A 57,671-nucleotide genomic window follows, 5' to 3' on the forward strand; every position below is an offset into this window, starting at 1 on the left:
GTTCCGGTTCTTCGACCGCATCGTCTGGGAACCGGTCACGCCGGCGGAACTGCTGGAATACCGCGCGGCCGCCGCCGCGGGACGCTTCGACGCCGAGATCGGCACCGGCGCCTTCGCCCTGGCCGACCACCGGCGCATGCTCGCCGAGAACGCCGAATCCATCGCGGCCTTCGAGGCCGGACAGGCCGCGGCGTTCGAGGCGGAGAAGCGAGCCTGGCGGGCGGCGGGCGAGTTCGAGCGCGCCGCCGTCGTGGAACCCCGCGTCGAATCGGCCGCGGATCCGCTGGCCGGACTGCCTCCGAACGCGACCGTGGTCACCGCGCCGATGATCGGCAATGTGTGGCGGGTCGAGATAGCGGAGGGGCAACGGCTCCGCGCGGGCGACCCGATCGCCATTCTCGAGGCCATGAAACTGGAACTGCCGGTGCACAGCCCGGGTACCGGCACGGTTCTGCGGGTGTTCGCCGCACCCGGCGCGAAGGTGGAACCGGGAACTCCTCTAGCAGTGATCGGAGTCGACTGACATGTCCAGCGGCGTCCTTGACAACACCGCGGTGAACGAATCACCGACCGAACGGGTCGCGGCCGCGTTTCGGCGCATCGCCGAGGTGGACCGTCCCGAGGTGTGGATAACCCTGCGGAACCGGGACGACGTCGTCGCGGATGCCGCCGCGGTCGAGCGCGGAGTGGCCGCGGGCGAGGAATTGCCGATGGCCGGGGTACTGGTCGCGGTGAAGGACAATATCGACGTGGCGGGCCTGCCGACCACCGCGGCCTGTCCCGAGTTCGCCTATACCGCCGAGGTCACCGCGGCCGCGGTGCAGCGACTGGTCGCGGCGGGCGCGGTGGTGCTCGGCAAGACCAATCTGGACCAGTTCGCCACCGGTCTGGTCGGCACCCGAAGCCCGTATGGCGCGGTGCGCAACGGGCTGAATCCCGAATTGGTCTCCGGCGGTTCGAGTTCAGGATCCGCCGTGGCGGTGGCGCTCGGGATCGCCGACATCGGCGTCGGCACCGATACCGCGGGTTCGGGTCGGGTGCCCGCGGCGCTGCACGGAATCGTCGGCATCAAGGCCACACTCGGGATCATCCCCACCCACGGCGTCGTGCCCGCCTGCGCGGACTATGACGCGGTGACCGTCTTCGCCGCCGATCTGCGCGCGGCGGTGGCCGCGGCCGCGGTCATGGCGGGTCCCGAGTCGCGTGATCCGCGCAGCCGGACCTGGCCCGCCGATGTGCGCCTGGCCGCCCCCGCCCGCCCCGCGCTGGCGGTCCCGCGCGCCGCCGACCTGGGCGCGCTCACTCCCGAATACCGCACCGCCTTCGCCGAAACCGTTGCCGCCGTGGCTGCTTCGGGTGTCGAGGTGCGGGAGATCGATATCTCCGCGCTACTGGACGCGGCGCTGCTGCTCTACGACGGTTCGGTGGTCGCCGAGCGGTACGCGGCCGTCGGCGCCTTCCTCGCCACCGGACCCGAGAGCGCCGACCCGACGGTCGCGGCCATCATCGCCGCGGCGGGACGGACGACCGGCCCCGGCTTCGCCGAAGACCTCGACACCCTCGCGCGCGCCAGATCCACGGCCGCGCAGGTGCTTCGGGGTTTCGACGGTCTACTGCTGCCGACCACCACCGAACATCCGACCATCGCGGCGGTGCGGGCCGATCCGATCGCGATCAATCGCCGCATGGGCACCTACACGAATTTCTGCAACCTGCTGGATATGGCGGCCGTCGCGGTGCCGGGCGTGCCGACCGCCACGGGCGATCCCTTCGGCGTGATGGTGGTGACTCCAGCCTTCGGCGATCAGGTGGCGATCGATCTGGCGTCCCGGATCATCGCCGCCGAATCGCCCGCACTGGTGTCCGACGGCGTGGAACTGGCGGTCTTCGGCGCGCACCTGCGCGGAGAGCCGCTGCACTGGCAATTGGAGGAGATCGGCGCCCGATTCCTCGGCGAGATCGCGACGACCGACGCCTATCGGCTCACGGCATTGGACACCACGCCCCCGAAACCGGGACTGGTGCGCCACGGCGCGGGACTCGGCGCGCCGATCCGGGGTGAGCTGTTCCTGGTCTCGCGGGCCGGGTTGGGCGGCTTCCTGGCCGGTCTGCCCGCCCCGATGGCCCTGACGAGTATCGAATTGGCCGACGGCCGCGCGGTCGTCGGCTTCGCCTGCGCCTTCGACGCGGCGCGGGCGGCGACCGATATCACCGCGTTCGGCGGATGGAAGGCGTATCTGCGACACCGGAACTGAGTCCGAATCGGCGACGCGATGGACCGAGGCCCGACGGCCCCGGTCCATCGGCGTTTCCGGCTCGACCAGCCGGTACGAATGTCTTACACAAATGTACTAGACAGACGTTCAAGGGCTCTGTTAGACATACGTCTAAGACATTCGAACAAGAAAGGGGCGACCATGAGCGCCACCACCCGTCCCCGTGTCCTCGTCTCCGGCGGCGGCATCGGCGGCAACGCCGTCGCGCTGCAATTGCTCCGCGCGGGCGTCGCGGTCACGGTCGTGGAGCGCGCCGCCGCGCCCCGACCCGGCGGCCAAGCGGTCGACCTGCGCGGACCCAGTCGCGAAATCGCCGAACGCATGGGTCTCATGCCCGGCATCCAACGGCATCGCCTCGATGAGCGCGGCATGGTCCACGTCGACGGCAATGGCCGCGAAATCCTGCGCATGCCCGCCGAACTTTTCGACGGCAAGGGCGGCGTGGCCGATATCGAGATCACCCGGGGCGACCTGAATCAGGTGCTGCTCGACGCGGTGGCCGAGACGGGCGGCGCAGACTACCGCTACGGCGACCGCATCACCGGCATCGACCAGGACGACACCGGCGCGCGAGTCCGCTTCGCCTCCGGCGGCGACGAACGCTACGACATCGTCATCGGCGCCGACGGCCTGCACTCGGCCACCCGCGCCCTCGCCTTCGGGCCGGAGGAGCAGTTCAGCACCTACCTCGGCGGCTACATGAGCTTCTTCACCATGCCGACGCCCGCGGATATCGAATCGCACTGGTTCTCGATGCACGCGCTGGTCGGCGCGACCTGCATCGGAATCCGTCCCGACGCCGATCCGGCGACCTGCAAAGCCATCGTCATCCTGCGCTGTCCCGCCGATCCGGTCCTGCGCCGCGACCCCGCCGCCCAGCGGGCGCTGATCCGCACCCGGCTCGCGGGCGGCGGTTGGCACACCGACGCCATACTCACCGCCATGTCCGAGGCCGAGGACTTCTACTTCGACGAACTGGCCCGCATCGAGATGCCGCGGTGGACGCGCGGGCGGGTCGCACTGCTCGGTGACGCGGGCTACTGCGGTTCGCCGCTGACCGGGCAGGGCACGGCGATGGCGCTCGTCGGCGCGTATCTGCTCGCCGGGGAGATCGTCGGGCACGCCGCCGATCCGGTGCGGGCGCTGACGGGTTACGAACAGCGGCTGCGCCCGTTCGTGAGCGCCGCGCAGGAACTGCCGCCCGGCGGTCTGCGGGCCATGACGCCCAAGACCCGCCTCGGCATCCGCGCGGGCCACGCGGTATCCCGGCTCATGACGACGCGAGTGATGAAACCGCTGGTCATGCGGATGCTCACCGACACCGAGGGCTACGCACTGCCGGAGTATCCGACGCCGCACACCGCCTGGTCACGCGAATGAGCCACGGCGTCGGCATGATCGCCGCGGGCGGGCTTCGCCGCGCGGGCACATTTTTGCCCGACTGCCCGGGTGAGCGGACGGTCGACGCTCGATATGAGAGGGTTCGACCGTGGGTTTCTGGGATCGTTACGCCGCCGCCGTCACCGCCCGCCGCTCCTGGGTGTTCCTGCTCCTGCTGATCGCCGCGTCCGCCGCCCTCACCGCGGGCATCGGCGGAAACGACACCGCGGGTCAGGCGCCGAAATCGCTGCCCGACACCGCCGAATCCGCCCGCGCGGCACAAACCGCCCAACAGTTCCCCGACGCGGGCTCGGCCGCGGCCATCGTCGTGGTGACCCGCACCGACGGCGCGGCGATCACCGAGTCCGACCGCGGCGCGGCCACCGCCGCACTCGACCGCGCGGAGCCCGGACTCGGCGCGGGCGGATATCTGAGCTCCGAGGACGGCAAGGCGCTGATCGGCCGCATCCCGATCCCCGCCGATCTCAACGGCACCGCGCTCACCGATCGCGTCGACGCGCTGCGCACGGCCGTGCGCGACGGCGCACCCGACACGCTGCGCATCCTGATCACCGGCGGCCCGGCCTTCGGCGCCGATATCGCCGACTCGTTCTCCGGCGCCAACACCACACTGCTCGCGGTCACCGCACTGGTGGTGGCGGTGCTGCTCATCCTGACCTACCGCTCGCCGGTGCTGTGGCTGATTCCGCTGCTCGTCATCGGCACCGCGGACCGGCTCGCCACCACCGTCGGCACCGGCGTCGCCCGCCTGACCGGACTCAGCTTCGACGGTTCGACCGCGGGCATCACCAGCGTGCTGGTCTTCGGCGCGGGCACCAACTACGCGCTGCTGCTGGTCTCGCGCTACCGCGACGAATTGCACCGCGAATCCGATCACCGCGACGCCCTGCGCCACGCGGTGCGCCGCGCCGGACCCGCGATCCTGGCGAGCAATCTCACCGTCGTCGCCGCACTGCTGGTCCTGGTGCTCGCCTCGGTGCCGAGCACCCGCAGTCTCGGCGTGCTTGCGGCCTCGGGTCTGCTGGTCGCGCTGGTCTTCGTCCTGTTGGGCCTGCCCGCCGCGCTGGCACTGTGCGGGCGAAAGGTCTTCTGGCCGTTCGTCCCCCACCCCGACGACATCGACCGCGCCGAACAGGGGGTCTGGCATACGATCGCCACGAAGGTCGTCGCCCGACCCTGGACCGTCACCGCCGCCGCGACCGCTCTGCTCGCCCTCTGCACCGCCGGACTGTGGACCGTCGACATCGGCCTCACCCAGACCGAACAGTTCCGGGTGCGGGCCGAATCCGTGGACGGCTTCGACACCCTCGCCGAGCACTTCCCGTCCGGTTCCTCCGATCCGGCGCTCGTCGTCGCGCAGGCAGGCGCGGCGCCCAAGGTGCAGCGGGCACTCACCGGCGTTCCCGGCGTCGTGCGCGTGACCCCCACCGGGACCTCCCAGACCGGACTCGCGCGCTGGTCGGTCGTCATAGACGCCGCACCCGCTTCCGACCGCGCCTTCACGATCGTCGAGGACATGCGCGCCGCCGTGACGGACATACCCGAAGCCGAGGCGGCCGTCGGCGGCGCCGACGCGGAGGAACTGGATGTCCGCACGGCCGCCGAGCGCGACCGCACGCTGATCATCCCGCTCATCCTCGCCGTGGTCTGCGTGATCCTGTTGGCCCTGCTGCGTGCGATTCCGGCCGCCGTGCTGCTGGTCGCGATCACCGTGTTCAGCGCGGTCGCCGCGCTGGGGCTCGGCAGCTGGCTGAGCGTGCATCTGTTCGGCTTCCCCGGCATCGACACCAGCGTGCCGCTGTTCGCCTTCCTGTTCCTGGTCGCTCTCGGCGTCGACTACACGATCTTCCTGGTGACCAGGGCCAGGGAGGAGACGCCCGCGCACGGCACCACCGGCGGCATCGTGCGCGCGGTGTCGGCGACCGGCGCCGTCATCACCAGCGCGGGCATCGTGCTCGCCGCGGTGTTCTGCGTGCTCGGCGTGCTGCCGCTGATCACGCTGACCCAGTTGGGCATCGTGGTCGGCCTCGGCATCCTGCTCGACACCTTCGTGGTGCGCACGCTCATCATCCCCGCGCTGTTCCGGCTGATCGGCCCGAAGCTCTGGTGGCCCGGTGAGCTGAGCCGGTGATCAGCGCGGCGGCACACCCAATTCGGTCAGCAGGTTCTCGACGCGCCTGCCGATGTCGTCGCGAATCGGCCGGACCTCGTCGATCTCGAGTCCGGCCGGGTCGTCGATGATCCATTCGAGGTAGCGCGGCCCCGGCACCAGCGGGCAGATATCGCCGCACCCCATCGTGACCACGACGTCGGCGGCCCTCATGACCTCGTAGGTCCACGGCTTGGGATAACCGTCGGAGATATCGATGCCGATCTCGGCCATCGCCTCGACGGCCGTGGGATTGATCGTCGCGCTCGGCTCACAGCCACCGGACCAGGCCATCGCCCGGCCGCGGGCGTAGTGGTCGAAGAAGCCGAGGGCGATCTGCGAACGCCCGGCGTTGTGGGTGCACAGGAACAGCACCGTGGGATCGGTCCGCCGTCGCTTGCCCTCGACGCGGGCGCGGTCTTCGAGCTTGCGGCGGCAGAAGCGTTCGGCCAGCGTCGGGACGTAGGCGTCCACGGTCGAGCGGGCGACGACTTCGTCGTAGGACGATTCCAGATAGTCGTGGACGGTGTCCCAGTCGAACAGCGTCACGAAATCGAGGCGCAAGCGTTCTTCCGCGCGTTCGAGCGCCACATCGTGGTCCAGCGCCAAAAGCCGATAGTGCGGCGTGGCTGAGAGCTCAGACACTCGTCAAGTTTCCCGGGTGTCACTTGAAGCGGCAAACGAACTTCCCGTGAACCCTGTCACCACGCGGCGCGGCCGGGCCGGTCACCCCTCGTGCACCGGCCCGGCCCGTTACCGCGGATGGCGTCGACGACATGCATCGAATGGTTACCGGTCGCAGCGGTTGCGCCCCGATCGCTCATCAGCTTCCGGAAGTGCCACCATGCCTGCCCGATGACGGTTCGCCGGATCGGTCACCCCTCGTGGACCGATCCGGCCGCCGTCATCCCCCGGATCCGACTTGTCACCCCTCGTGGACAAGTCGAATCGGGTTCCCCACCCCGGCCGTGGCTGCTCCCCCCTTTCCTCGGTTACCGGCGGTAGTCGACTGTCTGGTTGGCGATCATCTGTGTCCGTCCTTCCGTTCGGTGTTACCGGTGAACCCCGGTGTCGAGATACACAATGCGATGGACGGCTTGCTGCGCTCTTAAAAAGACCTTGGAGCAAAGAAAATGCTGGTGAAAGCCAATTCGCCCCACGCGGTCGGTATTGGAGCCATCATGGAAGTAGTGCGCCGGCGAGATTGGAGCGACATGGAAACCGTGGTGGTCTTCGTATTGGCTTGCCTTCTGTATTGGTGGGGCCTGCTCTGACACCGACCCGACCAACCACAACCACGACAATCGCCCCCGGCCAGCGGCCGGGGGCGAAATTCTGTGTGGTCGGTTCCTGATTGAGTCCGCCGATAGGCGGGTACATGGTGTGCCGGGGAGGTGCGCCCTGGCTGGATACGCACCTCCCCCTTGTACGCCTGCGATGGGCTACATGGCGGACGGCGCCGAACGGCAGGCCGGGCACAGCCCCCAGAAGACGACCTCCGCCTCGTCCACGGCGAATCCGTGCGCGTCGCCGGGTTCCAGGCACGGCATCGCGCCGACCACGCAATCCACGTCGACGACGGTGTCGCAGCCGCGGCACACCAGGTGGTGGTGGTTGTCACCGGTGCGGGTCTCGTAGAGCGCCGCCGAGCCCGCCGGTTCGATACGGCGCAGGATGCCCGCGTTCACGCAGGCGTGCAGTACGTCGTAGACGGCCTGGGTGGACACCGAGCCGATCGAGGCCCGGACGGCCGCGGCGACCCGGTCGGCATCGGAATGGGGTTGCGCGGCAACCGCGCTCAGCACCGCGACCCGCGGGGCGGTGACGCGCAGTCCCGCCCGCCGTAACCACTCGCGTGGGTCGCCCGTGTCGTGCATAGAGTCGATGGTCGCCAGTTTTCCGGAGGCGGTCAAGAAAACCGGGGACAGGTGTGAGGCGACCGACAACCGGACCGTAGCCCCGCGCGACCCGGTCACCGATCAGCCCCGCGGCGGCCCGTCGGGTGGTCGGCGCGACCAGCGATACCGCGTGCCCCCTGGGAAGTTCGGCCGCGGCGGGAAGTTCGGCGCGAATCACCCCGGACGGAGCGGAATAGATCCGGGGGCGCACCGGTTGTAAGCCACTGTCGACGTCCGTACAGCCCCGGGCCGCAACCTCCGTCGCTTCGAGCGACCACTCGCCGAGAGGCGCATGTGGGACGTCGGCCCTCGCGGCGCCGTCGAATCCTCACGGGTCCGGCGGCGCCGCGAGGTTCGATGCGGCAGCAGGCGGACCTCGGCCGGCTTCACATCCGGGACATCCCGCCTGTTGCCCGGCTGGAAGGCGAACGGCGCGATAGCCTTTTCGCATGGGGCGTATGCGGGGACTGACGATCGGTATCGCGGCGGCAACGCTGGTGGCGGGAAGTGTGTTCGCCGGGTCCGCGCAGGCGGCGCCCACCGCCGAGCAGACGCACTGCCGGGTGTCCTCCGGGCGGGAACCGGAAAGGGCCGCCCCCGAACAGGTCGGGCTCGACCCCGCGCGCCTTGACACCGCGCTGCGATTCGCGGCCACCCGGAATCGGTTGAACGTCCAGGTTTTCCGGCACAACTGTCTGGTCGGCGAAGGTCCGACGAACGAGCTCACCGGCAAGGTGGCCTGGAATATCTGGAGCGCCACCAAGAGCGTGGTGTCGGTGCTCACCGGAATGGCATGGGACCGTGGCCTTCTCGACCTCGACGCAGCCATCGACCGCTATCTGCCGCCGGGTCTCGGCGACGAGGCGCACCGCTCGATAACCGTGGAGAATCTGCTCACCGAGACCTCGGGCATGAAGGTCGGCGTGCTCACCGAGGGCGTCACCGGCGTGATCCCGCTCGACCCCAACAGCGCGGTCCAGGCACTCGGCGTGCCGCTGGACAATCCGCCAGGCACCACGTTCAGCTACAGCCAGCGCAATGTGGATCTGCTGGCCTACGTGCTGGAATCGGCACTGGGCGAACCGCTTCAGAACTTCGCGCAGCGCGAACTGTTCGACCCACTCGGCATCGAGCGCACCGACTACTACTGGGCGCGCGACCGCGCGGGCCACACCTACGGTTACGCGCACCTCATGATCCCGCCCGACGACTTCGCCAAACTCGGTCTGCTGGTCGGCAATGACGGACTCTGGGACGCCCGAAGGATCGTCTCGGCGGACTATCTCGCGAAGGCACGCACCCCCTCGGCGGCCAACAGCTGCTACGGATATCTGTTCTGGCTCGGCCCGGGATGCGCCGAGGCCGCGAGCTTCCTGCCCGATGACACCTACATGATGGCCGGACTGGGCCTCCAGAACGTCTTCGTCATGCCGAGCCTCGATCTCACCGTGATGTGGACCGGCGCGTACGGCAATGTCAGCGCTTACGGGGTCTCCGGAATCGTGCAGAACACCGCGGAACTGCCCTACGAATTCTTCCGGCGGCTGTTCGCCGCATTCGAGGACAACCCGATGCCCGATCCCGGACCGTACCTCGAACCGCCGCTGCGCCTCGACCCGAGCCGCTACGTGGACGCCAACATCCTGCTCGCCGTCTTCGGCATCGGACCGAGCGCCTATCCGGGCTGCAATGTGCTCAGCTGCCTGAACTATCCGCTGGCGCCGCCGTTCGCCGATACCGCGCCCGGCTGCGCCATCCTCGCCTGCCTCGGACCGAACGCACCCGGCATCCGGTCCCAGCGGCCGAACTCGCCGACCGTCGAACTCAGCGGTCGCTGAGCAGCACCTCGGCGATCTGGATCGTATTGAGCGCCGCGCCCTTGCGCAGATTGTCCCCGGAGACGAACAGCGCGAGACCGCGGCCGTCGGGCACTCCCGGATCCTGACGGATACGTCCGACCAGCGATTCGTCCACACCGGCGGCCTGCAACGGCGTCGGCACCTCGACCAGTTTCACACCCGGCGCGCCCGCGAGGATCTGTTCGGCCCGCTCGACCGAGATCGGTTCGGCGAATTCGGCATTGATCGACAGCGAGTGTCCCGTGAACACCGGCACCCGCACGCAGGTGCCGCTGACCAGCAGCTCGGGCAGCCCGAGGATCTTGCGACTCTCGTTGCGCAGCTTCTGATCCTCGTCGGTCTCGAAGCTGCCGTCGTCGACGATCGACCCGGCCAGCGGGATCACGTCGAAGGCAATGGGCGCGACGTACTTGTTCGGTTGCGGGAAGGCGACCGCGCCGCCGTCGTGCACGAGCTTCTCGGCATCGTCGACCACCGCGCGGACCTGGGTGGCGAGTTCCTCGACACCGGCCAGACCGCTACCGGATACGGCCTGATAACTCGACACGATCAGCCTGCGCAGCCCGGCCGCGTCGTGCAGCGGCTTGAGCACCGGCATGGCGGCCATGGTGGTGCAGTTCGGATTGGCGATGATGCCCTTGACCAGATTGCGGGTCTGCTCAGGATTGACCTCGCTGACGACCAGCGGGACCTCGGGATCCTTGCGCCAAGCCGAGGAATTGTCGATAACGGTGACGCCCGCGGCCGCGAAGCGCGGCGCCTGCACCCGGGACATGGTCGCCCCCGCGGAGAACAGCGCGATGTCGAGACCGGACGGGTCCGCGGTCTCGGTGTCCTCGACCACGATCTCGCCGCCGCGCCAGGGCAGCGTCTTGCCCGCGGACCGCGCGGAGGCGAAGAACCGCACCTCGTCGGCCGGGAAGTCGCGCTCCTCGAGCAGCTTGCGCATGACGGCGCCGACCTGACCGGTCGCACCGACGACGCCGACGCGAATACCCACGCTTATCGCCCCGTTCCCGCGTGCACCACGGCGACCTCGTCGCCGCCGAGATCGAATGCCTTGTGCAGCACCTTGACCGCCTCATCGAGTTCGCTGTCCTTGACCAGCACCGAGATGCGGATCTCCGAGGTGGAGATGAGGTCGATGTTGACACCCGCCTCGGCCAGCGCCTCGCAGAACGTGGCGGTGACGCCGGGATGGCTCTTCATGCCCGCGCCGACCAGCGACACCTTGCCGATGTGGTCGTCGTAGAGCACCTGGGCGAACCCGATCTCGTCCTGGCGGCGGGTGAGCATCTCGACGGCGCGCGAGCCGTCGGTCTTGGGCAGGGTGAAGGTGATGTCGGTCTTGCCGGTGTCGATCTTGGAGATGTTCTGCAGGACCATGTCGATATTGATCTCGGCGTCGGCGACCGCGCGGAACACCTTGGCGGCGTAGCCCGGTTCGTCCGGCAGGCCGACGACGGTCACCTTGGCCTCGCTGCGGTCGTGCGCGACGCCGGTGAGGATTGCTTGCTCCAAGGGGATGTCCTCCATCGATCCGTAAACGTAGGTGCCCTGCTTGTCGGTGTAGGACGAGCGGACGTGGACGGGCACGTTGTAGCGGCGCGCGTATTCGACGCAGCGCAGCATCAGCACCTTCGCCCCGCAGGCCGCCAGTTCCAGCATCTCCTCGTAGGAGACCTGATCGAGCCGCTGGGCGTCCGGCACGATCCGGGGATCGGCGGTGAAGACGCCGTCCACGTCGGTGTAGATCTCGCACACGTCGGCGTCCAGTGCCGCGGCCAGCGCGACCGCTGTGGTGTCGGACCCGCCGCGGCCGAGGGTGGTGACGTCCTTGCTGTCCTGACTCACCCCCTGGAATCCGGCGACCAGCACCACGAGTCCCTCGTCCAGGGCCGAGCGCAGCCGGCTCGGGGTGACGTCGATGATCTTCGCCTTGCCGTGCGCGCCGGTGGTGATCACCCCCGCCTGCGAGCCGGTGAACGAGCGGGCTTCGGCACCGAGGGAATGGATGGCCATCGCGACCAGCGCGTTGGAGATGCGTTCACCGGAGGTGAGCAGCATGTCCATCTCGCGGGCGGGCGGCGCGGGCGCCACCTGCTGGGCCAGATCCAGCAGTTCGTCGGTGGTGTCACCCATCGCCGAGCAGACGACCACCACGTCGTGGCCTTGTTTCTTCGTTTCGACGATCCGTTCAGCGACGCGCCGGATGCGCTCGGCGGTGGCCACCGAGGATCCTCCGTACTTCTGAACAACGAGAGCCACGACAGGGTCCTCCACGATCGGCAACAGCAGCTGACAGCAGACCAGAGTACCGGCCCACGTCCAGGGAATATGCCGCTACCGTGCGCCCGCCGCCCGCCTGGAGCACATCGTCGGCTCGGTACCCGAACCGGAATCCGACGGAGCGCGCGCGGTGGTTCGCCTTCGGAACACCCTCACCGCGCCGACCGCCCGCCCCATTCGATTGCGCAGGTCACCCCGCCGTGACCGACGCACCGACAACCCGGGCGCACCCGATCCGGGCAGTCCCCGACCGAACTTCGCCGAGACATGCCACCGCCGCCTCGCCCCGCTCCCCGAAGCACAGGTAAGTGAGGTACTCCACACCTGTCCACAACCCCGCAGGCCGAGAGCGTCGACGCCCCGCCCTGCTCGAACCGCGCCGCGCGGGCCACTCCGCATGACAGCTGGGTCACATCGGCGGGAAATCTTGTGACCCCCATCACGAAGCCGGAATAATGGGGCCATGATCGCGAATGTCGGAGACCGGCTGCACGTACACGGACACGTGGTGGGCGAGGCTGACCGTCGAGGCGAGATCATCGAGGTCCGCGGCCACGACGGATCGCCGCCCTATGTGGTGCGATTCGCCGACGGACACGAATCGCTGATGTATCCGGGTCCCGATACGGTCGTCGAACCCGCCGAGGGCGACTGAAACCGGTACCGCCGGGTACCGCGCGGCGGCGGCTGTACCGGCCCCGCATTACCCGCCAGTAGTGTCATACCCGAACCGCATCACCTGGTTGACGGACGGAATACGGCTGTGCAGAATCGGCCGAGTTGGTCCGCCGGGGGGTGGAGGTATGGCATGCGCACGAAGATCGATATCCACTTCGCAGTCGACATTCCTCGGGCGCAGGTCTTCGAGGCTCTGGCGGCTATCGACATGCTCCCCGAATGGTCGATGTACCGGGACGCGCGCATAGCGACCCGCGACGAGAACGGCAGACCGCGCCGGGTCTACGTCACCGCCGATGTGCTCGGCAGCTCCGATATCCAGGTGCTCGAATACGAGTGGACCGCCGATCGCGTCACCTGGAACGTGGTCGACAGTTCGCGCGGCATCGGCGGCGGCATCTGGTTCGACGTCGCCGACGGACCCGCCGAGACCAAGGTCCGCTACCACGCCGAGATCCACTCGCGCATTCCGCTGCCCGGCCTGGTCATGAAACGCACCATGCAGCGCTACCACGAGGCCATGGTGCAGAACTTCATCGAATTCGCCGAATCCTACGCCGAACCGCGGGACTATCGGGCGCTCTGACTTCGGCGCGAACGCGCCGACCGCACGAGCGCGCGGGATGCGACGATATGCCCATGATCGGTAGCAAGCGGCCCCGGTTCACACAGCAGGCCGAGGGCGGCTCGGTGACCCAGCTCGAACTGTTCTTCGACCTCGTGCTGGTCTTCGCGTTCACGATGGTGACCGATCTGGCCGCCGAGGAGACCACAGCCGAGAACATGCTGCGCGCCGTGCTGGTGCTGGCGGTCATGTGGTGGGTCTGGATCGCGTACTCGTGGCTGGGCAATGTGGTCAAGGCCGACGAGGGCATCACCCGGGTGGCGATGTTCGCGGCCATGGGCGGCGGTCTCATCGCCGCGCTCACCATTCCCGAGGCGTTCCACGATCTGCCCGGCGGCTGGTTCGGCCCGCTCGTGTTCGCGATCGCCTATATGGTGACCCGCCTGATCCACCTGTGGATGTTCTACCTCGCCAGCGCCGAGGACCGGCAGTTGCGCGGTCAGGTCACCAGATGGGCGCTCGGCTCGATCACCATCGGCACCACACTGCTGGTAATCGCCGCCACGACCTCCGGTCTCACCCAGATCGCGCTGTGGGTGGCCGCCATCGCGGGCGACATGCTGTGGACCCTGCTCGCCGGCGAGGACTGGCGGGTGAACTCCGCGACCCATTTCGCCGAGCGCTACGGGCTCATCATCATCGTGGCGCTCGGCGAATCCATCGTCTCCATCGGCATCGGCGTCGCGGGCCTGCCCATTTCCTGGCCGATCGCGGTCGGTTCGCTACTGGGTCTCACGGTCGCGGGACTGCTGTGGTGGGCCTATTTCGACGTGGCCGCGCTCGCGGTGGAACACGAACTGAGGACGGCCACCGGGCAACGCCAGATAAAGATCGCCCGCACCAGCTACACCTACTGGCACTTCCCGATGATCGTCGGCATCATCGGCCTGTCGCTGGGACTGAAGAAGGTGCTCTACTACGTCGGCGACGCCTCGCACCACACGCTGTCCGACCCGCTCTACGGCATTCCGCTGTTCGCACTCTACGGCGGCGTCGTGCTCTACCTGATCGCCCTGGTCGGCTTCAAACACTATGCGACGCGCGAGATCTCGTGGCAGCGGGTGATCACCGCCGCCGCGCTGATCGCACTGGCCCCGCCGGCCTGCGCGTTGCCCGCGCTCGCCGCGCTCACCCTGCTGTGCGCGGTGCTGGCGGCGCTGATCCTGTGGGAGGTCACCAGGTACGCGCGCCCGCGCGACGAGATCCGCCACCCGGTAGCCGAGCACTGATCAGGGCGCCGCGGGCGGCCGTCGAGTCAGGTGAGCGACGCGGCGTTCACGCGGAGTGTGCCCGTACTCCGACGGCTCCACCTCGACTCCGTCCCGCACCGCCGCCCGGATCTGGTCCACGTTCTCGCGGATCATGTCCGAGACCAGTTCGTCGGTGCGCGGATCGGCGAGCACCTGGAAGACGATGCGGAAGGTGGTGTCGGCGACCAGGCGCATGATCTCGTCGTGGAACGGGAGATAGCGGACCTTGCCCGCCTGCGGGTCCTTCTTGATCAACTCGACGATCATCTCGTCCATCTCCGCGCGGTTCTCCTCCAGCGCGGCGGCGATATTGCGAGTGTAGTGACCGGTGCGCAGCACCCGGCCGACCTCGTCGAGCACCGCGATCGTCATCGGACGTTTGATGACGTCGACGATCGTCTTGACGAACCGGTTCACCACCGCCGCGGTGACCCGTTCGCCGAGGGCGCGGTCGGCGACGCGGCCGAGTCGCACGGCGATCACCACGATGCGCAGCAGCCGTAATCCTCGGAAGAACGGGCTGGTCACCGGGACCATACCGAGCACTTCGTACCAGTAGACGAACGGGAAGGTCCACGGCCAGCCTGCCCGGCGCCAACGCCACAGGAATTCGACGGCGAAGATCGCGCAGATCGACCAGTCGACGATGACCACGGCCCGGTAGAGGTGGTGCGACACCGGGAAGAAACTGACCCAGACGACCAGCACGACCGAGATCACGGCCAGGACGAGCATGACCAGATCGGTCCACAACGCGGGCGGCTTCGGCGGCAGCCCCGGATGCGCCGCCTCGCCGCGCGCGGGCGCGGTAGCTGTTGCCACAGGTGAATCCCTTCGACGCCGACCGGTCTCGCCGAGAGTAGCCCGCCGATCCGGCGCCGAGGGCAGACCTTCAGCGGCCGGTGCGGATGATGTTCTCGATATTGCGTTCGGCCAGTGCGGTGATGGTGAGCGTGGGATTGACCGTGCCCGTGCTGCCCGGCACCGCCGCGCCGTCCATGACGTACAGGCCCGGATGCCCGTGCACCCGTCCGTAACCGTCGGTGGCCTTACCCAGAACCGCCCCGCCCAGGGGATGGGCGGTGAACAGCGCGTTGGCGTCATAGCCGAGCGCGCCGTACTCGAACAGCGCGCCCGCTTGCTCGGCGATGCGATGATCGACCGCACGGGCCGCGGCGGTCGTCTCGTCGCGGTTGCGCGTGGACCAGGTCAGTCCGACCCCGCCGGTGGCGCGGTCGTAGCCGAAACGGGTGCGGGTGGGATCGAGCACCATGCCGAGCGAGGCCAGGGCGCCGGTCTCGAACGGTATGCCGGGGATGTACCAGTTCTCCAGCGTGACCGGCACCGTGCGCTCGTCGAAGACGCGGCTCGCGCTCGGCACGCCCTGCCCGAATCCGGCGACCGCGCTGGCGCCGCGCGCGAGCACCACGTCACCGTTGGTGCCCCAGCCGTCGCCGATGTGCTCGTTGAGATTCGGCAGCGTTCCGGTGGCCTGGGCGCGCACCAGCAATTCGGAGGTGCCGATTGATCCGGCCCCGAGGAAAAGCCGGTCACAGGTCAGGGTGCGGGTGCCGAGCTGGTCGCCGGTCGGCGCGAGTTTGGTCACCGTGACGACGAAACGGCCGCCGGATTCCTGAGCGATGCTGTCGACGCGGTGGCCCGGGAAGATCGCCGACTTCCCGGTATCGCGAGCGTATTTCAGATAGTTCTGGTTCAGGTCGAACTTCGCGCCGTTGGAATTGCCGAGGTTGCTGCGCGCCACGGTGGCCGAGGGACGGCTCGCGCCCGCGAGTTCGGCGCGCAGGATATTCCAGTCGAAGATCGAATCATTGGGCAGCGGTTGGTATCCCGCCTTGCGTACCTGATCGTCCCAGGCCCGGGAATGAGTGAACGGCGCGGATCGGTACAGATCGTCCGGGATGGAATCCAGCCGCAGCATCTGCCGGACGCGGGGATAGTAGACGCTGTTCAATTCGCCGTAATCGACCACGCCGCCGAAGATCTGGTCGAAGAAGCGCCGCTCGGGCGCGACCATCGCGCCGGTGAAGATCACCGAACCGCCGCCCACCGCCGCGGCCCGCCACACGTCGATACCAGGGTAGGATGTGCAGTCCAGCACGCCGCCGAAACTGGCGAACTGCATGGGCACCTTGGTGACGCCGGTGAAATCCGTACGATGCCAGAAACCGCGGCCGTCGGGCAGGTCGTCGCCGGTGAATATCTCCCGCCACGGATCGTTGGGCCACAGCGAACCACGCTCGAGCACGGTGCTGACCACGCCCGCCTCGGCCAAGCGCAGCGCCGTGACCGCCGCGCCGAATCCTGAGCCGACGATGATCGCGGGCGTGTGCTCGGGCGGATCGGGCAGCGGCGCAAAGATTTCCGGCACCCAAGCGCGGAAGAGGCTGTACCAGATCGGATCCGCCGCGGCGGGCCGCGCGCCGATCGACATGCCGGCCGCACCCGCGGCTCCTACCAACGCCGTCGCCGCGGCCGCCCGAAAAAAGGCGCGTCTGTCCACCGGCCACCTCCCTCATCACGCATGGCCGAGCGCAGACTACCCGACCGAGGCTCAGGAGGTGAAGGGCTGTACGTCGGCGGCGCAGGTGGCGCCCGGGGCGGGTAACCGGAGGTCGACCAGATAGCGTTCGCGCAGGTTGACGGTGCATTCGTTCGCCGTATCGTGGCCGTAGCCGTCGGAGACGACGACCAGTCGGGCGTTCACCAGTTCCTGCTGGGCGCGCTGGGCGGAGGTCAGCGGGGTCACCGGGTCGAAGCGGTTTGCGAACAGCAGCGCGGGCTTGTCCGCACCGAGGGTCCACGGACCGGTATAGCGCTGCTGATAGCCACCGGCCGGTATCGGCCACGAAGCGCACGGCAGCCGAAGATAGAGCAAGTACGATCCGAAAGTTGGTGCGGCAGAATCTATTTCGCTAGCCATACCCGGCCAGGCGCCCGGCTGATCGGGCAGTGTGTGATCGGCGCAGGAGATCGCGGTGAAGGAATCGCGGGCGGCGAGGTCCGGGGCGAGGCGTGCCAGGATCGGACGCACCGCCGCGGCATCACCGTCGGCGCCGCGGTCGAGTTCGGCGAGTATCCGGGCCAGATCGGACCAGCCGTCCGCGGCGTCGGACAACAACCCGACGTGCGCCCGCACGAGTTCGGCATAGCTCACCGCGACCGCTCGCTCCCCCGTGCCGACCGTGATCGGCCCACCGCGCAGGCGCTCGAGCAGAGCGGTGTGGCGGGCACGCGGGTCACTCGGTGCGTGGGCGACGGTCGCGCGGGCGAAATCGGCGCCGCGCGGCGGGTCCGCGAACGCGCATCCCGATCCGCCCGCGGCGGCGCACAGCCGGAAGAATTCGCCGAGCACCTCCTCGCTGCCGAGCGCGGTATCGGCGAGGGCGACCCGCGTATCGCGGGTATAGGGCTCGGGATCGACCGGCGACCCGAGTTGCAGCGCGCGCACTCGGTCGCTGAACAGCGCGCCGTAGACGACGCCGACGTAGCTCGCGTAGTCGTCGCCCTGGAAGGTCAGCCGCGATTCGCCGACCGCCCGGCGCAGCAGATCCAGGTCGCGAGCCGCGTCCACGGTGGTCAGATGGGGCAGCAGCACACCGCTGTCGGCCGCGCAGCCGCGAGCCGTCATTTGCCCAGCGCGCTCGGCCTCCTCCTGCTGGTCGACCGTCACCGGCACGAGCGCGGCCGTCGAACCCGAACGCTGCCGTTCGTCGGCGTCGACGAAACAGCGCACCGGCGCGCTGCGGCCGACACCGCGCTGGTCGAAGGTCACCACATCGAAGCGGCGACTCAGCTCCCCCGCGAACAGCGGACCCTCGGCGGCCATCGCGAATCCGGAGCGACCGGGTCCGCCCGCGGCCGTGAACAGGGTGCCGAGACGACGATCAGGATCGCCGGCGGGCTGGCGCAGCACCGCGAGGTCGATGGTCTCGCCGTCGGGTCGGGAGTAATCCAGCGGCACACGGGCCGTCGCGCATTCGTAGCGGGCGAGTCCCGGTCCGGCGCACGCCGTCCACTCCAGATTCGGCGTGGCCACCGCGTCCGCCTGCTCGACCAGTGCGGCGACCGCCGATTCGTGCGCGGTCGTCCGACCGCATCCGCTCGCCGCGGGCAGGACGACCAGCACGGCCGCCGCGACGGCACAACTCCATCTACGCACGGACATCATCGTCCGGTGTGACCCCCGTCGCGGTCGTCATCCTCGATGCGGACATCCACCCCGATTTTCGCGGGCTCACGAGGTGAGCAATCGGATCACCGCGATGACGCCGACCACGACGATGACCGCGCGCAACGCCGTTGGCGGCAGTCTGCGGCCCACCGTCGCCCCGAGCTGCCCGCCGATGATCGCACCGACCGCGATCAGCGCGACCACCGGCCAGTCCACCTCGGCCACCGCGATGAATATCGCCGCCGACACCCCGTTGACCAGCAGCGCGAGCACATTCTTCACCGCGTTGAGGCGCTGGAGATCCTCGTGCACGAAGACGCCGAGCAGCCCGAGCAGCAGCACGCCCTGCGCCGCGCCGAAGTAGCCGCCGTAGACACCCGCCGCGAAGACCGTCACCAGCAGGATCGGGCCGCCGTGCGCCGGTGCGGGAGCGCCGTCGCCCTCGCGGCGCCGCTTGACCCAGCGGGCCAGCCGCGGCTGCACCACCACCAGGACAAGGGCGAGGATGATCAGGACCGGCACGATGGTCTTGAACGCCTCCGCGGGCAGCACCAGCAGCAGCACCGCGCCCGTGGTGCCACCGAGCAGCGATGCCGAGCCGAGCCGCACCAGCCGCGCGCGCTGACCGGCCAGTTCACGGCGATAGCCGATCGCGCCGCTGATCGAACCGGGAACCAGGCCGATCGTATTGGACACATTCGCGGTCACCGGCGACAGTCCGAAGGCGAGCAGCACCGGAAAGGTGATGAGCGTGCCCGAGCCCACCACGGTGTTGATGCCGCCCGCCGCGATACCCGCGCCGAAGACGGCCAGCATTTCCAGCCAGGTCATAGCGATCGTCCCTCCGCCGTCAGACGCTAACGCCCGTCATCGGACGACCCACCGACGGGACCACCATTGGAGCCCGCATCGCGGCGCGGTAAACTGGCCGACATCATGCAGCGGGTGCTCCTCCTCAGCCGCCGCGGCGGGGTCTGATACGGACCGGCTCCCGTCGCGGGGTATTGCCGCGCCGGTCGACCCACTATCGGGATCCCACCCAAACCCTGGAGAATCGCATGTCCCCCGCTGACGTTTTCGTATCCGGCTCGCGCAACATATCCGCACCCGCGAAACCCGCTCCGGCGGACCAGCCGGCCTGGAACACCCAGAAGAACTCCTCGATGCCGACCTTCCGGTACCGGCCATACGCCGAGGAGGTCGAACCCGTCACCCTGCCCGACCGCGTCTGGCCCGACCGCGTCATCGACCGCGCGCCCGGCTGGTGCGCCGTTGACCTGCGCGACGGCAACCAGGCGCTGATCGACCCGATGAGCCCGGCCCGCAAGCGCCGCATGTTCGACCTGCTGGTGCGCATGGGATACAAGGAGATCGAGGTCGGTTTCCCCTCGGCCAGCCAGACCGATTACGACTTCGTCCGCGAGATCATCGAGGACGGCGCGATCCCCGCCGACGTCACCATCCAGGTGCTGACCCAGTGCCGCCCCGAACTGATCGAGCGCACCTTCGAGGCGTGCGCGGGCGCGGGCGCTGTGATCGTGCACTTCTACAATTCAACCTCGATCCTGCAACGCAGAGTGGTGTTCCGCGCCGACCGCGCCGCGGTGAAGAAGATCGCCACCGACGCCGCGGCCCTGTGCCTGGAGATCGAGAAGCGCTACCCCGACACGAATTGGCGCTACGAGTACAGCCCCGAGTCCTACACCGGCACCGAACTGGACTACGCCAAGGACGTCTGCGACGCGGTCACCGCGATCATCGCGCCAACCCCCGACAAGCCGATGATCATCAACCTGCCCGCCACCGTCGAGATGGCGACGCCCAATGTCTACGCCGACTCCATCGAGTGGATGAGCCGCAATCTGGAGCGCCGCGACTCCATCGTGCTGTCGCTGCACCCGCACAACGATCGCGGCACCGCCGTGGCCGCCGCCGAACTGGGCTACCAGGCGGGCGCCGACCGCATCGAGGGCTGCCTGTTCGGCAATGGTGAACGTACGGGCAACGTCTGCCTGGTCACCCTGGGCATGAACCTGTTCTCCCGCGGCATCGACCCGCAGATCAACTTCTCCGATATCGACGAGATCCGCCGCACGGTCGAATACTGCAATCAGCTGCCGGTGCACGAACGCCACCCCTACGGCGGCGACCTGGTCTACACCGCGTTCTCCGGCTCGCATCAGGACGCCATCAACAAGGGGCTCGACGCGATGAAGGCCGCCGCCGACGCGGCCGACTCCGATGTCGACGACATCGTGTGGGAGGTGCCCTACCTGCCCATCGACCCCAAGGACGTGGGCCGCACCTACGAGGCCGTCATCCGGGTCAACTCGCAGTCCGGCAAGGGCGGCGTCGCCTACATCATGAAGACCGATCACGGCTTGGCCCTGCCGCGCCGGTTGCAGATCGAGTTCTCGCAGTCGATCCAGAAGATCACCGACGGCGAAGGCGGCGAGGTCACACCCAAGGAGATGTGGGACGTCTTCCACGAGGAGTACCTGTCGCCCATTCGGCCACTGGAGCGCATACGGCAGAAGGTCACCGCCTCCGAGACCGACGGCGGCGTCGATTCCATCACCGCCGTGGTCAAGGTCGACGGAGTCGAGCAGGAGATCACCGGGTCGGGTAACGGACCGCTGGCCGCGTTCGTCGACGCGATCGCCGCCGTGGGATATGACGTGCGGGTATTGGACTACTCCGAGCACGCGATGTCGGCAGGCGACGACGCCCAAGCCGCCGCCTACGTCGAGTGCGCCATCGGAGACGCGGTGGTCTGGGGCGTAGGCATAGCCACCTCCATAACCACCGCAAGCCTGCGAGCAGTCGTCTCCGCCGTGAACCGAGCCGCCGCGGTGAAGTAGGCACACCCCCAGCGAAATACGCCCCGCCTGCCCCGCGCCACCAAAGCGCGGGGAAGGCCCCCGCACCTGACCCGCACCCACACCCGCACCCTGACCTGCACCTGCACCGCACCTTCACCCGCACCCGCACCGCACCGCACCCGCACCTCACCCGCACCCGCACCAAGCAGGTAGCGCCCCACCCCTGCGGCACCCCCGAACAGGCGCCCTACCCACCCACCCAACAACCCCGGAGCGAGCCCGACGAGCGACCGGTTCGCGGCCGTCTCGCGTCCGAGCGGTCGAGACGATGCGACGAAGGAGCAAGTCTCGACCGCTCGGACGCGAGACACCAAGGGCCGCGAACCCGCGCCGCCGAAGGCGGCGCCATAGACACAGTGCTAGCGTGGGATCCGCATGCAAGCGCCGAGCTCTCTGCTCGATCCCGAGCAGATGGGGGAACTGTGACAAACAACGACCACAACCCGACTTCGCCGCCATGGCTGCAAGGTCATTCCGTGGATACGGCCGACGTCACCGCCGACTCCGCGAGCGCATCGGCGAGTAAGGACGAAACGGTCGAGAAATCCGTGGAGCAGGCGGATTTCGCCGTCCCGGAGGCGCACCAGACCGAGTCGGGAGCTCAGCCGGAACCGCCGTACGCCGGATATGCCGCCGCGCCTGGGGATTCGGGCCCGTATCCCCAGGTCGGGCCGCAGAACTACGGTCCCGCCGAGGGTTTCGCGCCGCCGCAGTACAACACCGGTCAGTTCCCTCCGCCGTATCAGGGCGCTCCCTATCAGCCCGGTATGGAACCGCAAGCGGGCCAGCCCGAATCGCAGTCGCCCTATGCCGAGCACCAGCCGGGCGGCGATCCGCAGAGCGGCCCCATCTACAGCTGGGCCCCGCCGCCGCCACCGCAGCTGCCGCCCTCGCCGCCGCAGCAACCCATGTATCCGCCGCAGGCCGGACCCGCGCCGACCGGGCCGGGTCAGGGTTGGCAGGGCGGGCCGGGCGGGCCGCAGCCGCAGCTTCCGTTCCAGCCGCAACATGTTTCGCAGCCGGGACAGTCGGGGCATTCGGTCAACGATCTGAATCTGCTGCGCAGGGCCCGGCGCGCACCTCGCAGCGGCTGGCGGCGCGCGGTGCACAAGGTGTCCGGCGGCATGATCAATCCGGGCGAATCCGCGGCCGATATCGTCTACCGCGACCTCGTCGACCGGGTGAACCAGCCGGTCCGCGGTGATTACCGGATCGCGATCCTCTCGCTCAAGGGCGGTGTCGGCAAGACCACCACCACCGTCGGACTCGGGTCGACCTTCGCCTCGTTGCGCGGTGACCGGGTCATCGCCATCGACGCCAACCCCGATCTCGGCACCCTGGCCCATCGGGTGCCGCGCCAGACCCGGTCCACCGTGCGCAATCTGCTCGAGGACCAGCAGATCTCGCGCTACTCCGACGTCCGGGCGCACACCTCGCAGGCTCCGAGCCGACTGGAAGTGCTTGCCTCCGAACAGGATCCGGCGGTCTCCGAGGCGTTCAGCGAGGCCGACTACCGCAAGGCCATCGGCATACTCCAAGCCTTCTACAACATCATCCTCACCGACTGCGGTACCGGACTGATGCATTCGGCCATGTCGGGTGTACTCGATATGGCGAGTTCGCTGGTGCTGGTCACCTCGCCCGCGATCGACGGCGCGCGCAGCGCCTCGGCGACGCTGGACTGGCTCGACCACCACGGCTACAGCAAACTCGTGGAACGCACGGTCGTCGTCGTCAACGCCTCGCGACGCGGCGCGTCCACGGTCGATCTCGACCAGCTGCGCAAGCTGTTCCTCGACCGCACGCGCGCGGTGCAGGTGGTCCCATTCGACGATCATCTGGCCGAGGGCGCGGAAATCGATTTGGAGCTGGTCAGCAAGGCCACGCAACGGGCGCTGCTCGAACTCGCGGCCATGGTCGCGGACGATTTCGGCTACGTCGCCGCACAGCAGTACCGCCATCCGGGTCCGCCCGGCGTGTACTGAATCGCGGCCCGACCGGCGGAACTTCGGCGAACTCGCTCCGTCCCCGCGGATCGCCGGTTACCCTCGGACGCCGTACCTTCGGCTGCCCGCATTCGCGCCCGGCGACCGGGTGCCCGGGGCGGATCGGCGTGTCCCGCAACAGCGCTTTAGAGTGGTGCGGCGTTGAAGACGGATCGGCGAAGACCGAGCGGCAGAGGCTAGGCGGCAAAGAAACGCATGGCAGAACAGCGATGGGCCGTTTCGCGGAGATCGATGATTCGCGGCACGGTGGCGATGGGGGTTGCGGCGGCGGGCGCGCAGTCGGCAGGCGCCGTGTGCCCGGTCACGGCGCGCGCCGAACCCCAGGGTCCGCGGGTGGCGGTGCTCGGCGGCGGCGTCGCGGGCCTGACCGCGGCACACGAACTGGCCGAACGCGGCTTCCGGGTGACGGTGTACGAGCGCCGCGCGCTCGGCGGCAAGGCGCGCAGCATTCCGGTGCCGGGTACGGGTGTCGAAGGACGGCCGGATCTGCCCGGCGAGCACGGGTTCCGCTTCTTCCCCGGCTTCTACCAGCACATTCCTGACACCATGCGGCGAATTCCGTTCGGGGACAATCCCGAGGGTGTGCGGAGCAATCTGATCTCGGTTTCCGAGGCCCGATTCGCCCGCCGCGACGGTGACGATTTCCGGCTGCTGCCGTTGAGTCCGCGCGCCGCCACCGCGGCCACGCCGGACGCGTTCCGCGAGACGGTCGGCGCGACGATCTCCTCCGCACTGAACCTGCCCGCTCCCGAGGGGCTGTACTTCGCCAATCGGCTGCTGGTGTTCAACTCCAGTTGCGATGCCCGCAGGCTCGGTCAGTGGGAGCAGATGCCCTGGCGCGATTTCGTCGGCAGTCGCGATCGTTCGCACGAGTTCCGCGCATTGCTCTCGCGCACCCTGACCAGTCTGCTGGTCGCCGCCAAGGACGAGATCGCGAGCGTGCGCACCATCGGCACCATGGGCGAGCAGTTCCTCGGCAATCCGTTCCAGGTCGGCAACGACGGGCCGCTGGACCGGGTGCTGAACGGCCCGACCAATACCGTCTGGATCGAGCCGTGGACGCAGCGGCTGCGCGCGCTCGGCGTCGAATTCGTGCTCGGCGCGGAGGTCCGCGGACTGGAGATGCGCGACCGGCGGGTGTCCGGTGCCAGGATCGTCGGGCCGTCCGGCGCGGAGACCGTGACCGCTGACCATTTCGTGGTGGCGCTGCCCGCCGAACAGGCGCGGACCCTGTGGTCGCGGGACGTGCTCGCGGTGCGGCCGGAACTGGCCGCGATGGACCGGCTCTTCGTCGACTGGATGACCGGCATCCAGTTCTACCTGCGCCGCCCCGCGGAGATCTCCCGCGGTCACACCGCCTATATCGACTCGCCCTGGTCGCTCACCTCGATCAGCCAGAACCAGCTCTGGACCCGCAAACTCGCCGAGTACGGCGACGGCACGGTCCAGGACTGCCTGTCGGTCGACATCTCCGACTGGAACACCCCCGGCGTGCTGTACGGCAAGACGGCCAAGGAGTGCACCCACGAGGAGATCGCCCGCGAGGTGTGGGCCCAGATGCGTCAGCACCTCGACGACGTGGACGCCACCCTGCGCGATGCGGACCTGCACTCGTGGTTCCTCGACCCCGGCGTGACCTGGCAGCCCGACCAGCGCCGCAACGCCAACGCCGACCCGCTGCTCATCAACACCATCGGCTCGTGGGACTGCCGACCGGAGACGCACGGCGCCATCGAGAACCTCTTCCTGGCCGGCGACTACATCCGCACCAATGTGGATCTCGCCACAATGGAGGGCGCCAACGAGTCCGCCCGCGCCGCCGTGAACGCCCTGCTCGACACGGTCGGATCGAACGCCCCCCGCTGCCGCGTGTTCCATATGTATCGCGCGGTGGAACTGGACCCGCTGCGCCGCATGGACGAGGACCGCTACGCCGCGGGCCAACCCAACATGTTCGACCTGCCCGCCTGAGGGACCGCCCCGAGGCGACGAACCCGCAGCGCGACGCGCAAGCCGTCCAGGGCCACCGAGCCGCGAACCCGCCGTGCCGCGGGCACGCCAGGAGGTACACCCATAGACTCAGCTCGTGAAGATTTCGGTGCGCGGGCGGATCGCCCTGCGAGCTGCGGCGTTGGCGTCGTGGGCCTCGCAGCGGGCGGGACGCGGTAAGGGTTCGATGATCGGCGGATTGATCGCCTTGAAGATCGATCCGACGATCATGGATCAGCTCGGCCGCGGCCGCCGCACCGTGCTGGTGACCGGCACCAATGGCAAGTCCACCACCACCCGGATGACCACGGCCGCGCTCGCCACTCTCGGCGAGGTCGCCACGCAGGCCGACGGCGCGAATATGGACGCGGGCATCGTGGCCGCGCTCAGCGCGCATCCGGGGGTGGCGCTGGCGGCCATCGAGGTGGACGAACTGCATCTGCCGCATGTCACCGACTCGCTCGAACCGGCCGCGGTGGTGCTGTTGAACCTGAGCCGTGATCAGCTCGACCGGGTCGGCGAGATCAATATGATCGAGCGCAAGCTGCGCGCCGGCCTGGCCCGCCACCCGGACACGATCGTGGTCGCCAACTGCGACGACGTCCTGATCACCTCCATCGCCTACGACCACCCGAATGTGGTGTGGGTGTCGGCGGGCAGCGGCTGGGCGATGGACGCGACGAGTTGCCCGCGCAGCGGCGAGCCCATCCTGTGGGAAGGTTCGCACTGGCACAGCACCGGCACGGATTTCCAACGGCCGGAACCGGATTGGTGGCTCGACGACGACAAGTTGTGCGGCGCGGACGGTGTCCGGTTGCCGCTCACCCTCGCGCTGCCGGGTCGGGCCAATCGCGGCAATGCCGCGCAGGCGGTGGCGGCGGCGGTGGCGTTGGGCGCGGATCCGGCGCGGGCCGTGGCGGCCGCGGGTACGGTGCGCGAGATCGCGGGCCGGTATCGCACGGTTCAGGTGGGTGAACATTCGGCCCGGCTGCTGCTGGCGAAGAATCCGGCGGGCTGGCAGGAGGCGCTGTCGATGATCGATCCGAGTTCGGCGGGGTTGGTGATCGCGGTGAACGGGCAGGTGCCCGACGGTGAGGATCTGTCGTGGCTGTGGGATGTGCGGTTCGAACATTTCGAGGGCGTGCAGGTGGTGGCCTCGGGCGAGCGCGCCACCGACCTGGCGGTGCGCCTGACCTACGCGGGCGTCGAGCACACGACGGTGCCGGACCCGGTGCGCGCCATCGCGTCCTGTCCGCCGGGCCATGTGGAAGTGCTGGCCAACTACACCGCGTTCCGTGATCTCAATCGCAACCTCGAGGCGAAGCAATGAGCGAATCCACCGTGCGCATCGGACTGGTGCTGCCGGATGTGATGGGTACCTACGGCGACGGCGGCAATGCCTTGGTCCTGCGTCAGCGGGCCCGTATGCGCGGCTACGACGCCGAGATCGTGGAGATCACGCTGCCCGATCCGGTCCCGGAGTCCCTTGACGTCTACACCCTCGGCGGCGCCGAGGATTCCGCGCAGCGCTTGGCGACCCGCCATCTGCAGAGGTTCCCCGGTTTGCAGCGCGCCGCGGCGAACGGCGCACCGGTGTTGGCGATCTGCGCCGCCATCCAGGTGCTCGGACACTGGTACGAGACGTCGACCGGTGAACGGGTCGACGGCGTCGGCATGATCGATGCCACCACCTCCCCGCAGGCCGTGCGCGCCATCGGCGAGGTCACGACGACGCCGCTGCTCGACGGTCTCACCGCGCCGCTCACCGGCTTCGAGAACCACCGCGGCGGAACCACTCTCGGCCCCGAAGCGACCGGGCTGGCCCGCGTGACCCGCGGCGTGGGCAACGGCGTCGGCGACGGTCTCGAGGGCGTGGTGCAGGGCTCGGTCCTCGGCACGTACATGCACGGCCCCGCGCTCGCCCGCAATCCCGAACTCGCCGACCTGCTGCTCGCCCGCGCTCTCGGGGTGGCCGAACTCCCCCCGCTCGACCTTCCCGAGGTGGACCAACTCCGCCGCGAACGCCTCCGCGCCTGAACGCCTCACACGGCCAGGGTCTCGACCTCGTACTTCTGGCAGAACGGATCACGGGTGACCAAGGTGAGTTGTTCCACGTTACCGCGCTCAGGTACACATCGAGATCGTGGTCGAGACGGTCTTTGATTTCGTCCGAGAGCGTAGGGTCGTCGGTCAGCCACCACAGCACCACATGGGTGTCGAGCAGCAGGCTCATGGCAGTGAGCCGAATTCGTCGGCGATCGCCGCGTTGGTTTCCGCCGAATCCCAGTTCGATGCCAGATCCATCTGCCCCCGCAACGACCCACGACCCATTCGGTCAGCCCGCCGGACCAAAGGAACGACCTTCGCTACCGGATGTCCTGACCTGCTGATCACGATCTCCTCGCCACGCTCGACCCGATCGATGATCCGCGAGAGATTGGTCTTCGCCTCGTGAATGTTGAACTGTTCAGCGGCATCGCCCACGACCGCCCACCTCCTTGGCTAAGGGGTTAGCCCACCTGTGCGATCCCGACCAGGATCAGGTCGGGGTGGTGGCGCAGAGTTCGTGGACCAGCCGCATCTTCTCCAGCACCGGTTCGGGCAGCACGAAGGGATAGAGGTCGGGGTGCCCCATCGAGCGGTTGACCATGTTCAGCGACCAGGACAGGGGCAGCCACAGGTCGATGATCTTGTCGAAACCGGCGCGGCCGAGTTGGGGACGGTCCAGCGTCGCACCCGCGGGGGCGAAGCCGAAGGCGGCGGCGGTGTCGAGGGTGTCGCGGATGTGCAGGTAGTGGGCGAAGGTCTCGGCCCAGTCCTCGGCCGCGTGCATGGTGGCGTAGGAGGAGACGTAGTCCGCCTCCCAGCCCGACGGCGCGCCCTCGGAGTAGTGGCGGTCCAGCGCCGCCTGGTAATCGGCGTCCGCGTCACCGAACAGTTTCGAGAACCGTTGCCGCGCACTATCGTCGGCGACGAGTACGGCGTAGTAGTAGTGGCCGATCTCGTGGCGGAAATGTCCGAGCAGCGTCCGGTACGGTTCGTCCATCGCCGATCGCAGCTGTTCGCGGTGCGGATCGTCGGCCTCGGCCAGATCCAGGGTGATGACACCGTTCTGATGTCCGGTGAGCACCCGGTCGGTGGCGCTGGACAGCAGATCGAAGGCGAGACCGAACCGCGGATTCTCCTCGCGTCCGGTGATCGGCAGACCGAGTTCGGCCAATTCCATGATCAGCCTGCGCTTGGCGGCCTCGGCCTCGGCGAAGGCGTCCAGTCCCGCGGTATCGGAATCATTCGGCCGGGTGCGGGTCAGGCGGCAGGATTCGCACAGCGCCGGTCCGCCGTCGGCGGGCGGGGCGGGCGGGGGCGTCGCCCGGTCCTCGGGGGCGGACACGTCCCGCACCGGATCGGGGGCGCCGTCATTATTCGGGTCGGCGACCTGCACCAGCCAATTGCACCGGGCGACGTGCAGGTTGTCGCACAGCCGGTATCGGCGGCCGTCGACGACACCGCTGAGATGTCCGCTGTCACCGGTCGGTGCGAAATCGGAGATCACCAGCAGGGTGCGCAGGGCGAGACTGAAACCCAATGGGCTGGAACAGGACAGGCAGACCGAATTCTCGAATGCCAATTGCTGTCCGCAATTGGGGCACGTGAAATCGCGCACGCGGGATCACACCTCCAATGGAGCGACGTCGACCGACACGGTGATAGTGCTCCTCCGCGCGTCGGTGTAGATGATGCCACGCAACGGCGGGACGTCGGCGTAATCGCGTCCCCACGCGGCGGTCACGTAGCGTTCGTCGGCGAATTGGTCGTTGGTGGGATCGAATCCGATCCAGCGCCCGGTCCGGTCGCCCGCCGAATTCCCCGGCACCCACACCGCCGACCACGCGTGCGTGGCGTCCGCGCCGACCATCCGTTCCTTGCCGGGCGGCGGGTCGGTCGCCAGATAGCCCGAGACGTACCTGGCCGCGAGTCCGTGCGAGCGCAGACAGGCCGCGCCGATCCGCGCGAAATCCTGGCAGACGCCCTCGCGCGCGACGAAGACGTCGGCCACCCGCGTCGAGACCGTGGTCGATCCCGAGCGGTAGGTGAAATCGTCGTGTATGCGGCTGTTGAGTTCGGTGACCGCCTCGAGCAGCGGACGCCCCGGCCGCAGCGATCGCGCCGCGTACGCGGTGACCTCCGGGGTGATCTCCGGCGGCCGCAGGTCCAAGGTGAACTCCACCGCCAGCGGACCCGTCACCGAACTGGGCCTGGCCTGCTCCCACGGCATCGCGGCCGCGGCCGGATCCGGCTTGTCGACCTCGACCACCGACTCCCCGGTGACCTCGAGTTCGGTGTGTTCTGCGGTCACGTGGAAATACGAGGTGGTGTTGCCGTACACATCGGTGCCGACGGATCGATCCGACGGCACGGGATCGATATGCAGAGCGTGGGAAAGCAGCCGCTGCCCTTTGAATTCCCGCGGCGTCAGATAGGCGCGGCCGTAGGAACTGCTGACCTGGTCCGAATAGGAGTAGGTCGTCTTGTGCTCCACCCGGTAGCGCCGGGTGGAGCCGGTGATCGCGCTCATCCCACAATCCTCGTGCTGCCCCACAGGGGCTGGATACCCACCGGCAGCGACAGTTTCGTCGTCTCGAACGATTCGGAGACCTTGCGCAACCGCAGATGCACCCCCTCCAGTAGATCGGCCAGTTCCACCCGCTTGCCCGCGGCGTCGGTGCCCTCGAGATCGGCCGGGTCCATCCGCCGCAGCATTCGCTGCGCGTCGGCCAGAAGCCGTTGCGGGCGAGACGATCCCGACGCGCCGGGCAACTCCTGGAAGTCCTCGTCGAGTCGATCGAGCTGGTAGGACAGCGACCGCGGATTGCTCGCGTCGAACAGCAACAGGCCCGCCACCGCCGAGATGCGCGCCGAATCCCGGTGCCGCCTGCGGTAACTCACCGACGATTCGGCCGCGCGCAGCACCGATTCGGTCACCACGCGCTCGGCCTCGCCGCCGTATGCCTGGGTCAGCGCCGCCGACATCAACGCCGTCAGCGCGAGCCCGCGCTCGATCCGCTTGCCGATGTCCATGACGTACCAACCGGCATCGCGCACCAGCGATTCCGATCCGATACCCGACAGCGACAGCAGCGCCGCGAGGGTCAGCGAATGCACCGCCGACAGCGCCGCCTCCCCGTCCTTGTCCGCCGAACGGTACTCCGCCAGCGCGCGATCGACCGCGCTCAGGATCATCCAGGTGTCCTGCGACAACTGGTCGCGCACCGCCCGCGCGGCCGACCCGTAGCGGTCGATGGCGAAGGCCAGCGATCCCGGCAGTTCCCGGTCCACGGTCAAAGACACCAGATATTCGTGTCCCTCCCTCGACGCGCCCCTGCCACGCCCGCCGCCGAACGCGGCAGGCAGTGCGGCAAGCGGATCGCCGAGCATCCCCGCGTTGTCCTCGGCCACCGGGTTGGGCTCCGATTCCGCCTCGGGCACGGCCCGGTTCGACATCGACCGCGGCTCCCGCTCGGAATCGACCGATTCCGAACTCGACCGCGTCGCCCCCGACACCGTCCCGCCGGCCTCCGGCTGTGTCGCACCGGACTTCGGCTGTGTCGCTTCGGACTCCGGCGACTCCCCCGTCTCGGCTGTCGCGGAATCGGAACCGGCGGACGAGTCGGCGCCGGTCGCGTCATCCCGGCCGGAGTCGTCGGGCGGCAAAGGGCGCGACTGCTGCGGGACCGGCGGTGTCGGCCGCGGCGTGCCGAAGACGACCGAGGGTGGTGCGATGGTGCCGGTGCTGCGGGCCAGGGTCGACATGAGGACCGGCACCGCTTCCGCGCCATCCAGCCACGGACGGTAGCGATAGTCCCGGTAGCGGTCGTGCGTGGCGATGAGCAACCGGACCACCGCCTCGGCGCGTTCGCTGTAGCGGCCCATCCAGAACAGGTCGTTCAGTACGCGAGGGGAACTGATGGCCTCGACCACGGGGGCCGGGCGAACCAGGCGTTCCTCGGCCTGCGGTTCGGCCGCGACAGCCGTGACCGGCGCGGGCGCGGTGCGCACCCAGACGTCCTTGGCGGCAACCTTGATGACCGAACGGTCCGGTTCGAGCCGGTGCCGCAGCTGGCCGAGTCCGCCCGCCATCGCGGTGTATCCGCCGCGGCGCGCCATGGCGAACAGGCGCATGCCGACCGGCGCCGCGGCCAGCCCGCCGTAGCCCTGTACCGCGGGAGCCACCGAGAACTGCGCAGGCTCCTGGCCGACCCACTGCCACGGGTTCGCCTCGACCCGCGCTTTCAACTCCGCTCGCTCGGCGGCCGACAGCGCGGGGCCGAACAGTGTCGCGCCGTCGACAGCGGAGCGGATGACCAGCCGATCGAGATGCGCGAGCAGATGCGAACGTTCGGTGTCGTCGCCGCCCCAATACGACGGCGTGCTCTCCAGCAGCAGTTCCTCACCGAGCAACGCGCGGGATATCCGCGGCAGGAATCCGGTCAGCGCCGGACTCTCGAGCAGTCCGCTGCCCAGGGTGTTGACGACCGTGACCGCGCCCCGACGCAGCACCTCGACCAAGCCGACGACGCCGAGTTGCGAATCCGGGCGCAGATCGAGCGGATCGGAGAATTCCGAGTCGACGCGGCGCAGCACCACGTCCACCCGCTTCAGCGTGCCGAGCGACCGCATCCACAGCGCTCCGTCGCGCACAACCAGATCGGCGCTCTCCACCAGTGGAAAACCCAGCGTCGCGGCCAGATACGCCTGGTCGAAGGCGGTTTCGGAGTGCACACCGGGACTCAGCACCACAACCATCGGATCGTCCACGTCGGCCACCGGCGCCGATTCGATCAGCATCAATCGCATGGCCCGCGCGAACGGAGTCAGGGGGCGGGGGCCGGAATGTTCGAAGGATTCGGGAACGGCCGTGGAGACCACCCGGCGGTCCGCGAGCGCGTATCCCGCCCCCGACGGCGCCTGCGCCCAGTCGGCGATGACGCGGAACTGCCCGTCGGCCCAACGGCTGATATCGCAGGCATGCAAGAACAGTTGGTGGCGGCCCGGAATGGTGATGCCGTGCGCGGATCGCACGTAACCGGTGTTGCCGAAGACGATCTCCGGTGGCAACAGCCCCGAGGTGATGGTGCGCCGCGAACCGTAGACATCGGTGAGCACCTCGTCGAGTACCCGCGAGCGCTGCACCAGACCGGCTTCCAAACGGGTCCAGTCGTCGGCCGAGACCAGCAGCGGGATCGGATCGAGTCGCCACGGCACCGGCATGACCGGTTCACCGGACCCGTTGACCTCGGTATAGGTGATGCCGTCGTCCTCGATGAGCCTGCGCACCCTGGTGTCGAGGCGTCCGAGACCGTTGGTGCCGAGATGGACGAAATCGGTGGACAACTCCGACCACATCGGCCGGATCGCGCCCTCGGTGTCGACCAATTCGTCGTAGTAGCCCGCGGTCGGCCCGCCGCATTCGTCGAATGGGCCGCCCGCCTCGCTCTCCGCGCGATAGCGGGCGAACTGTTCGGCGATCTCCGCGCGCACCTCGGACCTGCCTGCTTCCCGGTCGTCGGCCGGCCCGCCATCCCGTCGCGCGTCGTCGGGGCGGACGGATTCGAGGACATCCGTCCGGGGTCCCTGCCCGGATGTTTCGTCGTTCATCGCTTCGCGCCTCCCCGGAGGGTGGCCGAGAACACCGCATCGGCCACCATGCCGACCTCACTTCTGCCGCCAGACGTGTCTATCGGTCGCTGAGCAGTCCCCAAACGGTGCGAGCCCGGCGTAGATCCAGAATGCCCGGTGCGCCGACGTCGGTCGACTGTGCCGCAATCTTCGCACGCAACAGCGCGGGGTCCACCGGTGCGGTGGTGTGGCCCGCCGCCTCGAAACGCCGATTGCGGCGCGATTGCGCGACCACCGCGTTCACCGGCGGATCCTCCCAGTACTGACCGCCGGGATGGGAGACGTGATAGGTGCAGCCGCCGCACGAGACACCGGTCTCGGCGTCGAGCAGGTCGAAGACCAGCGGCGCGTCGACGGTGATGGAGGGATGCAGCGCGTTCGGCGGCTGCCACGCCCGGTAGCGGATGCCCGCGACCTGCACGTCGGTCTTGTCGGTGGCCAGCAGCGGCACCGGCATGCCGTTGCAGGTCACCACGTATCGGTCGCGGTCGGCGCCGACCACCCTGATCTGGACGCGCTCCACCGAGGAGTCGACATACCGGGCCGTGCCCGAGGCGACGGTCTGTTCGCCGAGGGTATGCCAGGGTTCGATGGCGCCGCGCAATTCGATCTCGACGCCGCCGAGCACCACCGTGCCGATGCGCGGGAAACGGAATTCGGTGAACGGGTCGAGCCAGCTCGCGTCGAATTCGATGCCGTGCTCACGCAGGTCGGCGGCGACCTCGGCGATATCGGTCATGAGAAAATGCGGCAGCAGATAGCGCCCGTGCAGGTTGGCACCGTGCCGGATGAGCCGGGCACGCAGGGGTCGCGCCCAGAATCGCGCCACCAACGCGCGCACCAGCAGCGATTGCACCATGGCCATCCGGTAGTGCGGCGGCATCTCGAACCCGCGCAGTTCCACCAGCCCGAGCCGTCCGCGCGCGGAATCCGGGTTGTAGAGCTTGTCGATGCAGAATTCGGCGCGGTGGGTATTGCCGGTGAGATCGGTGAGCAGATGCCGCAGGGCGCGATCGACGTGCCACGGCGCGACCGGTTCGTGCCCGCCCGCCGCGTCGGCGGTGAGCCGCGCGATTTCGGCGAAGGCGATCTCGAGTTCGTACAGCGCGCCCTCGCGGCCCTCGTCCGCGCGCGGAGCCTGCGAGGTCGGACCGACGAACCGCCCGGAGAACAGATAGGACAGCGACGGGTGGCGCTGCCAGTGGGTGAGCATGGAGACCAGTAGATCGGGTCTGCGCAGAATGGGTGACCGGGCCGGACTCACACCGCCGAGGGTGATGTGGTTGCCGCCGCCGGTACCGCTGGAACTGCCGTCGACATCGAAGGATTCGGTGCTCAGCCGGGCCAGTCTGGCCTGGTCGTACAGCGTGGACAGCAGTTCGGCCTGCTCGGCGAAGGACGCGGTTGGCTGGACGTTCACCTCGATGACGCCGGGGTCGGGGGTCACCGACAGCGTCCGCAAGCGCGAATCGACCGGCGGGCCGTAGCCTTCCAGCACCACCGGATGTCCGGATGCGGCGGCCGCGGCCTCCACCCGCCCGATCAGGTCGACGAAATCCTCCAGCCGGTCCACCGGCGGCAGGAAGACGTGCAGCCGATCGTCGCGCACCTCGGCGACCACGGCGGTCGTCGGCTCCCAGTAGCCGGGCTCCACCACCGCGGGCGGTTCGTCCTCCAGCGGCAGCAGCGGTCCCATGAACAGCGGGTCGCTGTCGGGACGCGGACGCGGCACGCCCCAGGAGATGGCGTCCAGCGGCAGGCGCAGACCGGCGGGCGAATCCCCCTCGGCCAGCACGATGCGCCCCGAAGGGCGCTCGGCGGCCAAACCGCGCCGCAAACGCCAGTCGGCGCTGGCCCAGCCCCTGCCGTCGGCCCGCCGATACAGCGGAAGCACGTATGCGACCGGATCGGTGACCGACTCCTCGAGTCGCCGCAGCAGTTCCGCCCGCGCCCGCGGTGAATCCTGTTCGGGATCGAGATCGTCCTCGGCGACCACCGGCTCACCCGATGGCATTCGCAGGCCGGCCGCCAACCGGGCCAGCGCGTCCTCGTAGGCGGGACGCACCTGGGTCGCGGGCAGGCCGAGTCCCTCGGCGAGATGTCCGATCAGCGCCGCGGCGGCCTCGGCGTCGGCGGCCGGAATGCGGCGACGCGGCAAGGTGCCGGTGGCATCGGAATTGCCCTCGACGCGCACCGTACGGATCGAGGCCCCGTCTTCGGCCGGCAATTCGGAAGGGTCGGCCGCGCCGTTGGCCCGTGCCGAGCCGTTGGCGCTGACGTGCGCGGCGACGACCGGGGTCCACGGGTCGAGCAGCAGGTCGGGGCGCGTCCACAGGGGTTCGCCGTCGGTGCGCCAGGCCAGGGCGATCTCCCAGCGCGGCAACGGTTCACCCGGATACCACTTGCCCTGGCGGTACTGCACGATGCCGGTCGGCGCGTAGACGCGTTTGAGGCGCTCGGCCAGGTCGACGGCGCGTTCGCGCTTGTGCGGGCCGTCGGCGGCGGTGGTCCACTCGGGACTGACCTGGTCGTCGATGGAGACGAAGGTGGGTTCGCCGCCCACGGTGAGTCCGATGCCGTCGGCGGCCATGCGCGCGTCGAGCGCGGCGCCCGCGGCGGTGATGCGCTCCCACTGGGAATCGGTGTAGGGCAGGGTGACCCGCGGGTCCTCGTGGATGCGCCGGACGGTATTGCTGAAATCGAGGGTGGCCTCGGTCTTGCCGGTCGCGCCGGTGATGGCCGCCGAGGAGGCGGGATGCGGTGTGGCCGACAGCGGGATGTGCCCCTCGCCCGCGAACAGGCCGGAGGTGGGGTCCATGCCGATCCAGCCCGCGCCCGGCACGTACACCTCGGTCCAGGCGTGCAGGTCGGTGAAATCGGCGGCCGGTCCGGAAGGTCCGTCCAGCGACGGCACGTCCTGGGCGAGTTGCACCAGGTATCCCGAGACGAACCGGGCCGCCAACCCGAACTCGCGCAGGATCGACACCAGCAGCCAGGCCGAATCGCGACAGGAGCCGATCGCCGTGCGCAGGGTGTGATCGGGCGTCTGCACTCCCGGTTCCATGCGGATCGCGTATCCGACGTCCTCGCGCAGCAGCCGATTGACCTCGACGAGGAAGTCGATCGTGCGCTGTTCGCCCTCGGGCCGGTGGGCGCGCACCCATTCCCGCACCAGCTCACCCGGCCCCGAGCCCGGCGAGGACTCGTCCACCGGCCGCAGATACGGCTCGAGGTCGGCGGCGAGGTCGGCGGCGTAGGTGAAGGGAAAGTATTCGGCGGAATCCTCGATGAAGAAGTCGAACGGGTTGACCACCTCCAGATCGGCGATCAGCCCGATGGTGATCGACAGTTCCCGGGCCGGTTCCGGGAACACCAGGCGCGCAAGGAAGTTGCCGAAGGCGTCCTGCTGCCAGTTGACCCAGTGCTCGGCGGGTGTGACCCGCATCGAATACGCCTCGATGCGGGTGCGGGAGTGCGGCGCCGGACGCAGCCGCACCACGTGGGGGTACACCTCCACCAGCCGGTCGAAGGTGTACGTGGTCCGGTGTTCGAGCGACACCTTGATGCCCATGCAGCAAGTTCACCACACCGTGTGAGCCCGTGCCGGGCCATGAAACTGGCGTTTTCCGTACGGCAACATTGCGACACGCGGCGGTCCCGGCCCGACCTGTCGGAGTGCGGTGATATGACCGGAACACACAGAGCACTCCCACGCCCGCCACGCCTTCGTCGTCGACTGCTCCGACATCGCGGGCGGCTGCGGCTGCGCCGCACCGGCACGGGAATCCCGCACGGCCTGACCGGCGCGTCGTCCGCCCGGGTCTCTAGTGTTGGGGCGGTGAACTACGACCATGTGCTGGTGCCGTCGCTGGCCGCGTCGACGGTGGACGAGGTCGAGGACTACCTCGCCGGGCAGCAAGGGGTCCCGCAGACCGGGGTCGTCGCCGAGATGGCGGATGTGTTGAACGCGCGCAACGCGGAGTTGCCCGCCGAGGACACCTTTCTCGGAACCGAGTCGGTGGGCGGGGCGGCCACGGGGGCGGCGCTGTATGTGAGCAGTCCGTACGACGCCATCGGATTCGTGCGGGCGCTGCTGTTCGAGATCGCGACGCCGCGCGATTACGCCGTGTACGACCCGCAGTTGGCGTGGTTGATCGATCCGGCGGGTCGGGTGGACGTGGCCGTCAGCCACGGCGGCGCGGGCGAATTCCCCTACCTCACCGAAGCCATGATCAATCAGTGGATTCCGGCGCTCGCCGCGCCGAATCCGTACGTGATCGTGGAACAAGCCGAACAGGTGTACATCCAGACCTATCGCGAACCGTCGGGCGTGTACACCCTCGAATACCGTGACGGCGGACCCGATCGGCATTTCGGCGCGACGGTCGAGGACCCGCGACAGGTGGCGCGGGTGATCTGGGCCTGGACCGTTGGCGATCCGGTGCCCGACCTCGGCTGGAAGAAGATCGACTTCTGACCGGGCGGGCCACGCGCCTCAGAGTGCGCGGCGGCCCGACAACGCGCGCCCGAGGGTGAGTTCGTCGGCGAATTCCAGGTCGCCGCCCATCGGCAGCCCCGATGCCAGCCTGGTGACGGTGAGACCGGGGAAATCGCGCAGCATGCGCACCAGATATGTCGCGGTGGCCTCGCCCTCGGTATTGGGATCGGTGGCGATGATCACCTCGGAGACGTCGACGCCGTCGCTCTGATTGCCGATGCGGGTCAGCAGTTCTCTGATCCGCAGTTGATCGGGCCCGACTCCGCTGAGCGGGTCGAGTGCGCCCCCGAGTACGTGATAGCGGCCGCGGAATTCGCGGGTGCGCTCGATGGCCTGCACATCCTTGGGTTCCTCGACCACGCAGATCATGGTGCGGTCGCGGCGCGGATCGGCGCAGATACGGCACAGCTCGTTGTCGGAGACGGTGCCGCACAGCGCGCAGAACCGCACCCCGTCGCGCACCTTCTGCAACGCGGCCTGGAGCCTGTCGATTTCGGGCGGTTCCACCTGTAACAGATGAAAGGCGATGCGCTGTGCGCTCTTCGGCCCGACGCCGGGCAGCTTGCCCAGTTCGTCGATGAGATCCTGGACCGGACCCTCGTACAACTGCGGGCCCTAGAAGTCGGGCAGACCGGGCAGCGAGCCGCCGCCGAGTCCGCCGGTCAGCGGGCCGAGCCGTTCGGCCGCCAACTTCTGCGCATTGGCCATGGCGGCATTGACCGCGCCGATGACCAGATCCTGCAAACCCTCGACATCGTCGGGATCGACGACCTTGGGATCGATGGTCAGCGACACCACCTCACCGCTGGCCTTGATGACGACCTTGACAAGTCCGCCGCCCGCCTGGCCTTCGACCTCGGAGGCCGCGATCTCGGCCTGGGCCTGCACCATGGCCTGCTGCATCTGCTGAGCCTGGGCGAGTAGTTGCTGCATGTCGAATTGACCACCGGGCTGCACGGCATTCCTCTCTGCGGAAGTGTCGCCGTCCAGCGTAGTGGACGACGGCGACGCCCGAGCCGCGCCCGCCTTGACTCTCCCCTCACCGGAGGGTGTTCGCTGAACGCATGACGGCCACGGTCTCGATCGGCGAATTCTCCAGGCTGACCTATCTCAGCGTGAAGACGCTGCGGCACTACCACGACATCGACCTGCTGGTCCCGGTCGCCGTGGACGCGGTTTCGGGATATCGGCGCTACTGCACCGATCAGGTCGAGCAGGCCCACCTGATCCGGCGACTGCGGCAGCTCGATATGCCGCTTCCGCGGATCAAGGCGGTCATCGACGCGCGGGACACCGCCGAGCGGGATGCCGCGCTGCGCGCCCACCTGGAACGGATGGAGGCGCAATTGCAGCGCACCCGCGACGTGGTCGCCTCACTGCGCGCCCTGCTCACCCCCGCCGCACCCCTCGAGGTCCAGTACCGCACCGTCGCGTCATTTCCGGCGCTCGGCACGCGCGCGGTGATCAATCGCGACGACGCGGGTCCGTGGTGCGAATTCGCCTTCGCGCGGCTGTACGAAGCCATGGCCGCCGCGGGCGTCGCACCGGCGGGGCCCGGCGGCGCGACCTACTCCACCGACTTCTTCGAACACGACGCGGGCGAGGTGGTGACCTTCGTCCCGCTGCCGCCCGACACCGCGCCCGTAGTCCACGACGGACTGGAACGCCTCGACCTGCCGCACCGCCGATTCGCCATCGCCGTGCACCGCGGCCCCTTCGAGGACATCGACCGCACCTACGGCGCACTCGGCAGCCACGTCGCCGAATACGACACCGCACTCGCGGAACCGATTCGCGAGACCTACCTGACCTCCCCCGACGACACCGCAGACCCCGCCGACTACGTCACCGAGGTCTGCTGGCCCATCACCCTGCCCTGACCGACCCGAAAAGGAGAACAATGTCGCTCACCCTCGGCCACATCACCTTCGACTGCACCGACGCCGCCGCACTCGCACAATTCTGGTCCGAACTGCTCGGCCTGCCGGTCGACCCCGACCCGAGTCCGGGCTTCGCCACCGTGGGCGGCACCGCCGCGACCACCCCCACCCTCATGTTCATCCAGGTACCCGACAAGACCCCCGGCAAGAACGTCATCCACCTGGACCTGCACTCGCAACAGTGGCGCGAGGAAGTCGACCGCTCCGTCGCCCTCGGCGCGAAACACATCGGCGACTTCGACGAATACGGCACGAAGTGGGCCACCCTGGCAGACCCCGAAGGCAACCTCTTCGACATAGGCGCCGCCTGACCCACGCACGTCCCGCCCCGCAGACCTATCCCAGTTCGTTCTTCAGGTTGCCGAGCACCTCGGCCTGGATCTTCTTCAGGCCGAGCGGGGCGAAGATCCCCTCGAAGATCCCGGCGACACCGCCCGCGCCCTGCCAGGTGGTACGCAAGGTGATCTGCGAACCGGCGCCGTCGGGGATAACGGTCCAGGTGTTGACCATCGTCGAGTTGGAATCACGCTCGGTCACCATCGAATCCGACACCGACACGACCGCGTGCACATTGCGCGAGCGCTTCTGGGTGGCCTGGAGCGTCCATTCCGCGACCGTGCCCGCGCCCTTGCCGCCTTCGACGACCTTGTAGTCACGGTAGTGCGACGAGAGGATGCGCGGACGCACGGTGTCGTAATCCGCGATGGCCTCCAGTGCGCGCTTCGGATCCGCCGCGACGGCGATCGAACTGCTGGCGCTGACCTGTCCCACGTGAACTCCTTGTCCGTATGATTGCTCGGCCTTCGGCATTCACCTTAAGGCCACGCTCGGCCGCGGGGGTCGGCGAGCGCGGCGACCGCCGCCGATCCCGGACGCCTGTTCCGATCGGGTAACGGAGTTTGCGCTACCTTCAGCGGAGGTCGTTATTCCCGTTGCAACATATGCGTGACATTTCTCCTCCGACGGTGGCCTCGCGGTGGCTGTCGGCCGAGGTGCGTACTAGCGTCGAGGGGTGGCAGTGAGTCTGTTGGGGAAGGCCGGTCACAGTCCGGCCGCACACGAATCAGGGTTTGCCGCGCATCGAGCGGGGGTGGATCGCCTGCTGGCGAGCTACCGCGCTATCCCGGCCGATGCCACGGTCCGCTTGGCCAAGAAGACGTCGAACCTGTTCCGCGCACGAGCCAAGAACACCGCTCCCGGCCTGGACGTCTCCGGCCTGAACAAGGTGATCGCGGTCGACGCGGAGGCGAGGACGGCCGATGTCGCGGGTATGACCACCTACGAGGATCTGGTTGCCGCGACATTGCCGTACGGGCTGGCCCCGACGGTGGTCCCGCAGCTCAAGACCATCACCCTCGGCGGCGCGGTGACCGGTCTCGGCATCGAGTCCACCTCGTTCCGCACCGGATTGCCGCACGAAGCGGTCCTGGAAATGGACGTGCTCACCGGCGCGGGTGAAATCATCACCGCGAAACCGGACGGCGAATTCGCTGATCTGTTCCGCGGCTTTCCCAATTCCTACGGCACGCTGGGATATACGGTCCGGCTGAAAATCGAGTTGGAACCCGTACTGCCGTATGTGGAGCTGCGGCACGTGCGCTGCCACGACCTGCGCGAACTCGAGGCCGAACTCGATCGCATCGTCATCGAGCGCGCGCATGACGGCGAACGGGTCGACTACCTCGACGGCGTCGTCTTCTCCGCGGACGAGAGCTATCTCGTACTCGGCAGGCAGACCGACGAGACCGGTCCGGTCAGCGATTACACCGGCATGGACGTCTACTACCGCTCCATCCAGCACGACAGTGCGATACCCAAACGGGACCGCTTGACCATCCACGACTATCTGTGGCGCTGGGACACCGACTGGTTCTGGTGCTCGCGCGCCTTCGGCGCCCAGAATCCGCGTATCCGGCGGTTCTGGCCGAAGCGCTACCGACGCAGCAGTTTCTATTGGAAGCTCGTCGCCCTCGACCACAAGTACGACATCGGCGACAAATTGGAGGCCCGGAAGGGCAATCCGCCGCGCGAGCGCGTCGTGCAGGATGTCGAGGTCCCGGTGGAACGCACCGCCGACTTCGTCGAATGGTTCCTGCGCGAGATCCCCATCGAACCGATCTGGTTGTGCCCGTTGCGGTTGCGCGACACCGGCGCGGGCGTCGACGGCGGCCGCGCCTGGCCGCTGTATCCGCTGGAACCGAACCGGACCTACGTCAACATCGGTTTCTGGTCGGCGGTGCCCACCGTCGCCGGACAGCGCGAGGGCGCGGCGAATCGGTCGATCGAGGAGAAGGTGACCGAATTCGACGGTCACAAGTCGCTGTACTCCGACGCCTTCTACGACAAGGATGAATTCGCGGCGCTGTACGGCGGCAGCACCTACACCGAACTGAAGAAACGCTACGACCCGGACCAGCGTTTGCTGGATTTGTATTCAAAGGCGGTGCAACGCAAATGACGACATTCAGGGACCGTTCCGACGTCTTCGCAGATCTCGGAACCAAGCTCAGCATTGCCGAAATCTTCGAATCGCTGCTCGAGGGTGACATGCCGATCCGGCTCACCGCCTACGACGGCAGCGCCACGGGCCCCGAGGACTCGGAATTCGCGCTGGACATCAAGACCCCGCGCGGCATCAACTACCTCGCCACCGCCCCCGGCGACCTCGGCATGGCGCGCGCCTACATCTCGGGCGACATGACGGTCACCGGCGTGCACCCGGGCGACCCGTACGAGATCCTGCGGGCGATGGACAGTTTGAAGTTCCGCAGGCCGTCGGCGCTCGCCCTGGTCACCATCGCGCGCTCGTTGGGTTGGGACCGACTGCGCCCGGTGGCGCCGCCGCCGCAGGAGACCCTGCCGCGCTGGCGTCGCATCGCGCTGGAGGGTCTGCGGCATTCCAAGACCCGCGACGCCGAGGCCATCCATCACCACTACGACGTATCGAACACCTTCTACGAATACGTTCTCGGCCCGTCCATGACCTACACCTGCGCGTGCTACGAGGACGAGAACTGGACACTGGAGCAGGCACAGGAGAACAAGTACCGCTTGATCTTCGAGAAGCTGCGCCTGAAGGAGGGCGATCGGCTGCTCGACATCGGCTGCGGCTGGGGCGGTATGGTCCGCTACGCGGCCGAGCGCGGCGTACGGGTGATCGGCGCGACGCTGTCGGCCGAGCAGGCCGAGTGGGCGCAGAAGCGCATCGCCGAGGAGGGCCTGTCGAAACTGGCCGAGGTGCGGCATTCCGATTACCGCGATATCACGGAATCGGGCTTCGACGCGGTGTCCTCGATCGGGTTGACCGAACATATCGGCGTCCACAATTACCCGTCGTACTTCGGCTTCATGAAGAGCAAGCTGCGCGAAGGCGGCCTGTTCCTCAACCACTGCATCACCCGCCACGACAATCTGCGCACCACCAAGGCGGGCGATTTCATCGACCGCTATGTCTTCCCCGACGGTGAGCTGATCGGCTCGGGGCGCATCATCAGCGAGATCCAGAACGTGGGGCTCGAGGTGGTGCACGAGGAGAATCTGCGCGATCATTACGCGCTGACCCTGCACGAATGGTGCAAGAACCTGGTCGCCAACTGGGACGCCTGCGTCGCCGAGGTCGGCGAGGGCACCGCGAAGGTGTGGGGCTTGTACATGGCCGGGTCTCGACTCGGCTTCCAGCGCAACGTGGTTCAGCTGCATCACGTGCTCGGGGTCAAGCTCGGCCCGAAGGGTGAGAACTGGCTGCCGCTGCGTCCCTGGTGGAAGGCATAGCCGACGGTCACCGTGGCACGGCCCGCCGTCCCGTAATCCGGGGCGGCGGGCCGTCGCGTTCAATCCAGCAGTTCGGCGAGGAACAGCGCGGGCAGGGTGATCTCCTCCGCGCCTTCGGGCACCGTGTGCATATCGCTGCGCAACACCCGCAGGATCGCCACCACGCCAGGTCCGGCGTCGAGCAGCGGTCTGGTCCAGCCTAGTTCGGCGCATTTCGCGGCGGCGGGCAACAGCAGTCCGGTGGCCTCGCCGACCCAGCCCGAGGCGGCCAGGCATTCCGCCAGCAGCAGTGCCGTATCCAATTCCGCGCGCGGGCGGTTCTGTTCGAGGGTGCGGGCGTGCAGCGCGCGGGCCCGGCGCACGGCGCGATCGTCGGAACGCAGTTGATGACGGCTGAGCAGGGCGCGGATACCCGCGATCTCGCGCGCCTCGGCGGTGAGCGCGGGCGCGCCGTGCAGCCGGGGCGAATGGTGGCCGGTATCGGCCCCGTCGCCGTTGTCGTCGCCGCCGAGCAGCCCGAGCCGCAGCCGTTCGGCGCGGATGTGCGCGCCGAGGCGGCCGAGACCGTTTTCGGCCGCGATGGCCGCGCCCTCGTCGAGTCGGGTGACGGCGGTGTACAGATCGCCGCGCACCGCCTTCACGCGCGCGCCGACGACGAAGGTGGCGATGAGGAAGTCGACCGGGCCGATTCTGGTCACCAGTTGGTGACTCTCGTCCAGCAGTTGATCGGCGGCGTCGAGATCGCCGCGGCGGTAACTCATCTCGCCCAGCAGTGCCGCGGCCACCCGCACCGCGTGCGATCGGGGTCCTGACCGGGTGTGCGCGGTCTCCCAGGCCATTTCGAAGCAGCCGGTGGCGGTGGCGATATCGAGTTGTTCGTAGGCGGCCGCGCCCTGGCCGCACAGCCCGAAGACCGCGCCCAATGGGTCCTTGGACCGCGCGTGGTATTCGGCCGCCCAGTCCTGGATCTCGCGCGCACCGTCGAAATCGAATTCGCACAGTCGCACGAACGAGATCAGGTTGGCCGCCGTTGACACGGTCCAAGCGGGCAGGTCGTCGGCCTTCTCGAGACAGCACTCGACCCGTTCCACCACCCCCTCGGTGATGTCGCGCGCGATGTCGTCGGAGGCCGCGAGCACCTCGGCCTCACACCGCTGCCTGCCGATATCGGTGTCGGAGGCCGAACCTCGCGCGAGGATGTTCGACAGGCGGCCGAGCGCATTGCGCGCCGCACCCGACTGTTGCAGGTTCACGTTCGCCCGCGCGACCGCCATCAGCAGCTTCGACCGCGAAGCCACCTGCTGCACCGGCAATTTCGACACCGTGCCGAGCAGCGTGGCCAGCCGGGAGCCGTCGATGAGATCCATACCGCCGTTCTCGACGAGATCCATCGCCATTTTGAGGTCCGTCGCGGCCAGTGCGTGATCCACCGACTTGCGCAGCAGTTGGTGCTCGGCGTACCAACGCGATGCCTTGCGGTGCAACACCTTCAGCTGCCCCGGATGGGTGCGCTCCAATCGCGCGCGCAGATGTTCGGCGAACAGCGGCTGCATCCGGTACCACTCGGGATCGTGCTCGATGCGCCGCAGGAACAGTTCGCGCTGCTCGGCCTGGGCAAGCATCATCTCGGCCTCGCTGTCCCCCGACAGCGCCGAGGCCAGCGACGCCGATACCCGCTCGGTGACCGAGATCGCGCTGAGAAAGTCGAGCATCCGCGGCTCGAGGGTGTCGAGCACGTTCTCGGCCAGGTATTCGCGAATCCCGTGCCCGCCCTCGGAAAGATGCTCGATCAGCTGCGCCGGATCCGTATTGCCTCGCAGCGACAGCCCGACCAGCTGGATGGCGGCGGGCCAGCCGTCGGTGACGGCGTGGATCTGCTCGACCTGGGCGTCGGTGAGATCGAACCCATTGCGTTCGACCAGGATCTGCGCGGTCTCCTCGACGGTCAGCCGCAGATCCGCCGATCCGATCTCGACCAGTTCGTCGTGCACCCGCATGCGGCTGGTCGGCAACCCGGCCTGTTCCCGGCTGGTCACCACGAATCGCAGATGATGGCAACCGCTCTCGAGCAGCGAGGCCAGCGCCCGCTGCGCGCCCTCGTCGGTGACCCGGTGCCAGTCATCGATGACGACAACCACGGTCCGGTCCGAGGTGTGTATCTCGTCGATGAGCGTCGAGATGACATAGGCGACCGCGTCGGCGGGCCGCTCCTCCAGCACCTGATCGAGTCCGTCGCCGACGTCGGGGCGGACCCGGCGGATGGCCTCGATCAGGTGGGCGAGAAACCAGACCTCGTTGTCGTCGCCCTGGTCGACGCCGATCCAAGCGACCGGTATCCCGCGTTCGGTCAGCTCCGCCCGCCACTGGGCCGCCAGCGTGCTCTTGCCGAATCCGGCCGGGGCGTGGATGGTCGCGAGCGTGCGGCGACCACCCGCGCGCAGCACGTCGAGCAGACGCGGTCGGGACACGGGTTCGCGCGCGGGCGTCGGCGGCCGGAACTTGGTCGTCGCGGTCGGCGGCATGGTCGTGCTCGCCCAGTTCGCCGGATGCTGCGATACCGCCGGACGCAGGGTCAGCGGCCAGCTGCGGCGACCGGTGACCGCGGGACGCGACCGGACCGACGTGGCCGAATCGCGCCCGCGCGCCCGCTCCACCTCCTCGGACACGGCCGACGGATCGAGTAACGCCATCTCGTCGGGCACCTGATCGTGGTCGCGCTGCACCGAACGCAGCAGCTCGCCGAATTCGAACGCCGACTGCGGACGCTCGCGCGGGTCGGTCGCCATCGCCCGTTCGATCGCCGCTGCGACATCGGCCGGAATGTCCTGGTCACGCAGATCCGGCACCGGCTGGGTCGTGATGCGCAGGAACTGCGCCACCACCTTCTCGCCCGCCTGGCGCTCGAAGGCGGCGTGCCCGGTCAGCAGGGCGAACAGGGTCGCGCCGAGTCCGTAGACATCCGAGCACACGGTCGGCTCGTCACCGCGCAGCACCTCCGGGGCGGTGAAGGCGGGCGATCCGGTGATCAGACTGCTGGAGGTGCGGAATCCGCCCGGTACGCGCGCTATGCCGAAATCGGTCAACTGCGGTTCGCCATAGGCGGTGAGCAGGACATTCGCGGGTTTCACATCGCGGTGCAGAATTCCGGCCCGGTGCGCGCTCTCGATCGCGCCTGCCAGCTTCACCCCCGCCCGCACGGCATCACGCCAGGTCAACGGCCCGTGATCGCGAATCAGCTGCTCGAGCGAACCGCGGGTGCAATACGGCATGACGATGAACGGCAAACCAGAGGGAGTGACGTCCACCTGGAGGATCTCGACGATATTCGGATGCCCCGACAGCTTGCCCATCGCGTGCTCTTCGCGCAAGAACCGCTCACGGCTCTCCGCATCGATCTCCGAGGACAACACCTTGACCGCGACCACCCGCTCCAGCACCGATTGCAGACACCGGTAGACCACACCGAATCCGCCGCGACCGATTTCCACCGCGCCCGAGAACCCCATCGCCTCGAGTTCGTCGGCGATGCCGACCGGCTCGCTGCGCTGGGTGGCCTCACCCGGCTCCGAAGTCTGCTCATCCCCCGACGAGGTCGATTCGAGCGGTGCCTCGCCGGGACTCACCTGACCCGAGCGCATCTGTGGATTCATGTGACCACCTCGAACTCACATCGAATCGACGCCACCGGCGATCGTTCGTACGCCGACAGGACAATCCCGGGCAAACCCGCGATGTCCGTCATGTCCGCGCACACTCCAACGTAGCGCGGTCGCGAGCCGGGCGGGCGGAGATTCGAATCAGTGTCGTTGCGAGCGCAATCAGTTATCGCCGATACCGGAATCCGCCTCTCGGCGGCGTACCGCTACACCTGGGCGGGCACCGGTTCGGCGACCGGCTCGAAAGCCGTGTCGAACGGCGGTTCGGGCGCGTCCTTGTCCTTGAGCACCTCGATGCCGAGCTCCGCGCGCGTGGCGTAGATGACCGAGGTCTCCTGTTCGACCGCCTTGGCCATCGCCTTGTGCCACAGGGTCAGCACGTCGAGAACTTCCTTGCTGCTCGGATCGTCGTCGAGTTCGGTCTTGAGCCGTTGCAGGGTGATGGCCTGTGCCGCGGTCAACGTGCGCAGCAGATCCTCGCACCGATTGGGGATCTTGCGATTCGACAGCACCCGCAACCGGCTGACCGTCCCGTGGCACCCCTCGATGATGCGGTGGATCTCGTCCCCCGCCGCGTCGATCTCCTCGGCGTCCTGAGCGTTCCAGTGCGCACATCCGCCGAGCTGTTCGCGCACCTCCTCCGAAACCGCCAGCACGGAGGAAACCGCGGCCAGGATCGAATCCCGCCGCCACTTGTCCCGCTCCCGACGCTCGGCCGCGGAATTGGTCTGCTCCGTACTGCGCTGGGCCGTTTCGAGCGTGACCCGGTTACGTTCGTCCGCCGCGAGAATCGCGTCACGATTTGTCCGGTTATTGACGAGGACGCCCACCAGCGCCACACCGGCAATGATGAGCGAGCAGATAAGCGGAAGCCACTGAGTCACAAAGGCATCATCGCATCGCACCCCTCCTTCCTGCCCCGCAACCAACCCACACAACCGATTTCGGTACGCCGAGCCGGGCGGAAGAATTGCTCCATCCCCGCGAAACATAATGGCGGATAGGATTTTTCACCCGATCTCCGGCAGCGCGCACAGCCGGCGAAACTCCCGGCCGAAACGCAGCGGCGCCGCCGGGATCCCTCCCGGCGGCGCCGTGTGGAACTGCCCGATTCACTCGGTGATCGGGCACGACCGAATCATCGCAGCGAGGCGGGTACCTCGAAGCGAGCGCCGTACTTCTTCGCCAGCTCGTCGGCACGGGCCACGAACGCGGCCTGTCCGCCCGGGTAGCCGACGATGAACTGGTGCACACCACCGGTCCAGGCCGGGAAGCCGATGCCGAAGATGGACCCGATGTTGGCGTCGGCGGTGGTCTCGAGTACACCCTCGTCGAAGCACTTCTGGGTCTCGATCGCTTCCGCGAACAGCATGCGGTCGATCAGATCCTGGATCGGCACGTCGAGGGTGGCGACGGTCTTGAAGTGGTCGCGCAGGCCCTGCCACAGGCCGAGGCGCTTGCCGTCCTCGTCGTACTCGTAGAAGCCCGCCTTCTCCAGGCGACCGGGGCGACCCTCGTTGACCATGTACTCGACGACGTCGATGGCCGGGTGCCGGGTGTTGCCCAAGGTGGCGTCGCCCTTGATCGCCGCCTCCTCGGTCTCCTTGGCGATCTTCAGCATGAGCTTCATATTGAGCTCGTCGGTGAGCTGGAGCGGCGCGGCCGGGTAGCCCGCCTGCTGACCGGCCTGCTCGATGGTGGCGGGCTCGATGCCCTCACCGAGCATGGCGATCGCCTCGTTGACGAAGGTGCCGATGACGCGCGAGGTGAAGAAGCCGCGGCTGTCGTTGACGACAATCGGGGTCTTCTTGATGGCGAGGGTGTAGTCGTACACCCGGGCCAGCGCTTCGTCGGAGGTCTTCTCACCCTTGATGATCTCGACCAGCGGCATCTTGTCGACCGGCGAGAAGAAGTGGATGCCGATGAAGTCCTCCTGGCGCTTCACGCCGGCGGCGAGACCGGTGATCGGCAGGGTGGAGGTGTTGGAGCCGAGCAGCGCGTCGGGGGTGACGATGTCCTCGATCTCCTGGAACACCTTGTGCTTGAGCTCGGTGTTCTCGAAGACGGCCTCGACGACGAAGTCGACGCCCGCGAAGTCGGCCGCGTCGGCGGTCGGCTTGATGCGGTCGAGCAGCGCCTTGGACTTCTCCTCGGTGGTCTTGCCGCGCGAGAGCGCCTTGGCTTCGATCTTCTCGGAGTAGTTCTTGCCGCGCTCGGCCGCCTCGATGGTGACGTCCTTGAGCACGACCTCGTAGCCCGCCTTGGCGGAGACGTAGGCGATGCCCGCGCCCATCATGCCCGCGCCGAGGACGCCGACCTTCTTGATCTCACGCTTGGGCACGTGCTTGGGCCGCGATCCGCCGTTGTTGATCGACTGGAGGTCGAAGAAGAACGCCTGGATCATGTTCTTCGCGACCGGGCCGGTCAGCAGGTGCACGAAGTAGCGGGACTCGATGAGCGAGGCATTGTCGATGTCGACCTGGGAGCCCTCGACCGCCGCGGACAGGATGGCCCGCGGAGCGGGCATGTTCGCACCCTTGAGCTGCTTGCGCAGGTTGGCCGGGAACGCGGGCAGGTTGGCCGCGAACGCCGGACTGGCGGGGGTGCCGCCGGGGATCTTGAAGCCCTTCTTGTCCCAGGGCTGCACGCCGCCCTCGGGGTTGGCCTTGATCCACGCCTTCGCGGCGGGCACCAGTTCCTCGACGGAGCCGACGACCTCGTTGATAAGGCCGATCTCCTTGGCCTTGGCCGGGCGGAACTTGTTGCCCTGCAACAGGACCTGCATGAGCGCGCCCTGGAGGCCGAGCATGCGCACGGTGCGGATGATGCCGCCGCCCGCGGGCAGCAGGCCAAGGCTCACCTCGGGCAGGCCGAGCTGCACGCCGGGGACGTCCGCGGCGATGCGGTAGTGGGTGGCGAGGGTGATCTCGAGGCCGCCGCCCAGCGCCGCGCCGTTGATCGCGGAGACGACCGGCTTGCCGAGGGTCTCCAGGCGACGCAGCGCCGACTTGATGGTGGCCAGCTCCGCCATGAGGGCCGCGCCGTCGTCGGGACCGACGTGCATCATGTTCTTCAGGTCGCCGCCCGCGAAGAAGGTCTTCTTCGCCGAGGTCAGCACCACGCCGGTGATGCTGTCCTTCTCGGCCTCGAGCCGATCGACGGTCGCGGTCATCGAGGTCTTGTACAGCTCGTTCATCGTGTTGGCGCCCTGGTTCGGGTCGTCCATCGTCAATACGACGATGCCGTCCGAATCCTTCTCCCAACCGATCATGTTGTCACTCACAGCTCTGTGTCTCCTTGGTAAATGCTGCTGTCGGCGGGATCAGACGCGCTCGATGATGGTGGCGACGCCCATGCCGCCGCCGATGCACAGGGTGATGAGGGCGTAGCGGCCGTTGCGGCGCTCCAGCTCGTCGACCATGGTGCCGGTGATCATGGCGCCGGTGGCGCCGAGCGGGTGGCCCATCGCGATGGCGCCGCCGTTGACGTTCAGCTTCTCGTCGGGGATGTTCAGGTCCTTCTGGAACTTGAGCACGACGGATGCGAACGCCTCGTTGATCTCGACCAGGTCGATGTCGTCGAGGGTCAGACCGGCCTTGGCGAGCGCCTTCTTGGCGGCCGGGGTGGGGCCGGTCAGCATGATGGTGGAGTCGGCGCCGCTGGTGGCGGTGGCGACGATGCGGGCGCGCGGGGTCAGGCCGCTGGCCTTGCCCGCCTCCTCGCTGCCGACGAGCACCAGTGCCGCGCCGTCGACGATGCCGGAGCTGTTGCCGCCGTGGTGGACGTGGTTGATCTTCTCGACGAAGTGGTACTTCTGGAGCGCGACGGCGTCGAAGCCGCCCATCTCGCCGATCACGGAGAACGACGGGGTGAGCTTGGCCAGGTCCTCGGCGGTGGTGCCGGGGCGCATGTGCTCGTCGTTGTCGAGGACGATCAGGCCGTTCTGGTCCCGGACCGGAACGATCGACTTGGCGAAGTAGCCGCCGGTGGTGGCCTTGGCGGCCAGTTCCTGCGAACGCACGGCGTACGCGTCGACATCGTCGCGGCTGAAGCCCTCGATGGTGGCGATCAGGTCAGCCGAGACGCCCTGCGGCACGAAGTAGGTGTCGTAGTTGGTGGCCGGGTCGAGTGCCCAGGCGCCGCCGTCGGAGCCCATCGGCACGCGCGACATGGACTCGACGCCGCCCGCGAGGACGAGATCGTCGAAGCCGGAGCGCACCTTCTGCGCGGCCAGGTTGACGGCCTCGAGGCCGGAGGCGCAGAAGCGGTTGAGCTGGAAGCCGCCGACGGTGTCGGGCAGGCCCGAAACGGTGACCGCCGTGCGGGCGATATCGGCGCCCTGGTCACCGACCGGCATCACCACACCGAGGATCAGATCGGAGATCTGGTCCTCGTTCAGGTTCGGGAAACGACCGCGCAGCTCCTGGATCAGACCAACGATGAGGTCGATCGGCTTGACCGAGTGCAGCGAACCGTTCTTCTTGCCGCGTCCGCGCGGGGTGCGGATGGCCTCGTAAATGTAGGCCTCTGTGGTCATGTGGAGTGTTTCCTTCCTTAGGGTGCGGCGGCCGGGCTCTCGCCCGCCCGATCGCGGCTGACCTCGCCGACCGGCCCCAGGACCGACCGTCCATATTCGATTCACATTGCTCCGGGCCCCGCGTGGATTCGCGGACATACGCCTTGCGGACGTACGCCTTACGGGCCCCTCACTCACGTCGCATAACGCTGTACAAAACTCGGCATGCCACGACCCGGCGCAGGTCCCGGGCGCCCGTGCGCACGGGCTTACCATAGAACCTCGCCGAACCGGAGCTCGCAGCCACCCGCTCATACTACCGCCGTGTGCGAACTCCGGTTAACTTAACGTCCTCGAGGCGGTGGTTGTCAACCGTCCAGACGTGTGGCCCCAAGCTCATTGCGGAGCAATTCGAGGGCGACCTCGTCGGGATCGCGGCGGTCCTCGGGCGCCACCGGTCGCGCGGCCTCCTCGAACATTTCCCGCTCCTCTTCCGGCGTCGGCTCCTGCGGCGCCGCGGGCGCGGGCAAGTCGTAGTCCGACACCGGGTCCGGCGGCGGGTAATCACCCGGTCCGGGATCGTCGGGCAGATCGGGATAGTCCGGCGGCGGAATATCGTCCTCACCCGCGAAGGAGCGGGGCGCGCGGGCGCCGCTCACCGAATCGGCCGACTTGTTCGCCTGACTCGGCCGCGAGTAGCGAGGCGGCGCCGAGGGCTCCGAACTCCGCGGATTCGCCTGCGCGGGCATCGCGGCGCCGCGTCCCTGCGCGCCCTGTCCCTGCCCGCCCTGCCCCTGTCGACCCTGTCCCTGCCCGCCCTGTCCCTGCCCGCCGCGGACCGGACCGCTCTGTTGCCCCGCTCCCCGCGACCGACCGCCGGTTTGCGGTGCCGGGCGCGCCGCCGCGCCCGACTCCCACCGCACGTCGTGCTCGCGACCGAGCACCGCGCGCACCGCCGACCGCACCGCGTCCAGATTCCGCGGATCCGACAGCCGCTGCGCCAATGGCGGATGCTGATGCGCGAAGACGATCACATCACCCTCGATCCGCGATACCGACGCCCCCGACAGCAGCGCGTGCACCGCCGCCCCGAATTCACGCACCTTCGACCGAATATCCCCCCAGGCCGACTCGACCGCCCGCAACAACTCCGCATCCGACCGGCCCTCCGAATCCGAACCGTCCGCCGCGCTCACCGGTCCGGCGAGCACCGCACCGGACGGCGCGGAATCCCCGCCACCGGAGCCACTCGCGACCGAGCGATCAGAACCACTCACGGCCGAGCGATCAGAACCACTCACGGGCGGGCGATCAGAACCACTCACGGGCGAGCGATCGTCCGTCTCGGATTGGCGTGCGGTTCCGGCGGCGCCGTGGACCTCCGTGCGCGCGACACCGGCGTCACCGAGCGCATAGGCGTCACCATTGGCAGGGTCGCGCATGGCGGCGGACCGCACCCCGGACACGCCCGGAGAGCCGTCGGCTCGATTCGAACCGGCCCGATCGTTTGCCGCTGCGTGCGAAGCGGAACCGGGGTCACCCGAACCGCCGCCGGAATCGACCGAACGGTCGGGAGCGCTGTCCGTTGTACGCCTGTTCGCGGCATCGCCCGCGCCGCCGGGGCCGACCGCCGCCGTCGGCGCGGGGCCGCCCTGCGGTTCGCGCGCCGCATGGCCGGCCTCGCTCGTGAATTCGGCGATGCCCGATTCACGCCCCGATGCGGCGCCGCCGGACTCGCGCGCGACCGACGGCGCGGCCTCGGCATCGCCTCGATCATCGGTCTTCGCGGCGCCCCCGCGTTTGTCCCGCATGGCGGCCAATACCTCGGCGCCGCGGCGACGCACCGGCTCGGCGGCCCCGGGCCCGGCGGTGACCGGTGCGCCTGCGGCGGCGGGCGCCGCGGCGATCGGGGCGCCGGTCGCCATGCCGCGTTCCAGGCGCTCCAGGCGTTGCAGGGCCGCGGATTCGCCGTCGGAGACCGAGGGCAGGAGCATGCGGGCGCATACCACTTCGAGGAGCAGGCGGGGCGCGGTGGCTCCGCGCATCTCGCCGAGACCGGCGTGCAGCAGTTCGGCGTAGCGGGTGAGGGTGGCGGGACCGATGCGGTCGGCTTGATCGCGCATGCGGTCGAGGACGTCGCCCGGGCCGGAGACCAGTCCGCGCTCGATGGCGTCGGGTACCGCGCGCAGCAGGATCAGATCGCGGAAACGTTCGAGCAGGTCGACGGCGAAGCGGCGCGGATCGTGACCGGCCTCCATCACCTGGTCGACGGTGCCGAACAGTGCCGCGCCGTCGTCATCGGCGAGCGCGGCGACCGCGTCGTCGATCAGCGCGACATCGGTGACACCGAGCAAGGACACCGCCCGCGAATAGGTGACGCCCTCCGATCCGGCGCCTGCCAGCAGTTGGTCGAGCACGCTGAGGCTGTCGCGCGGCGAACCGCCGCCCGCGCGGATGACCAGCGGGTACACCGCCTCCTCGACCTGCACGCTCTCCTGTTCGCAGATGCGCCCGAGCAGCCCGCGCATGGTGACCGGCGGCAGCAGGCGGAACGGGTAGTGGTGGGTGCGCGACCGGATGGTGGGCAGCACCTTGTCCGGCTCGGTGGTGGCGAAGATGAAGATGAGGTGGGCGGGCGGTTCCTCGACGATCTTGAGCAGCGCGTTGAAGCCCGCCGTGGTGACCATGTGCGCCTCGTCGACGATGAAGACGCGATAGCGCGATTCCGCGGGCGCGTAGAAGGCCCGGTCGCGCAGTTCACGGGTATCGTCCACACCGCCGTGACTGGCCGCGTCAAGTTCGATGACGTCGATATTGCCGGGACCGCCGGGGCCGAGCGCCACGCAGGACGGGCAGACGCCGCACGGTGTCGAGGTCGGGCCCTGCGCACAGTTCAGCGATCTGGCGAGGATGCGCGCTGAGGAGGTCTTGCCGCAGCCGCGCGGACCGGAGAACAGATAGGCATGACTGATCCGCCCGGTGTCGAGCGCGGTACTCAGCGGGTCGGTGACGTGCTCCTGACCCACCACCTCTGCGAACGTTGCCGGTCGGTACTTCCGGTACAGAGCCACGGCCAGAGGTTACCGGCGCGCACCGACAAGCGAACATTCGCGCTGCCTGTCGGTCCGCGCCGACAGGTCCGTAGCCGAGCCGGGGCAATAATGTGATTTAAATCACAATAAGTAGCCGACCCGCTTCAGTCGCACCGAAGCGGTCGCCGCGGCGGTGAATCGATGGTTATCGCCGACACCCCGGCGGCACTGCACGCGAATTACCCACCAATGGATTGCGGTTATGCCGAATTGGTCGAACGTATAGCTCGATTCGCCCATCCATTGTGGATGTAACGAATCAGCCAAGAAAAGTGACAGGGGTGGCCGCCGCCGGCTACCGTGGTTGTCGGCAACTTCGGTAGCCAAACCTTCATCAGGTTGGTGACCCCGGCCGGTCCCTCATCCCGACCGGGGCACAACCCGCTATCCCCCCTCGAATATCCGCAGGCGCCATCGCCGAACTCCCACCGCCGTCTCGGAGGAATGTTCCACGTGCCGTCTTGTGACGATATCGCCGCCGCCTGGCTGTCCAATACCGAGTTCGCGGACGATCCGGCGGCGGTCGATCTGCTCAGCCGCGCGATCAGCCCGCGGGATTTCGCGCTCAAACGGGATTCGCTGCCGGTCGCGGCGGCCGCCGACCCGTCCACCGCCTCGGCGATCCTCGAACTGCTCGAACGCGGTCAGGTGCCCACGTTGGCGGCCATCCGCACGCTGACCGCGCAGAACGAGATGCGCCGCGAGGCCGAGCGCATCGAGCGACTCGGCCGCCGCGCCCAGCGCAGCATCGATGAGTTCGGCCGCGTCCTCGCCCGGATGGCCCATGAGCACTGGACCGAGCACGGCACCGGTCCGATTCGTCGCGATGTTCTGAATTCCGAACCGATCATGGGTTTGATTCGGGAACGCATCGGCGATGTGGCGCCCAACGCGGTCAAACACCTGTGGTTGATCGAACGCGCACAACGCGCGGGTTGGATTGCCTCGAACGCCAATCCGCAATCCCTGTGTGCCGCGCGCAGATTCCATGCCGCGAAATACGGGAATAGGGTCTCGCTGCGTCCGGTGAATACCATCGGCACCATCGTGGCGGGATATCTCACCGATTACCGGGCCGAATTCGGGCGCGCACCGCGCTGGTCGACGGTCTCGCACGAATTGCGCGACGACAAGGGCCGCAAGGTCTTCCACGACACCGCCGACGCGATGTCCCAGCAACTGTGGCTGTGCACGGCCGAGTGGGTGGAAATCGACGACGGTCTACCGGTCCCCGGGCGGCGCGGCAGGCGGGCACTGGCCAAACAGTCGCGCCGCTGACCGACCCTCTCGACCACGTAGGTTAACGGCGTTACTCTAACGGCGTTAACCTACGTAGGGGTATGTGGAATGTTGACCAGAATCGCCCGATTCGCGACGAGTAGACCGCGCACCGTCCTGGTCGCCGCGCTCGTATTCGCCCTGTTCTGCGGCATCGCGGGCATCACCGCCGCGAGCCACCTGAAATCCGGCGGCTTCACCGCCGACGACGCCGAATCCTCCCGCGTGACCCGTCTGCTGGCCGACAACTTCGACGGCGCGGTCCCCAATGTCGTCTTCTTGGTCGAATCCGAGGCGGGCGCCGACGCACCGTCCACCCGCGCCGCGGGCCTGGCCGTGGTCGACGCCTTGCGCGCCCGATCCGACGTGCGCGGCGTGCAGTCGTACTGGACCGCGCCGCCCACCCTCGCCACCGCCCTGCGCGGCAGCGACGGCAAACACGCGCTGATCGCCGCCTACCTGGTCGGCGACGAAAACGAGGTCCAGCGCATTTCCGGGGAGATCACCGAACAACTGCCCGCCGCGGGCGATGGGATCACGGTGCGCCAGGGCGGCATGGCGGCGATCTATCACGACGTCAACGCCCAGACCACCCGCGACCTCGCGATCGCCGAATCGGTCGCCATACCGCTGTCGATGATCGTGCTCGTGCTGGTCTTCGGCAGTGTGGTGGCGGCCTCGCTGCCGCTGGCGATCGGCCTGTTCGCCATCGTCGTCACCCTGGCCATCCTGCGTCTGTTCACGCTGTTCACCGATGTCTCGATCTACGCGCTGAACCTGACGACCGCCCTCGGACTCGCCCTCGCCATCGACTACAGCCTTTTCATAGTCAGCCGCTATCGCGAAGAGCTCGGCAATGGCCGCGATCCGGTCGGCGCGACCATCCGCGCGGTCCAGACCGCCGGGCGCACGGTGCTGTTCTCCGCGCTGACCGTGGCGCTGTCGATGGCCGTGATGAGCGTGTTCGATCTGTACTTCCTGAAATCCTTCGCCTACACCGGCGTCGCCGTGGTCGCCGCGGCGGCGGCGGCCTCGATCCTGGTGCTGCCCGCCGCGCTGGTCCTGCTCGGTGACCGGGTCAATGCCGCCGACCTGCGGGTGCCGCTGCGCAGGCTCTTCGGCCGCGATCCGCATCCGAATCCGGTACCGCCCGAACAGAGCGGCTGGTACCGGCTGGCCATGACCGTCATGCGGCATGCCGCGCCGATCGCGGTGGTGCTCATCGCCGTCCTGCTGACCCTCGGCTCCCCGTTCCTCTCGGTGAAGTTCGGCTTCCCCGACGACCGGGTGCTGCCCGCGAGCGCGTCGGCGCATCAGGTCGGCGACACCCTGCGCAAGGAATTCCCCCGCGCCGACCCCGGCGCGGTCACCACGATCGTCCTCGACGGCTACCGCGCGGACGATGCCGCGCTCGGCGGCTACGCGGCGCGGCTGTCGGAGGTCGACGACGTGCCCGCGGTGCTGTCCTCGGCGGGCGTGTACGTCGGCGGGCAGCGCATCGCTCAGGCGCCGTCGGGCATGGCCAACGACACCGGCGTCTACCTCGCCGTATCCACCCGACTCGACCCTTACTCCGCCGCCGGACAGGCTCAGCTCGACGAGATCCGCGCCGTACAACCGCCCGCCGCCGCGCTGTACGGCGGCGCCGCGGCGATCAGCGCCGACTCCCTCGAGTCGCTCGGCGCGCGGATGCCGCTGGCGCTGACGCTCATCGCGCTGACCACCCTGCTGGTGCTGTTCCTGTTCACC

At 68.5% G+C, this 57,671-nt stretch carries 42 protein-coding genes (2 of these 42 cut by a window edge); 21 read left to right on the plus strand and 21 right to left on the minus strand.

Annotated elements, in window-relative coordinates:
- The 4 genes from uca to APZ21_RS32070 all read left to right on the plus strand — a co-directional run.
- On the plus strand, nucleotides 1–523 hold the final stretch of the coding sequence (gene uca / locus APZ21_RS32055) for an urea carboxylase (RefSeq protein ID WP_054816926.1). The gene continues 3,044 nt to the left of window position 1, outside the view; 523 of the gene's 3,567 nt are visible here — the last part of the coding sequence; its start codon lies beyond the left edge, outside the window; it ends in the stop codon at nucleotides 521–523.
- Nucleotide 524: 1 nt separating this feature from the next.
- Nucleotides 525–2,255 carry an allophanate hydrolase gene (gene atzF / locus APZ21_RS32060; RefSeq protein WP_054816834.1) on the plus strand — a complete coding sequence of 577 codons (1,731 nt, stop codon included), beginning with the start codon at nucleotides 525–527 and terminating at the stop codon, nucleotides 2,253–2,255.
- Nucleotides 2,256–2,417: 162 nt separating this feature from the next.
- Nucleotides 2,418–3,656: an FAD-dependent monooxygenase gene (locus APZ21_RS32065; RefSeq protein WP_054816835.1), complete on the plus strand. Its 1,239-nt coding sequence runs from the start codon at nucleotides 2,418–2,420 to the stop codon at nucleotides 3,654–3,656.
- 109 nt (nucleotides 3,657–3,765) lie between these two features.
- Nucleotides 3,766–5,808, plus strand: coding sequence for an MMPL family transporter (locus APZ21_RS32070; protein WP_054816836.1), 2,043 nt, complete (start codon nucleotides 3,766–3,768; stop codon nucleotides 5,806–5,808).
- On the opposite strand, the gene APZ21_RS32075 is transcribed toward APZ21_RS32070, so the two are convergent.
- Nucleotides 5,809–6,471, minus strand: coding sequence for an arsenate reductase ArsC (locus APZ21_RS32075; protein ID WP_054816837.1), 663 nt, complete (start codon nucleotides 6,469–6,471; stop codon nucleotides 5,809–5,811).
- A 488-nt stretch (nucleotides 6,472–6,959) separates the two neighbouring features.
- Between APZ21_RS32075 and APZ21_RS34610 the strand changes: the two genes are divergently transcribed.
- Nucleotides 6,960–7,100, plus strand: coding sequence for a hypothetical protein (locus APZ21_RS34610; RefSeq protein ID WP_156371449.1), 141 nt, complete (start codon nucleotides 6,960–6,962; stop codon nucleotides 7,098–7,100).
- Between the two features lie 168 nt (nucleotides 7,101–7,268).
- Here the strand turns inward: APZ21_RS34610 and APZ21_RS32080 are convergent, their stop codons facing one another.
- A complete protein-coding gene (locus APZ21_RS32080; protein WP_054816927.1) occupies nucleotides 7,269–7,703 on the minus strand; it encodes a Fur family transcriptional regulator in 435 nt (144 codons plus the stop codon).
- 470 nt (nucleotides 7,704–8,173) lie between these two features.
- Between APZ21_RS32080 and APZ21_RS32085 the strand changes: the two genes are divergently transcribed.
- Nucleotides 8,174–9,562 carry a serine hydrolase domain-containing protein gene (locus APZ21_RS32085; RefSeq protein WP_054816838.1) on the plus strand — a complete coding sequence of 463 codons (1,389 nt, stop codon included), beginning with the start codon at nucleotides 8,174–8,176 and terminating at the stop codon, nucleotides 9,560–9,562.
- Here the strand turns inward: APZ21_RS32085 and APZ21_RS32090 are convergent.
- Entirely contained in the window at nucleotides 9,549–10,583 is a 1,035-nt protein-coding gene (locus APZ21_RS32090) for an aspartate-semialdehyde dehydrogenase (protein WP_054816839.1), read from the minus strand. The genes APZ21_RS32085 and APZ21_RS32090 overlap by 14 nt on opposite strands.
- A 2-nt stretch (nucleotides 10,584–10,585) precedes the next feature.
- Nucleotides 10,586–11,851: an aspartate kinase gene (locus tag APZ21_RS32095; protein WP_054816840.1), complete on the minus strand. Its 1,266-nt coding sequence runs from the start codon at nucleotides 11,849–11,851 to the stop codon at nucleotides 10,586–10,588.
- A 484-nt stretch (nucleotides 11,852–12,335) separates the two neighbouring features.
- On the opposite strand from APZ21_RS32095, the gene APZ21_RS32100 reads away from it, so the two are divergent.
- The 3 genes from APZ21_RS32100 to APZ21_RS32110 all read left to right on the plus strand — a co-directional run bounded on the left by APZ21_RS32100 (nucleotide 12,336) and on the right by APZ21_RS32110 (nucleotide 14,404).
- Nucleotides 12,336–12,527, plus strand: coding sequence for a DUF1918 domain-containing protein (locus tag APZ21_RS32100; RefSeq protein ID WP_054816841.1), 192 nt, complete (start codon nucleotides 12,336–12,338; stop codon nucleotides 12,525–12,527).
- A 153-nt stretch (nucleotides 12,528–12,680) separates the two neighbouring features.
- Nucleotides 12,681–13,136, plus strand: coding sequence for an SRPBCC family protein (locus tag APZ21_RS32105; RefSeq protein WP_054816842.1), 456 nt, complete (start codon nucleotides 12,681–12,683; stop codon nucleotides 13,134–13,136).
- A gap of 53 nt (nucleotides 13,137–13,189) precedes the next feature.
- Nucleotides 13,190–14,404: a low temperature requirement protein A gene (locus APZ21_RS32110; protein WP_054816843.1), complete on the plus strand. Its 1,215-nt coding sequence runs from the start codon at nucleotides 13,190–13,192 to the stop codon at nucleotides 14,402–14,404.
- On the opposite strand, the gene APZ21_RS32115 is transcribed toward APZ21_RS32110, so the two are convergent.
- The 4 genes from APZ21_RS32115 to APZ21_RS32130 form a co-directional block, all read right to left on the minus strand.
- Nucleotides 14,405–15,247: a hypothetical protein gene (locus APZ21_RS32115; protein ID WP_054816844.1), complete on the minus strand. Its 843-nt coding sequence runs from the start codon at nucleotides 15,245–15,247 to the stop codon at nucleotides 14,405–14,407.
- A gap of 70 nt (nucleotides 15,248–15,317) precedes the next feature.
- Complete coding sequence (locus APZ21_RS32120; protein ID WP_054816845.1) at nucleotides 15,318–16,946, minus strand: GMC oxidoreductase; 1,629 nt, start codon at nucleotides 16,944–16,946, stop codon at nucleotides 15,318–15,320.
- Nucleotides 16,947–16,997: 51 nt separating this feature from the next.
- Nucleotides 16,998–18,605, minus strand: coding sequence for an alpha/beta hydrolase (locus tag APZ21_RS32125; RefSeq protein WP_054816928.1), 1,608 nt, complete (start codon nucleotides 18,603–18,605; stop codon nucleotides 16,998–17,000).
- A 75-nt stretch (nucleotides 18,606–18,680) separates the two neighbouring features.
- Nucleotides 18,681–19,448: a sulfite exporter TauE/SafE family protein gene (locus APZ21_RS32130; RefSeq protein WP_054816846.1), complete on the minus strand. Its 768-nt coding sequence runs from the start codon at nucleotides 19,446–19,448 to the stop codon at nucleotides 18,681–18,683.
- 227 nt (nucleotides 19,449–19,675) lie between these two features.
- Here APZ21_RS32130 and leuA point away from each other — a divergent pair, with 227 nt between their 5' ends.
- From leuA to APZ21_RS32155, 5 genes are all read left to right on the plus strand, one after another.
- Nucleotides 19,676–21,478: a 2-isopropylmalate synthase gene (leuA, locus tag APZ21_RS32135; protein WP_054816847.1), complete on the plus strand. Its 1,803-nt coding sequence runs from the start codon at nucleotides 19,676–19,678 to the stop codon at nucleotides 21,476–21,478.
- Nucleotides 21,479–21,975: 497 nt separating this feature from the next.
- A complete protein-coding gene (locus APZ21_RS32140; protein WP_054816848.1) occupies nucleotides 21,976–23,484 on the plus strand; it encodes a MinD/ParA family ATP-binding protein in 1,509 nt (502 codons plus the stop codon).
- Nucleotides 23,485–23,736: 252 nt separating this feature from the next.
- Nucleotides 23,737–25,476: a hydroxysqualene dehydroxylase gene (locus tag APZ21_RS32145; RefSeq protein WP_054816849.1), complete on the plus strand. Its 1,740-nt coding sequence runs from the start codon at nucleotides 23,737–23,739 to the stop codon at nucleotides 25,474–25,476.
- Between the two features lie 115 nt (nucleotides 25,477–25,591).
- Nucleotides 25,592–26,824 carry a MurT ligase domain-containing protein gene (locus APZ21_RS32150; RefSeq protein WP_082393627.1) on the plus strand — a complete coding sequence of 411 codons (1,233 nt, stop codon included), beginning with the start codon at nucleotides 25,592–25,594 and terminating at the stop codon, nucleotides 26,822–26,824.
- Nucleotides 26,821–27,531, plus strand: a complete 711-nt coding sequence (locus APZ21_RS32155; protein ID WP_054816850.1) for a type 1 glutamine amidotransferase — start codon at nucleotides 26,821–26,823, stop codon at nucleotides 27,529–27,531. The genes APZ21_RS32150 and APZ21_RS32155 overlap by 4 nt, the downstream gene beginning before the upstream one ends.
- A 192-nt stretch (nucleotides 27,532–27,723) precedes the next feature.
- On the opposite strand, the gene APZ21_RS32160 is transcribed toward APZ21_RS32155, so the two are convergent.
- The 5 genes from APZ21_RS32160 to APZ21_RS32180 all read right to left on the minus strand — a co-directional run bounded on the left by APZ21_RS32160 (nucleotide 27,724) and on the right by APZ21_RS32180 (nucleotide 36,742).
- Nucleotides 27,724–27,978 (minus strand): type II toxin-antitoxin system Phd/YefM family antitoxin, encoded by a 255-nt coding sequence (locus tag APZ21_RS32160; RefSeq protein WP_054816851.1) that lies wholly within the window; start codon nucleotides 27,976–27,978, stop codon nucleotides 27,724–27,726.
- A gap of 55 nt (nucleotides 27,979–28,033) precedes the next feature.
- Complete coding sequence (locus APZ21_RS32165) at nucleotides 28,034–29,098, minus strand: zinc-binding metallopeptidase family protein (RefSeq protein ID WP_420845281.1); 1,065 nt, start codon at nucleotides 29,096–29,098, stop codon at nucleotides 28,034–28,036.
- A gap of 66 nt (nucleotides 29,099–29,164) precedes the next feature.
- The gene (locus APZ21_RS32170; RefSeq protein WP_054816853.1) at nucleotides 29,165–30,070 is read right to left on the minus strand and encodes a transglutaminase family protein; all 906 of its coding nucleotides are present in this window, start codon (nucleotides 30,068–30,070) and stop codon (nucleotides 29,165–29,167) included.
- On the minus strand, nucleotides 30,067–33,150 hold the full coding sequence (locus tag APZ21_RS32175; protein ID WP_082393628.1) for a circularly permuted type 2 ATP-grasp protein: 3,084 nt from the start codon (nucleotides 33,148–33,150) through the stop codon (nucleotides 30,067–30,069). The genes APZ21_RS32170 and APZ21_RS32175 overlap by 4 nt, the downstream gene beginning before the upstream one ends.
- A gap of 79 nt (nucleotides 33,151–33,229) precedes the next feature.
- Complete coding sequence (locus APZ21_RS32180) at nucleotides 33,230–36,742, minus strand: transglutaminase family protein (protein ID WP_054816854.1); 3,513 nt, start codon at nucleotides 36,740–36,742, stop codon at nucleotides 33,230–33,232.
- 267 nt (nucleotides 36,743–37,009) lie between these two features.
- Between APZ21_RS32180 and APZ21_RS32185 the strand changes: the two genes are divergently transcribed.
- The gene (locus APZ21_RS32185) at nucleotides 37,010–37,648 is read left to right on the plus strand and encodes a hypothetical protein (RefSeq protein ID WP_054816855.1); all 639 of its coding nucleotides are present in this window, start codon (nucleotides 37,010–37,012) and stop codon (nucleotides 37,646–37,648) included.
- Between the two features lie 18 nt (nucleotides 37,649–37,666).
- On the opposite strand, the gene recR is transcribed toward APZ21_RS32185, so the two are convergent.
- Together recR and APZ21_RS32195 are read right to left on the minus strand one after the other, a co-directional pair.
- Entirely contained in the window at nucleotides 37,667–38,275 is a 609-nt protein-coding gene (recR, locus tag APZ21_RS32190; RefSeq protein WP_054816856.1) for a recombination mediator RecR, read from the minus strand.
- Between the two features lie 9 nt (nucleotides 38,276–38,284).
- Nucleotides 38,285–38,626: a YbaB/EbfC family nucleoid-associated protein gene (locus APZ21_RS32195; RefSeq protein ID WP_054816857.1), complete on the minus strand. Its 342-nt coding sequence runs from the start codon at nucleotides 38,624–38,626 to the stop codon at nucleotides 38,285–38,287.
- Between the two features lie 107 nt (nucleotides 38,627–38,733).
- Between APZ21_RS32195 and APZ21_RS32200 the strand changes: the two genes are divergently transcribed.
- Nucleotides 38,734–39,549: a MerR family transcriptional regulator gene (locus APZ21_RS32200; RefSeq protein WP_054816858.1), complete on the plus strand. Its 816-nt coding sequence runs from the start codon at nucleotides 38,734–38,736 to the stop codon at nucleotides 39,547–39,549.
- Nucleotides 39,550–39,569: 20 nt separating this feature from the next.
- Nucleotides 39,570–39,920 (plus strand): VOC family protein, encoded by a 351-nt coding sequence (locus APZ21_RS32205; RefSeq protein ID WP_054816859.1) that lies wholly within the window; start codon nucleotides 39,570–39,572, stop codon nucleotides 39,918–39,920.
- A 25-nt stretch (nucleotides 39,921–39,945) separates the two neighbouring features.
- On the opposite strand, the gene APZ21_RS32210 is transcribed toward APZ21_RS32205, so the two are convergent.
- Entirely contained in the window at nucleotides 39,946–40,380 is a 435-nt protein-coding gene (locus APZ21_RS32210) for an SRPBCC family protein (protein WP_054816860.1), read from the minus strand.
- 247 nt (nucleotides 40,381–40,627) lie between these two features.
- On the opposite strand from APZ21_RS32210, the gene APZ21_RS32215 reads away from it, so the two are divergent.
- Together APZ21_RS32215 and APZ21_RS32220 are read left to right on the plus strand one after the other, a co-directional pair.
- Nucleotides 40,628–42,067, plus strand: a complete 1,440-nt coding sequence (locus APZ21_RS32215) for an FAD-binding oxidoreductase (RefSeq protein ID WP_054816861.1) — start codon at nucleotides 40,628–40,630, stop codon at nucleotides 42,065–42,067.
- Complete coding sequence (locus tag APZ21_RS32220; RefSeq protein WP_054816862.1) at nucleotides 42,064–43,380, plus strand: class I SAM-dependent methyltransferase; 1,317 nt, start codon at nucleotides 42,064–42,066, stop codon at nucleotides 43,378–43,380. Before APZ21_RS32215 ends, APZ21_RS32220 begins: the two co-directional genes overlap by 4 nt.
- 59 nt (nucleotides 43,381–43,439) lie before the next feature.
- On the opposite strand, the gene APZ21_RS32225 is transcribed toward APZ21_RS32220, so the two are convergent.
- The 5 genes from APZ21_RS32225 to APZ21_RS32245 all read right to left on the minus strand — a co-directional run bounded on the left by APZ21_RS32225 (nucleotide 43,440) and on the right by APZ21_RS32245 (nucleotide 54,623).
- A complete protein-coding gene (locus tag APZ21_RS32225) occupies nucleotides 43,440–47,030 on the minus strand; it encodes a serine/threonine-protein kinase (RefSeq protein ID WP_054816863.1) in 3,591 nt (1,196 codons plus the stop codon).
- Nucleotides 47,031–47,242: 212 nt separating this feature from the next.
- Nucleotides 47,243–47,920, minus strand: a complete 678-nt coding sequence (locus APZ21_RS32230) for a hypothetical protein (RefSeq protein ID WP_156371450.1) — start codon at nucleotides 47,918–47,920, stop codon at nucleotides 47,243–47,245.
- 254 nt (nucleotides 47,921–48,174) lie between these two features.
- The gene (locus APZ21_RS32235) at nucleotides 48,175–50,307 is read right to left on the minus strand and encodes a 3-hydroxyacyl-CoA dehydrogenase NAD-binding domain-containing protein (protein WP_054816931.1); all 2,133 of its coding nucleotides are present in this window, start codon (nucleotides 50,305–50,307) and stop codon (nucleotides 48,175–48,177) included.
- Between the two features lie 51 nt (nucleotides 50,308–50,358).
- A complete protein-coding gene (locus tag APZ21_RS32240; RefSeq protein WP_054816865.1) occupies nucleotides 50,359–51,573 on the minus strand; it encodes an acetyl-CoA C-acetyltransferase in 1,215 nt (404 codons plus the stop codon).
- Between the two features lie 347 nt (nucleotides 51,574–51,920).
- A complete protein-coding gene (locus APZ21_RS32245) occupies nucleotides 51,921–54,623 on the minus strand; it encodes a DNA polymerase III subunit gamma and tau (protein WP_082393629.1) in 2,703 nt (900 codons plus the stop codon).
- Between the two features lie 465 nt (nucleotides 54,624–55,088).
- Here APZ21_RS32245 and APZ21_RS32250 point away from each other — a divergent pair, with 465 nt between their 5' ends.
- Together APZ21_RS32250 and APZ21_RS32255 are read left to right on the plus strand one after the other, a co-directional pair.
- Nucleotides 55,089–55,922, plus strand: a complete 834-nt coding sequence (locus APZ21_RS32250) for a hypothetical protein (protein WP_239476974.1) — start codon at nucleotides 55,089–55,091, stop codon at nucleotides 55,920–55,922.
- A 69-nt stretch (nucleotides 55,923–55,991) separates the two neighbouring features.
- Nucleotides 55,992–57,671 carry the 5' portion of an MMPL family transporter gene (locus tag APZ21_RS32255; RefSeq protein ID WP_054816866.1) on the plus strand. 558 nt of this gene lie beyond the right edge of the window, so the window shows 1,680 of its 2,238 coding nt (coding positions 1–1,680); the start codon lies at nucleotides 55,992–55,994; the stop codon falls past the right edge of the window.

Origin of the sequence: Nocardia arizonensis (assembly GCF_001310275.1) — a bacterium.
GTDB classification, from domain to species: domain Bacteria; phylum Actinomycetota; class Actinomycetes; order Mycobacteriales; family Mycobacteriaceae; genus Nocardia; species Nocardia arizonensis.

What these genes read in the sequence shown, in the direction of transcription:
- APZ21_RS32065 (WP_054816835.1), top strand. Translation starts at nt 2,418, where the DNA reads ATGAGCGCCACCACCCGTCCCCGTGTCCTCGTCTCCGGCGGCGGCATC.
- APZ21_RS32080 (WP_054816927.1), bottom strand. Translation starts at nt 7,703, where the DNA reads ATGCACGACACGGGCGACCCACGCGAGTGGTTACGGCGGGCGGGACTG.
- atzF (WP_054816834.1), top strand. Translation starts at nt 525, where the DNA reads ATGTCCAGCGGCGTCCTTGACAACACCGCGGTGAACGAATCACCGACC.
- APZ21_RS32175 (WP_082393628.1), bottom strand. Translation starts at nt 33,150, where the DNA reads ATGAACGACGAAACATCCGGGCAGGGACCCCGGACGGATGTCCTCGAA.
- APZ21_RS32170 (WP_054816853.1), bottom strand. Translation starts at nt 30,070, where the DNA reads ATGAGCGCGATCACCGGCTCCACCCGGCGCTACCGGGTGGAGCACAAG.
- APZ21_RS32180 (WP_054816854.1), bottom strand. Translation starts at nt 36,742, where the DNA reads ATGGGCATCAAGGTGTCGCTCGAACACCGGACCACGTACACCTTCGAC.
- leuA (WP_054816847.1), top strand. Translation starts at nt 19,676, where the DNA reads ATGTCCCCCGCTGACGTTTTCGTATCCGGCTCGCGCAACATATCCGCA.
- APZ21_RS32250 (WP_239476974.1), top strand. Translation starts at nt 55,089, where the DNA reads ATGTTCCACGTGCCGTCTTGTGACGATATCGCCGCCGCCTGGCTGTCC.
- APZ21_RS32220 (WP_054816862.1), top strand. Translation starts at nt 42,064, where the DNA reads ATGACGACATTCAGGGACCGTTCCGACGTCTTCGCAGATCTCGGAACC.
- APZ21_RS32130 (WP_054816846.1), bottom strand. Translation starts at nt 19,448, where the DNA reads ATGACCTGGCTGGAAATGCTGGCCGTCTTCGGCGCGGGTATCGCGGCG.
- APZ21_RS32155 (WP_054816850.1), top strand. Translation starts at nt 26,821, where the DNA reads ATGAGCGAATCCACCGTGCGCATCGGACTGGTGCTGCCGGATGTGATG.
- APZ21_RS32110 (WP_054816843.1), top strand. Translation starts at nt 13,190, where the DNA reads ATGATCGGTAGCAAGCGGCCCCGGTTCACACAGCAGGCCGAGGGCGGC.
- APZ21_RS32235 (WP_054816931.1), bottom strand. Translation starts at nt 50,307, where the DNA reads ATGATCGGTTGGGAGAAGGATTCGGACGGCATCGTCGTATTGACGATG.
- APZ21_RS34610 (WP_156371449.1), top strand. Translation starts at nt 6,960, where the DNA reads ATGCTGGTGAAAGCCAATTCGCCCCACGCGGTCGGTATTGGAGCCATC.
- APZ21_RS32240 (WP_054816865.1), bottom strand. Translation starts at nt 51,573, where the DNA reads ATGACCACAGAGGCCTACATTTACGAGGCCATCCGCACCCCGCGCGGA.
- APZ21_RS32085 (WP_054816838.1), top strand. Translation starts at nt 8,174, where the DNA reads ATGGGGCGTATGCGGGGACTGACGATCGGTATCGCGGCGGCAACGCTG.
- APZ21_RS32105 (WP_054816842.1), top strand. Translation starts at nt 12,681, where the DNA reads ATGCGCACGAAGATCGATATCCACTTCGCAGTCGACATTCCTCGGGCG.
- APZ21_RS32205 (WP_054816859.1), top strand. Translation starts at nt 39,570, where the DNA reads ATGTCGCTCACCCTCGGCCACATCACCTTCGACTGCACCGACGCCGCC.
- APZ21_RS32225 (WP_054816863.1), bottom strand. Translation starts at nt 47,030, where the DNA reads ATGAATCCACAGATGCGCTCGGGTCAGGTGAGTCCCGGCGAGGCACCG.
- APZ21_RS32100 (WP_054816841.1), top strand. Translation starts at nt 12,336, where the DNA reads ATGATCGCGAATGTCGGAGACCGGCTGCACGTACACGGACACGTGGTG.
- APZ21_RS32145 (WP_054816849.1), top strand. Translation starts at nt 23,737, where the DNA reads ATGATTCGCGGCACGGTGGCGATGGGGGTTGCGGCGGCGGGCGCGCAG.
- APZ21_RS32200 (WP_054816858.1), top strand. Translation starts at nt 38,734, where the DNA reads ATGACGGCCACGGTCTCGATCGGCGAATTCTCCAGGCTGACCTATCTC.